The sequence below is a fragment of the Flavobacterium sp. genome (assembly GCF_035299005.1).
Classification (GTDB): Bacteria; Bacteroidota; Bacteroidia; order Flavobacteriales; family Flavobacteriaceae; genus Flavobacterium.
In genome coordinates, this window is record NZ_DATGXL010000001.1 from 115,344 (window position 1) to 173,014 (window position 57,671).

The window sequence follows — 57,671 nt, forward strand, 5'->3', positions numbered from 1 at the left end:
GTTATTGCAACAACAAATCACAGACTTAAGAAACAAATTAAATGGAACCAAGTAAAATAGATAATCAAATAAGAGAAAAGTTGAATGCGAGAGAAATTCAACCCTCTGCTCAAGCCTGGGACAGATTAGATGCAATGCTAACCGTTTCGGAAGAAAAAAAGTCAAAGAAAGGCTATGGTTGGTTTTTTGTAGCCGCGTCTATGATACTTTTTTTTGGATTAGGGTTCTTTCTTTTCAATTCAAGCGAAACACCAGAAATTAATAATTCAACTCCAATTGTAACAACAATTAATAAAAAAAATGATTCAGTTAGAATAAATAAAAGTGATGGAAATTCAGTTAAAAATGAACAAATTTTATTAGTTCAAAATGGAAAAAATAATTCAAAAGAACAATCAAGATTTATAAAATCTATAGATACAAAGGAACCCGTAAAAGAGGAGAACGTAATTCAAGATAACCCTATTATGCAAAAACCTTTGCCTAATACATATAAATATGTTTCTCCAGAGGATTTATTAGCGGAAGTTCAAACAGGAGAAAAAGTAATTACTTCAGATAAAAAAATTACTCCTAAATCTAAAATGAAAGTAGATGCTAATTCTTTATTGACTACTGTTGAAAAAGAATTAGACAATACACACAGAGAAACAACTTTGGATAAATTAAATAGAAAATTTCAAGATGCTAAATCTGCATTAGCCAATAGAAATTACGAATAAAATTAAAAATCATCATTAATTAAAAATCAAACAGTCATGCAAAAAATTATTTTGTACACAATTCTTATTGTGTTTAGTTTAGTAACTAAAGGGGTTGCGCAGGAGCTAGAAACTATAGAGAAATCAACTGAATGGATTGAACGTGGAAGTAAGTCAGAAAGTTATGAAATGGGTTTGTTGAAAAATTCAACAGATAAAGAGCAAAAAGTTTTAACGATTAAATCTATTGATAAAAAAATAAATGGTTTTGGAACTTTAATGCAATCTAGTAAGCCAAATATATATTCAGGAAAAACGGTTAAAATGACAGGTTATGTTAAAAGTAAAAATGTAAAATCTTGGGCTGGACTTTGGATGCGAATTGATTATTATGAAAATAAAGTTCTTTCTTTTGATAATATGGAAAACAGGCCTATAGAAGGGACAAATGATTGGGATAAATACGAAATTGTTTTATATGTTCCCCAAGATGCAACTAATTTATCTTATGGTGTTTTATTGGATGGTACAGGTCAAATATGGTTTAAAGATATACAAATTGAAGTTGTAGATGATACTGTTCCAGAAACAGGAATTGTAAAAGGTAGAACTTTAAAAAATATTTCATTTGAAGCTAAAGCGAAAGCTATTGCAAATAGTATCGAAATGATTACCACGGAAGAAAAAAAAGCATTAAAGAAAGAAGTTGAAGCTATTGATTTGCAAGTGAAAGAAGGAAAAATAACACCAGAAAAAGCTCAAGAATTAAAAGCTAATATAGCTCAAGAACGCGCCAATAACATCGAAACTAAAGTAGCAATTGAAGAAGCAAAACTGGCACAATTGGTACAAGATAAAGTAGATGGAAAAATTGTAGATGCTAATCAAGAATCAGCAAGAGGAGGAACTACAATTATTATAGGGGGTAATAAAAATGATTCTATTGGAAAAAATAAAACCGAAATCAATTTAGGTTCCATGAAAATCTATAATGGTGAAAAAGATAAAGCTGAAAGAAAATCAAAAAGAACAACTTCGCAATTTGTTTTTGCCTTTGGTTTAAATAATGTTATTACTGATGGCGAAAATTTTGAAGATTCAGATTACAGAGTATGGGGGTCACATTTTTATGAATGGGGAATTACATATAACTCCAGAATTTTTAAAAATAACAATTTACTTCATGCTAAATACGGACTTTCTTTAATGTATAATAATCTTCGCCCAACGGATAATCGCTATTTCGTAAAAAACGGAAATCAGACTGATTTAGTCACTTCAAGTGTAAATTTAGACGAATCACGTTTTAGAAATGTGTATTTAACCGCACCATTACATTTAGAATTCGATTTTACTCCAAAGAAACTTTCAAAAGATGGAACAAAATCTTATTTCAGAACACATGAATCGGTTCGTTTTGGAATTGGGGGTTATGGAGGTGTGCGTGTAAAAACAAAACAAATATTAAAATATGAAGTTGACGATGTTAAAGTGAAAGAAAAGCAAAAAGGGGATTTCAATGTTTCGGACTTTAATTACGGGTTAAGTGCTTATTTAGGATATGGACAAACAAGCCTATATGTTAAATATGACTTAAATCCGATGTTCAAAAACAATAATATAGATCAAAACAACGTTTCGTTAGGAATACGCTTTGATTTTAATTAAATTTAGGGTTAGGTTAAGTTCTCTGTTTTGAAAAAGTACTTCAGCAATGAAGTACTTTTTTGTTTTTATAAGTTTTTTTATGGATTAACTTTGCAACTTTGTATCTTTGAAACTTTCCTACATAAAACGTATAGTTTGATATCAAAAGACACCATAGAAAAAGTATTTGAAACCGCCCGAGTTGAGGAGGTAATTGGTGATTTTGTACAACTCAAGCGAGCAGGGAGTAATTTGAAAGGATTGAGTCCATTTGTGAATGAGAAATCACCATCATTTATGGTTTCTCCGGTAAAGCAAATTTGGAAAGATTTTTCTTCTGGAAAAGGAGGAAATGCGGTTACTTTCCTAATGGAGCACGAGCATTTTACTTATCCTGAAGCTATCAAATATTTAGCAGTAAAATACAATATTGAGATTGAAGAAACGGTTCAAACCGATGAAGATGTAGCACAAGCGAATGAAAAGGAAAGTATGTATTTAGTTTCTGAGTTCGCACAGAAATATTTTCATCATACTTTACTAGAAACCGAAGAAGGAAAAGCTATTGGATTATCGTATTTTAAAGAGCGTGGTTTTACTTCAGACACGATTAAAAAATTCGGTTTAGGATATTCGCCTGAAACTTGGGATGCTTTTACCAAGGAAGCGCTTGGTAAGGGTTATAAATTAGAATATTTAGACAAAACTGGACTTTCCATTGTTAAGGAAGACAAGCAATTCGACCGATTCAAAGGTCGTGTGATGTTTCCTATTCAAAGTATGAGCGGACGTGTTTTGGGTTTTGGTGGGCGTATTCTTACCAATGATAAAAAAGCAGCGAAATACCTCAATTCACCCGAAAGTGATATTTACCACAAGAGTAAAGTTTTATATGGAATTTTTCATGCAAAGCAATCAATTGCCAAGCTAAACAATTGTTATTTAGTTGAAGGTTATACCGATGTTATCCAAATGCACCAAGCGGGAATTGAAAACGTGGTTGCTTCTTCCGGAACCGCTTTAACGCCAGATCAGATACGTTTGATCAATCGACTAACACCAAATATTACCGTGCTTTTTGATGGTGATGCTGCTGGACTTCGTGCGTCCATTCGTGGAATTGATTTGATTTTGGAAGCAGGAATGAACGTAAAAGTATGCACGTTTCCTGATGGCGATGACCCAGATAGTTTTGCTCGAAAAACGTCGTATGAAGATTTACAATTATATTTTGAAGAAAACGCTAAAGATTTTATTCAGTTCAAAGCTTCTTTATTGATGCAGGAAGCAAAGAATGATCCTATCAAAAAGGCAGATTTAATTAGAGATATGGTAGTAAGTATTTCTAAAATTCCAGACCGAATTAAAAGAGAAGTTTATATTAAGGAATGTTCTCGAATCATGGATATTTCCGAAGACGTACTTTTTAACACGCTGGCACAATTAGTTAAGAAAGATTTATCAGAAGCAAATAAGCAATATAAGGAGGAGCAAAAGGCATTTGAAGTAGTTAAGAATGATATTTCTCAACCTACAACTAAAGTTGATATACAATATGAATTAGAGCATAAAATAATCCAAATTTTATTGTTGTATGGCGACAAAGAAGTCGCTTTTGAAGATACTATTTTAGCTCAAAATGAAGAGGGTGAAATGGTTGAAGTAAAGGAACAAAACAGCTATAGAGTATACCAACGTATTTACCTTAGTTTACAAGAAGATGAAGTGGAATTAGCTAATCCAGTTTTTAAAGCTATCTATAATCATTTGATAGCTTATTTTAATGAGAATGAAGTTTTTGAATTGGATAAATATTTGATGCATCTTCCAGAAGAATTAGCACAAGAAGTCACCACAATTTTAATGAATGAAGAGCGTGAAGTGTTACATAATTGGGAGGTACAGCAAATTTATGTAAAACAGAAAGAAGCAACGATAAGTCAGTATGTTACAGAAACGATTATAACACTTCGTTGGTATTTGGTAAATAATATTATTGATGAATTAAAAAATAATTTATCTACTGATGAAGAACCAGACAACAGAGAAGCATTGGAAATGGTTGTAGCTTACCTTGGGCTGACACATATTTTTTCAAAAAACTTAGGGAGGGTTTTGTCCAGATATAATTAAAGTATCGAGAAAATTAGCGTTTAGAAAGTTTAAATCACATCTAGATCTTTCGCTTTTTTCAATAGATCAACCAAATTGGTTACATTTAATTTTGCCAAAAGTCTCAATTTATAAGTACTAATGGTTTTTTCATCCAAACCCAAAATTTGAGCAACTTCTTTGTTTTTTTTACCATTATTTAGATAACGAAGTACTTCTATTTCACGTGTTGATAATTTTTTAAACAAGCGTTCCGATTTTTTCCCTTTACTTAAAAGATCTATACTTTTTTTAACAGAATCACTAAAAATAACGGTGCCTTCATCTGCTTTAAGTATGGTGTTTTCTAAATCTTTTAATTCAACATTTTTAGACACATAGCCTGAAACACCAGCTTTTATAGCTGTTGGAGCATACATTTGTTCTGAAACTGAAGTGTATAAAATAATTTTAGTTTCAGGATAATCTTTGAGTAAACTTTTAATATCTCTAATACTAGATAGGCCAACAAGTTCTACATCAAGTAAAAGTATTGCTACTTTTTTTGAGTTTAGTTCTTGTAAAAGAGATTCTAAATTTTTTGCAACTGCTACTACTTCTATTTTAGGATTTCCTTTAAAATACGATTGTAAGCCATAGGTAACAACCGGTAAACTATCTGCAATACATACTTTAATCATAACTAAAAAATTACATTACTGATAATAACTAATCAAAGTTAGTAAAAAAAACGTAATTACTTGTTAATTAGATTGATAATTATTTAAAATTTTTAGTAATTTCACAAACAGGAATAGGATTCATCTTGTGTTGATTGATCGTATTTAGTCTTTTGTAGATAGAAAACACATGTGCTTCTCTCCCAGAAAAGTCTTCCATTGTCTTTCCGCTTTCATATTGTTGCATTGCCCATTCTAGCTCGTCATAGTTAGCGCCAATTTGATCTTCATCGCTTCGGTCGTCTCCAAATAACCCATCTGTTGGTTTAGCTTTCAAAATACTTTCAGGAACATTTAAAAATGTAGCAAGTTGGCGTACTTCACTTTTCATTAAATCTGCTATTGGGCTAATATCTACACCACCATCACCATATTTTGTAAAAAAGCCTACACCAAAGTCTTCTACTTTATTTCCAGTTCCAACAACTAAAAAACCATGTAAACCTGCAAAATAATATAATGTAGTCATTCTCAAACGTGCTCTGGTATTAGCTAACGATAAATTTAAGACTGCTTCATTCTCAGATGATGGAACTTGAGTTTTAAATGTTTCAAAAACAGGAGTTAAATCAGCTCTTTCGTTAAAAACATTAGGAAAACGTTTTTTTAGTTGGTCAATATGTTCGTTAGCTCTATTTACATGACTCTCAGCTTGATGAATTGGCATTTCAATACATAATGTCGGTAAACCTGTTTGTGCACAAAGTGTTGAGGTTAAAGCACTGTCGATTCCTCCAGAAATTCCAACAACAAAACCTTTAACTTTTGCGTTAGTAGCATAATCGAGTAACCATTTTACTATGTGTTGATTTATTTTTTCAGACTGAAATGTAATAGAATTTGTCATTTTTTTATGAAAATTTATGAGTCGATAACTGTATATTTGCAACCAAATTTAGTTTTGATAAAAATATAAAAAATACGCTATATGAAGCAATTATTATTCATACTTATTGCAGTTTCTTTATTTTCTTGTAAGGAAGAAAGTAAAATTGAAGAAGCTGTGGCTCAAATCCCTGTAGAATTTAAAGTTGAACGCTTTGATCAAGTTTTTTATGGTTCAAAACCTGAGGAATTACAGCAAATAAAAGCAAAATATCCCTTCTTTTTTCCAGCGGGAAATCCCGATTCTGTATGGGTAAACAAATTGAAGAATCCATTGTTGAAAGAATTGTATAGAGAAGTACAATCAAAATATCCTACCTTGGGTAAAGTTGAGACGGATATGGAAAAATTGTTTGCTCATGTACAATATTATTTTCCAAAATATAAAACACCGCGTGTAATCACTTTAATTAATGAAGTGGATATGGAAGGTAAAGTTTTTTATGTCGACACTTTAGCACTTGTTTCATTGGATTGTTATTTAGGAAAAGATCATCGTTTTTATGTAGATTTTCCTGAATATAAGAAAATCGAGTTGGAAGAAAATCAAATTTTACCAAACTTAGTTTCTAATTTTTGTTATGGAAAAATTGCAACACCAACTGATAGAACGCTACTTTCTGCGATGATTTATTATGGAAAAGAATTGTATATAAAAGACAAATTAATTCCTGATTATTCTGATGCTAATAAAATTGGATATACCGATTTGCAAATTAAATGGTGTCAAGAAAATGAATATTTTATGTGGAGTAATTTGGTAGAAAATAAATTGTTGTACGATACTAATCCAAAAAATGAACAACGTTTTATTTCTCCAGCGCCTTTTTCAAGATTTTATTTAGAAATTGACAATCAATCTCCAGGGAGAGTTGGGCAATGGTTAGGATGGCAAATTGTTAGAAGTTATATGGAAAATAATGATGATGTTACTTTAGAGCAATTAATGGCAATGGATGCGAAAACTATTTTTGAAAATTCTAAATATAAACCTAAGAAGCAATAAGTTTAAAATGAAAAAATCAGATATAAAAATAACCGTAGGTTTAGATGAAAATAACGTTCCAGACAAATTGTTATGGACGGCGCAAGATGGTGGTGTAGAGCAGGAAGAGGCAAAAGCAATGTTGTTATCTATTTGGGATAGCAAAGCAAAAGAAACATTACGTATTGATTTATGGACAAAAGATATGCCTGTGGATGAAATGAAACAATTCTTTCATCAAACACTTGTAGCAATGGCAGATACTTTTCAACGCGCAACTGCCGATGAAAAAATGGCCGATACCATGCGCGATTTTTGTGATTATTTTGCTGAAAAAATGGAGTTAAAAGCTTAATAAAAAAAAGCCGTTAAAATTAGTTAGCGGCTTTTTTATTTGTTTAAAGGTTGTTAAATAAATCCTTCGTTTTTAAAAATATTTTCATTGATTTCATTGATATATTCTAAAATCCCTTCTCTGCCAATAGATTCCAATGATGAAGTAACAAAATAAGGCGGCATTTCAGCCCAATCACCAGATAACAATTGTTTTTTGTATGCTTCTACATGATTGTTAACTTTGTTTTTTCCAAGTTTATCTGACTTGGTAAAAATAATCGCAAACGGAATTTCGCTTTCGCCTAAGTATTCCATGAATTCCAAATCAATTTTTTGAGCTTCTAATCGGATATCAATCAAAACAAAGGCACAAACTAACTGTTCTCTTTGTTCAAAATAATCCATAATAAATTGCTGGAAAACCGCTTTGGTTTTCTTAGAAACTCTTGCATAACCATAACCCGGTAAATCAACTAAAAACCAATTACTATTGATTTTAAAGTGATTGATTAATTGGGTTTTACCTGGTTTTGATGATGTCTTAGCTAAATTTTTATGATTCGTTAACATGTTAATCAATGATGATTTCCCCACGTTTGAACGACCAATAAAAGCGTATTCAGGTAAACGCTCTTTAGGGCATTTATCTACTTCTGAATTACTAATTACAAATTCGGCGGTATTAATTTTCATATGGTATTAAAATAAAATTCCCCAAAATGGGGAACTATTATAAATTGTTCTTTTGTAACCAATCAAATAAAATTTGATTAAATTCGTCTGGATGCTCCATCATGGCAGCGTGTCCGCATTTGTCAATCCAAAACAACTCAGAGTTTGGTAGTAATCTATCAAATTCTTCGGCTACATTCGGTGGCGTTACTTTATCATTTCTACCCCAAATAATACAGGTTGGTGTAGTCATTTTTGGTAAATCTTTTGCCATGTTGTGACGAATAGCGCTTTTAGCAATAGTTAATGTTTTGATTAGTTTGATTCTATCATTAACTGTTGCAAAAACTTCATCAACAATTTCTTTAGTTGCTATTTCTGGATTATAGAAAACGTCTTCTGCTTTCTTTTTAATGTATTCATAATCACCACGTTTTGGGTAACTTTCGCCCATTCCACTTTCATATAAACCTGAACTTCCAGTAATTACTAATGCTTTTACTAGTTCTGGATACATTTTTGTGTGATACAAACCAATGTGTCCTCCTAGTGAATTTCCAACAAGAATAACTTGATCAAATCCTTTGAAAAGTATAAAGTCTTTTACAAATTTTGAAAAAGCTTTAACGTTTGTTTTTAAAATATTTTGTGTGTATATCGGTAATTCAGGGATAACAACTTTGTAACCTTTTGGCGGAAAAAAATTTGCTACACCATCAAAATTACTCAAACCTCCCATTAATCCGTGTAGAATAATTATAGGGGTTCCTTCTCCGGCTTCAAAATAGGTATATTTCTTTTCTTTTTTTAACATAAATTCCACTTAATGTGTTAGTTCTCATGTTCGACAAATATACTATTTTATTAACGAATGTAAAGAAAAAAATAACGAACAAATTTTAGTTTATTGTTTTCTTCTAATTTGTTAGTTATCAACAATTTTAGCCCTAATTTAAGGAGTGATAGGCTTTTATTTATTTTTCTTTTTTCTTTCTAAAGTTCTCAATTTCCTTGTTTTTGCAAATAAACTTTTGTTAAAAGTGGGTTTTTTAGTTTTTGAATCTAAAAACTTATTAACAAAGTGGTAGTTTGTGGTAAAAAGTGGTAAAAATTTTCTAAATTTGTCCTTATTCTAATTGAAATAAAAAATTGAAAACATTAATCGGAACATACGAGTGTAAAGTAGATGCCAAAGGAAGGCTGATGCTGCCTACGTCGCTAAAGAAACAATTGGGTTCTTTAGAGGAGGGTTTCGTGTTAAAGCGTTCCGTTTTTCAACCTTGTTTGGAGTTGTTTCCAATGAGCGAATGGAATAAAATGATGTTGAAAATCAATAAGCTAAATCGTTTTGTAAAAAAGAATAACGATTTTATTAGAAGATTTACGGCAGGAGTTAAAATGGTAGAGATTGATGCAACAGGGAGACTTTTGATTCCAAAAGATTTAGTGGTTTTTGCTCAAATCGATAAAGATATTGTGTTGAATTCAGCAATTAATATTATTGAAATTTGGGATAAAGATAAATATGAAAATGCGATTGAAAATGCTACGGATGATTTCGCAGATTTAGCAGAAGAAGTAATGGGTAATTTAAATGACGACGAAGATGGAATATCATAATCCGGTATTGTTAAAAGAAACGGTTGATGGATTAAATATTCGTCCTGATGGAGTGTATGTGGATGTTACTTTTGGTGGTGGCGGTCATTCGAGAGAAATTATGAGTCGTTTGGGTGAAAACGGAAAACTATTCGCTTTTGACCAAGATTTAGATGCTTTGAAAAACGCCATTGATGACGAGCGATTTACTTTAATCAATGAAAATTTTAGATTCATAAAACGATTTTTACGTTTCCACGGAGTCAAGCAAGTGGATGGAATTTTGGCAGATTTAGGCGTTTCATCACATCAATTTGATGTGGCTGAAAGAGGTTTTTCAACCCGTTTTGATGCTGAATTGGATATGCGAATGAATCAAAAAGGAGACATCAGTGCCTATCACGTAGTAAATGAATACGACGAACAAGATATTTCAAGGGTTTTGTTTGATTATGGCGAATTAAAAAATGCTAGAGCTATGGCAAACGTAATTGTAACGGCTCGAAAAGATAAAGAAATCAGGAATTCTGACGAATTGAAAAAAGTGCTGGCTAAGTTTTTACCAGGACATAAAAGCAATAAAATTTTAGCCCAAATATACCAAGCTATTCGTATTGAAGTAAATCAAGAGATGGAAGTTTTAAAAGAGTTTTTAGAGCAATCATTAGAGATTTTGAAGCCTGGTGGAAGATTGAGTGTGATTTCTTATCATTCATTAGAAGATAGGTTGGTAAAACGTTTTGTAAAAAATGGGATGTTTGAAGGAGAACCAGAACGTGATTTCTTTGGAAATTTTGAAGTTCCTTTTAAAATCATCGAAAAATTAATCGTTCCAACCGAAGAAGAAATTGCAATCAACAATAGAGCTCGAAGTGCAAAATTAAGAGTAGCAGAAAAAATATAATCACATGAAAAACGGAGTTTACAGTTTATTAAAAGCCAAATTTCTTATTAGTGATGACGCTCTTAAGAACTGGAAGTTTATAGTTTTTTTAGTGATTTTAGGAATGATTATGATTGCTAATAATCACCAATATGATGCTAAAAATTATAGAATTACCGAATTAACTAATCAAGTAAAAGAGTTGCGCTCTGAATTTGTAGACCGCCGTTCTGAATTGATGAAGTTAAAAATGGAATCTACTGTAGCAAAAAAAATGGAAGCAAGACAAATTCTACCATCAGAAGTGCCTCCAGTAAAAATAGTAGTGGAAAGTAAAAAAGAAAAAAATAGTTTTTGGGACAAATTAAAAATATGGCAATAGAAGATAAAAAAATATCGTATCGCATGTATTTTGTAGCCTTCATGTTTTTCATGATGGCAGTTTTTGTTTTGATTAAACTGAATAATATTCAATGGGTAGAAGGGAAATATTATCGCAAATTAGGAAACGAAAGAACGGTTAAAAATTTTCCAATTCCAGCCAATAAAGGAAACGTGTATTCTGCAGACGGAAGTCTGTTAGCAACTTCAATTCCAGAATATGCAATTTATTTTGATGCCGTGGCGCCGTCTGATGAAAATTTCAAAGAAAATGTAGAGGGGCTTTCAGACTCTTTATCGGTGATGTTTGGAAAATCTGCAGGACATTATCAAGCTAAATTGCAAAAAGCAAGAGCTAATAAAAGTCGTTACGTTTTTATAGCAAAAAAATTGAGTTATACCCAACAAATGCGTTTAAAAACATTTCCATTGTTCAATAAAGGAGCTAACAAAGGAGGATTAATTATTGAGCAAAAAATTGTGAGAGAGCATCCAATTGGTTTGGTAGCAAAAAGAACCATAGGTTACGAACGTTCAAATGAAGATGGAAAAGGGTTAGAATATGCTTTTCGTGATTATTTGAATGGAAAAAACGGACATCGTATGATGCAAAAAATCGCAAAAAATCAATGGAAACCTATTAGTGATATTAATGAAAGAGAACCTCAAGATGGCTATGATATTATTTCAACAATTGATGTATACATACAAGATATTGCACATCATGCGTTGTTGAAACAGTTAGAATATTACAGTGCGGATCACGGTTGTGTGGTAGTAATGGAGACCAAAACAGGTCACATCAAAGCTATTTCAAATTTAGGAAGAGCAGATGATGGGTCGTATTATGAAACACAAAATTATGCTATTGCAGAGTCACATGAACCTGGGTCAACATTCAAACTAGTGGATTTGATTGCGGTTTTAGATGATAAAAAAGCTGATACAAGTACGGTTTATAACTCTAATGGAGGTGAAATTCAGTATTACAAACGTAAAGTAAGAGATTCACATAAAGGTGGTTATGGTAAAATTTCATTAGCAAGAGGTTTTGAAGTTTCTTCGAACACAATTCTTGTGCAATCTGTTTACAATAGTTATAAAGACAATCCAAAACAATTTGTAGATAGAATCAATAGCTATGGTTTAAATAAACCATTAGGGTTGCCAATTAAAGGAGAAGGAATTCCTGTAATTCCTCAGCCTGGAACAGATAAGTGGTCGGGAGTTTCTTTGCCGTGGATGGCATTTGGATATGGTGTTTCCATAACTCCATTGCAAACATTGACATTGTATAATGCAGTTGCGAATGATGGGGTAATGGTGAAACCAATTTTTGTAAGTGAAATTAAGGAATGGAATAAAACAATCAAAAAGTACAATACCGAAATAATCAATCCAAAAATCTGTTCACAAGAAACACTAAATAAGGTACGAGCGGTATTACAAAACGTGGTGAAAAAAGGAACTGGGTCAAAATTGTATTCTAAAGATTTTTCAATGGCAGGAAAAACAGGAACTGCTCAAGTAAATTATAAAGATAAGTCAAAATTGTATTATGCTTCTTCTTTTGTTGGTTACTTTCCAGCAGATGAACCAAAATATTCATGCATTGTAGTAGTTCACAAACCAAATGTAGCTGCAGGATATTATGGTGCTGATGTTGCTGGGCCAGTTTTTAAACGAATCGCTCAAAAAATATTTACTGATTCTCCTTCAACCAATCATGTAAAAAATATAGATGCTAAGGTTGTTTCTCAAGAAAAAAGCTATGGAAACTATTATAAGGCTGTTGAAAAAGAAGTTCAAATAGTTCCAAATGTGAAAGGGATGGATGGAATGGACGCGGTGGCATTATTAGAAAATTTAGGATTAAAAGTTAAAGTCATTGGTATTGGAAAAGTTAAAAAACAATCACTTTCATCTGGGCAGGCTTTTAACAAAAATCAAACTATAATAATCGAATTATCTTGAAAAATTTAAAAGACATATTATATAAAGTAGGAATTGAAGCAGTTCAAGGAACTACTGATGTTACTATTTCAAAAATTGAATTCGATTCAAGAAAAATTGAATTGAACGATGTTTTTGTGGCTATCAGGGGTACACTTTCTGATGGTCATGATTATATTGAAAAAGCTGTAAATCTTGGTGCAATTGCAGTAATTTGTGAAGAATTTCCAAACACAATTATTGATGGAATTACTTATGTCAAAGTAAAAGATTCTAACGTAGCCTTGGCTTTTTTAGCGGCTAATTATTATGGAAATCCATCTGAAAGTTTAAAACTAGTTGGTGTTACAGGAACTAATGGTAAAACAACTATTGCTTCTTTATTGTACCAATTATTCAAAAAAGCAGGTTATAAAGTAGGATTGTTGTCAACTGTTAAAATCATGGTTGACGAGCAAGAATTCAAAGCTACCCATACAACGCCAGATTCTTTAACTATCAACAAGTATTTAGATGTAATGGTTTTAGATGGTTGCGAATTTTGCTTTATGGAAGTTTCTTCGCATGGTATCCATCAAAAAAGAACAGAAGCTTTGCATTTTGCAGGAGGTGTTTTTACAAACTTATCACATGATCATTTAGATTATCACAATACGTTTGCAGAATACCGTGATGTTAAAAAATTATTCTTTGATAATTTGCCAAAATCAGCTTTTGCAATTACCAATATTGATGATAAAAACGGAGCGATAATGCTTCAAAACACAAAAGCTAAGAAATTAACTTATGCTTTAAAATCATATGCTGATTACAAGGCGCAAATTTTAGAAAACCAATTATCTGGATTGTTATTAAAAGTTAATGATAATGAAGTTTGGGTAAAATTAATAGGTTCTTTTAATGCTTATAATTTATTAGCAATTTACGGAGTTGCTGTTGAATTAGGAATCGAAAGAGTTGAAGCTTTACGGTTACTTTCAGAATTAGAAAGTGTTTCAGGGCGATTTCAATTTATTGTTTCCAATTCAAAAATCACAGCTATTGTTGATTATGCACACACACCAGATGCCTTGGAAAATGTATTAAAAACCATTGAGGATATTCGAACTAAAAACGAGCAATTGATAACTGTTGTTGGTTGTGGTGGCGATAGAGATAAAACGAAAAGACCAATTATGGCAAACATTGCTTCTTCAATTAGTGACAAAGCTATTTTTACATCAGATAATCCAAGGACAGAGAATCCTGAAACCATAATTGAAGAAATGGAAAAAGGAGTAGAACCTCAAAATTTTAAGAAAACACTTTCGATTTTAGATAGAAAGCAAGCTATAAAAACAGCTTGTCAATTAGCAAATCCGAACGATATTATTTTAATCGCAGGGAAAGGACATGAGACTTATCAAGAAATAAAAGGAGTGCGTTATGATTTTGATGATTTAAAAATTGTAACCGAATTATTACAACAATTAAACAAATAAAAGCCAATCACTAACCCTTAAAACTAAGAAAAAAAGATGTTATATTATATTTTCCAATACTTAGATAAAGCATTTGATGTTCCAGGAGCTGGAGTGTTTCAATACATTACATTTCGTTCGGCGTTAGCTTTTATATTGTCAATATTGATAGCTACTATTTATGGTAAAAAAATTATTAACTATTTGAGAAATCAACAAGTTGGTGAAACAGTTCGTGAACTTGGTTTAGAAGGGCAAACTGCTAAAGCTGGAACGCCAACAATGGGTGGAATCATTATTATTTTAGCAACGTTAATTCCAGTTTTTTTACTTGCTAAATTGAATAATATTTACATTATTTTATTGATTATGACCACTCTTTGGATGGGAACAATTGGTTTTATTGATGATTATATTAAAATTTTCAAAAAAGACAAGCAAGGTTTAAAAGGAATTTTTAAAGTAATAGGGCAAGTAGGTTTAGGATTAATTGTAGGAACGGTTTTGTATCTAAGTCCAGATGTAACGGTTCGTAAAGATACAGTAGCTTCAAGAATTAAAATCGAAAACAATATTAAGCCAGCAGATTTAGAAGAAAAATCTACAGCGACCACGATTCCGTTTATGAAAAATAACGAATTTGATTATGCAGAAGTACTTTCTTTTATGGGAGATGGTTATGAGAATTATGCATGGTTGATTTTTATTCCGATGGTAATTATTGTAATTACGGCTGTATCAAACGGAGCTAATCTTACAGATGGAATCGATGGTTTAGCCGCTGGAACTTCCGCAATTTCAGTACTAACTTTAGGATTGTTCACTTTCGTTTCAGGTAACATTATTTTTTCTGATTATTTGAACATCATGTACATACCAAATTCGGGTGAAATGACAGTATATATTGCAGCATTCGTTGGAGCTTTGGTTGGATTTCTTTGGTACAACGCTTATCCTGCTTCAGTATTCATGGGTGATACAGGAAGTTTGACGATAGGTGGAATTATTGCTGTAATTGCAATTGCAATTCGCAAAGAATTAATGATTCCTGTGGTTTGTGGTATTTTCTTAGCCGAAAACTTATCGGTAATTCTACAAGTGAGTTATTTCAAATACACCAAAAAGAAGTTTGGAGAAGGACGACGAATCTTTTTAATGTCACCATTACATCATCATTATCAGAAAAAAGGGTATCACGAAAGTAGAATTGTAACTCGCTTTTGGATTGTTGGAATTCTATTAGCTATTTTCTCACTCGTTTCTTTAAAATTAAGATAAGATGCGGCTGGTAGTTTTAGGCGGAGGCGAAAGTGGAGTTGGAACCGCCATTTTAGGAAAGAAAAAAGGATACGATGTTTTTGTGTCAGATTTTGGAAAAATAAAAGAAAATTATAAAGAAGTTCTTACCATTAATGGAATCGCTTGGGAAGATGAAAAGCACACAGAAGATTTAATTCTGAATGCCGATGTTGTAATGAAAAGCCCTGGAATTCCTGAAAAAGCACCCATCGTAAAAAAGCTTATCGAAAAAGGAATTTCGGTAATTTCTGAAATCGAATTTGCTATTCAGTTTACTGATGCAACTACAGTTGGAATTACAGGGAGCAATGGGAAAACAACCACAACACTTTTGACGTATCATTTGTTAAAACAAGGTGGTTTAAATGTAGGATTAGCAGGAAATATCGGAAAAAGTTTTGCTTGGCAAGTAGCTGAAAACAAGCACGATATTTATGTGTTAGAATTGAGTAGTTTTCAATTGGACGGAATCATAAATTACAAGCCACACATTGCGATTATTACGAATATTAGCCCAGATCATTTAGATAGATATAATTATGATTACAATTTATACATCGATTCCAAATTTAGAATTACAAAAAATCAAACAGAAGCTGATTATTTGATTTATGATAATGAAGATGAGGCAATTAAAAATTGGTTAAACAATAACAAGATTAAAGCAAACAAAGTTCCTTTTTCGCTCATAAAAAAACCAGAAAATCAAGGAGCATTTTTAGAAGATAACAACATTAACAGCACAATTAATAAAGAACTATTTACTATGCCAATCAACGAACTAGCTTTAGAAGGAAAACACAACATTAAGAATGCAATGGCAGCAACAGCTGTAGCGCAATTGTTGAATATTAGAAAACAAACCATCAGAGAAAGTTTAACAAATTTCCAAGGTGCTGAACACCGATTAGAAAAAGTATTGAAGATTCAAGGTGTACAATACATCAACGATTCTAAGGCTACGAATGTGAATTCGGTTTTTTATGCTTTGGATAGTATGACAACGCCAACTGTTTGGATAGTGGGAGGTGTTGACAAAGGAAATGATTACGATGAGTTAATGCCATTAGTGCGCGAGAAAGTAAAAGCAATTGTATGTTTAGGTGTTGATAATACAAAAATTATTAATGCTTTCAATAATGTTGTAGATGTAATGGTAGAAACTACATCAATGGCCGAAGCAGTTCAATTAGCACAACGTTTGGCTGAAAAAGGAGATAGTGTATTATTATCACCAGCATGCGCAAGTTTTGATTTGTTTGAAAATTACGAGGACAGAGGAAAACAATTCAAACAAGCGATTTATAATTTATAAAATTAAACATAAATGTTCGATATCATTGGTAAAATACGAGGAGATAAAACCATTTGGGCTATAGTTTTTCTATTAGCGCTTATTTCTTTTTTACCAGTATATAGTGCAAGTACTAATTTGGTTTACGTTATCGGAAAAGGGACTACAATTGGTTACTTGTTTAAACATTTTGTACATGTAATGCTAGGGTTTACTATTATTTATTTTGTGCATAAAACACCTTATCATTACTTCAAAGCATTATCTATTTTCGGAATCCCGTTGGTGATTTTACTTTTAGTATATACTTTATTCAAAGGAACAGTTATTGATGGTGCAAATGCTAGTCGTTGGATTCAAATTCCGTTTGTAGGAATCAGCTTTCAAACATCTACGTTAGCATTTATTGTTTTAATGATTTACGTAGCGCGTTATTTAGCAAAAGTCAGCGATAAAGAATATTCGTTCAAAGATTCATTATTAGAGTTATGGGCTCCCGTTTTTGCTGTTTTAGCATTAGTGCTTCCTGCAAATTTTTCAACGACAGCCCTAATTTTTTCAATGGTGTGTATGTTGGTTTTTATAGGTCAATATCCATTGAAATATCTAGGATTTATTATTGGAGCAGGTTTTGCTAGTTTGTTAATGTTTGTTTTGGTAGCAAAAGCATTTCCAGATGCTATGCCTAATCGTGTGGATACATGGATGAGTCGTATCGATAGCTTTTTTGACGACAAACCAAATGAAGATGATTACCAGATTGAAAAAGCAAAAATTGCTATTGCATCCGGAAAAATATATGGATTAGGACCGGGAAAAAGCGTTCAGAAAAACTTTTTACCACAATCTTCTTCCGATTTCATTTTCGCAATCATTGTGGAAGAATATGGATTAATAGGTGCTGTCGGAATTATATTTTTGTATTTGTTGTTGTTTATCCGTTTCATTATTGATGCGCAAAAAGCAACCACATTATTTGGAAAACTCTTAATCATTGGGCTTGGATTTTCAATCATATTTCAAGCATTTATCAATATGGGAGTTGCGGTAGAATTGCTTCCAGTAACTGGTCAGCCTTTGCCTTTAATTAGTAGTGGGGGAACTTCAATTTGGATGACATGTATCGCCATTGGAATTATTTTAAGTGTTACGAAAAAAGAAGAAGAAGTAGCATTGGATTTAGAAGAAAAACGTAAACGTGATGAAGCGTTACAACAAATTATCGATGCGCAAGTAGCATTAAATGAAGAAAAAGAAGCCGATGAAAATCAACAAAAAATAAATAATATTAAAAGTTCAATTAAAGAGTCATTAATTGAAGATGAAAACGGAGATGTGTTAGTAAACGGGCAAAATCCAATGAACGCAGTTTTAAATAAAAAGTAATGAAAAAACCAAGATTCATAATAAGCGGAGGTGGAACAGGCGGACATATTTATCCTGCAGTTGCAATTGCAAACGAATTAAAATCTCGTTTTCCAGAAGCAGAATTTCTTTTTGTAGGCGCCAAAGATAAAATGGAAATGCAAAAAGTGCCTCAAGCAGGATACGCCATCAAAGGATTATGGATTTCTGGAATTCAACGAAAATTAACTTTTGATAATGCGATGTTTCCTTTCAAACTGCTTTCAAGTATGTGGAATTCATTTCGAATTATTAAAAGTTTTAAGCCTGATGTAGTAATTGGAACTGGAGGTTTTGCAAGCGGAGCAGTTTTGAAAGTAGCTTCGATGTTAAATATTCCAACGGTTATTCAAGAACAAAATTCATATCCTGGAATCACGAATAAATTATTAGCTAAAAAAGCAAATAAAATTTGTGTGGCTTACGAAAATTTGGAACGATTTTTCCCAAAAGATAAAATGATTTTGACAGGAAACCCAGTCCGACAAGATTTGATTAATGAAGCTAGTAAAAGTGAAGCTATTGCTTATTTTAAATTAGATGCGAATAAAAAAACATTGTTAGTTTTAGGAGGAAGTTTAGGCGCTAGAAGAATCAATCAATTGATTGAGAAAGAATTGGATTTTATATTGAGTCAAAATATTCAAATCATCTGGCAATGTGGTAAATTATATTTGAACGATTATTCAAAATATAATGAAAAAGAAAACGTTCAGGTAGTAGCATTTATAGATAGAATGGATTTGGTTTACGCAGCTGCAGATGTCGTAATTTCTCGTTCAGGAGCATCATCCGTTTCGGAATTGTGTATTGTGGGAGAACCAACGATTTTTATTCCGTCACCAAATGTTGCTGAAGATCATCAAACTAAAAATGCTAAAGCAATTTCGGATAAAAATGGAGCAATTTTAATCAAAGAATCTGAATTAGATACTCAATTTGAAACGATTTTTTCAGACTTAATTTCTGACGAAAAGAAACAATTAGAATTAAGTAAAAATATAATGAGATTAGCCAAACCAAATGCAACAAAAGATATTGTTGAAGAGATAATAAAACTAATCAACTAAATAAATTAACAGTTAAACAATTTAACTAAAAAAATGAATCTAAATCAAATACATAACGTTTATTTCATCGGAATCGGAGGTATCGGAATGAGTGCTTTGGCGCGTTATTTTCAATACATTGGAAAAAAAGTAGTGGGTTATGACAAAACACCAACTCAGTTAACAGATGAATTGCAAGAAATAGGTTTAGAAATTCATTTTGAAGACAATATAAATCTTATTCCATCTGATTTTTACAGAGAAAATACGCTGGTAGTTGTTACTCCAGCTGTTCCTGTTTCGCATTCCGAGTGGAATTATTTTGTTGAGAGAGAATATAATATTAAAAAGCGTGCCGAAGTTTTAGGAATTATTACTAAAGACACGTACTGTTTCGCTGTTGCAGGAACACATGGTAAAACCACAACATCAAGTATCTTAGGACATGTTCTGTATGAAAGTGGAGTAGATGTAACGGCTTTTTTAGGAGGAATAGTCGAAAACTATAATTCTAATTTAATAGGTTCAGGAAAAACTGTAACGGTTGTAGAAGCTGATGAGTTTGATCGTTCTTTTTTACATTTACATCCTAATGTTTCTTGTGTAACCTCAATGGATGCTGACCATTTAGATATTTATGGTGATGCAGCTCATATTGAAGAATCATTTAGAGAGTTTGCAGCGAAAACACCTGCCGAGAGTTTATATATTATCAAGGGATTACCATTAGAAGGAAATACTATCGGAGTAAATAATGATGCTGATTTTTCTGCTCAAAACATCCGAATTGAAAATGGTTTTTATGTTTTTGATGTAAAAACACCATCCGAAGTAGTTCAAAATGTAAAATTTGGATTACCTGGTCATCATAATTTAACTAATGCATTGTTAGCTTTTGCGATGGCGAAATCTTATGGTGTTTCTAATGAGAAAATCATTGCGGCATTAGCAAGTTTTAAAGGTGTAAGAAGACGTTTTTCATTCCAAATTAGAGAAGAAGAATTAGTTTATATAGATGATTACGCACATCATCCAACTGAAATTAATGCGGTGCATCAAGCGGTTCGTGAATTGTATCCAGGTAAAAAAATCATCGCAGCATTTCAACCTCATTTGTTCAGTAGAACGAAAGATTTTGTTGATGGTTTTGCAGAGAGTTTAAGTAAGTTTGATGAGATTTTATTATTGGAAATTTATCCAGCTCGCGAGTTGCCTATGGAAGGTGTAAATTCGACTTGGTTGTTGAATAAAATTGATAATCCAAATAAAAAATTAGTTAGCAAAGAGGATTTGTTCACAGCTTTTGAAAATTCAGATGCAGATGTGTTTGTGACAATTGGTGCGGGCGATATTGGTGAACTTGTAAAAGATCTAAAAAAAGCGCTTCATGAGAAGAATTAATTGGCATACTATTCGATTAGTGTTAATCATTTTTGTGATGATTTTTTTGTACTCTTTTTCTTCAAAGAGGAATAGTGAGCGCAAAATCAATAAGATAGATATTAAGTTTGAGTCGAATGAAAATATGTTTTTAACACATGAAATGGTTAATAACTTGTTAATACAAAATTTGGGAGGTAGTTCAAGAATACAAAAAGATAAAGTAGATTTGAATACTTTAGAAACTATTCTCGATGATCACGAGATGATTGAAAAAGCACAAGTTTTTTCAACAATAGATGGTTTTCTAAATACGCGTATTACTCAAAAGGCCCCAATCGTAAGAGTTATTACAGATAGTGAGAGTTATTATCTTGATTCAAAAGGTGATAAGATGTCATTGTCGCAAAATTTTTCGGCACGAGTTCCGCTAGTATCTGGCGAAATGAGTAAAGGAACTGAAAAACCCTATTTGTTGTTATTCAATGAAATCAAAAAAGATGATTTCTTGAGTAAAAACATTACAGGTGCCAAAATTATGCCTTCTGGCAATGTGGTTTTAACCAACAGAAGTTATGATTATAAAATAGCATTTGGGAAACCAATTAATGTTGAAAAAAAACTTAAAAATTACAAAGCATTTTTTCATCATGCTGTAAAAGATACATTGATTAAAAGTTATAAAGAGGTAAACTTAATGTTTACACAACAAGTGGTTTGTAAGAAATAGAGCGAGTTATGAACAAAGACAACATTGCAGTAGGATTAGATATTGGTACAACTAAAATTGTAGCAATGATAGGGAAGAAGAATGAATACGGAAAGCTAGAAATTCTTGGAGTAGGAAAATCTAAAAGCTTAGGTGTGCATAGAGGTGTTGTAAACAATATTACACAAACTATTCAATCTATTCAGCAAGCGGTAACTGATGCTGAAAATGATTCGGGTTATAAAATAAATGATGTAGTGGTAGGTATTGCAGGGCAACATATTCGCAGTATTCAACACAGTGATTATATCAGTCGTCCTAATGCCGAAGAAGTAATTGGCGATGCTGATATTGATACATTAATTGGACAAGTTCATAAATTGGCAATGTTGCCAGGGGAAGAAATTATTCATGTTTTGCCACAAGAATTTAAAATCGATGGTCAAGCTGAAATTAAAGAACCAATCGGAATGTATGGCGGGAGATTAGAGTCTAGTTTTCACGTTGTAGTTGGTCAAGCGGCTTCGATTCGTAATTTGGGAAGATGTGTTAAAAGTGCAGGATTAGAATTGTCAGGATTAACATTAGAGCCTTTAGCATCAGCAGATGCTGTTTTAAGTCAGGAAGAAAAAGAAGCAGGAGTTGCTTTGATAGATATAGGTGGTGGAACAACCGATTTAGCCATTTTTAAAGATGGAATCATTCGTCACACAGCTGTAATTCCTTTCGGAGGAAACGTAATTACGGAAGATATTAAAGAAGGTTGTTCAATCATTGAAAAACAAGCAGAGTTGTTAAAAACGCGATTTGGTTCGGCTTGGCCAGGAGAAAATAAAGACAACGAAATTGTTTCTATTCCAGGATTGAGAGGTAGAGAACCGAAAGAAATTTCACTTAAAAATTTGTCAAAAATTATTCATGCTAGAGTTGTGGAAATTATTGAACAAGTATATGCTGAAATTAAATTATATGGACATGAAGATCCTAAGAAAAAACTTATTGCAGGTATTGTATTAACAGGTGGTGGAGCACAATTGCAACACATTAAACAACTGGTAGAATACATTACAGGAATGGATACAAGAATTGGTTATCCAAACGAGCATTTAGCTGGAGATTCAAACGAAGAATTGTCAAGTCCATTATATGCTACAGCAGTTGGTTTAGTAATGAATAGTATTAGAAACAATACAAAAAGTGCTACTCCATTTGTAGAAATGAAAAAAGAAGAGCCAGTAGTGGTGGCTCGTCCTCAAGTTGTAATTGAAGAGACAATTATCGAGGAAGAAAAAGAGGAGCCAAAAGCTACTCAACCTATCAAAACAGAAACAACGGATGATAGAATCAAACGTTCGTTTTTTGATAAGTATATAGATAAGATTAAAGAATTTTTAGATAACGCAGAATAAAAGGAGATACTATGTCAGAATTTGGAAACATTTCATTCGATTTACCTAAAAACCAATCTAACGTAATTAAAGTAATTGGCGTTGGTGGTGGAGGTAGTAATGCCATTAACCACATGTTTAAACAAGGCATTAAAGGTGTTGATTTTGTAGTTTGTAATACTGATTCTCAGGCATTGCAAAATAGTCCTGTGCCTAATAAAATTCAGTTGGGTGTAAGCTTAACAGAAGGATTAGGGGCTGGAGCAAATCCTGAAGTAGGTCAACAATCTGCTATAGAAAGTATTGCCGAAATTGAGAAAATGTTGGATAGCAACACCAAAATGGTTTTCATCACTGCAGGTATGGGTGGTGGAACAGGAACTGGTGCGGCTCCTGTAATTGCGCAATTGGCGAAAGAGCGCGACATTTTAACTGTTGGTATTGTTACGATTCCTTTTCAATTTGAAGGTAAAGTTCGTTCTGAGCAAGCGTTAGCCGGAGTAGAGCGTTTACGCAAGCAAGTAGATTCTTTAGTTGTTATCAATAATAATAAATTACGTGAAGTTTATGGAAATCTAGGATTCAAAGCTGGTTTCTCCAAAGCAGATGAAGTATTAGCTACAGCATCAAGAGGAATTGCAGAAGTAATTACACACCACTATACTCAAAATATCGACCTTAAAGATGCTAAAACCGTGTTGTCAAACAGTGGAACGGCAATCATGGGTTCTGCTACAGCAGCTGGAACAGATAGAGCAAAGCAAGCTATTTCAAGTGCTTTGGATTCTCCATTATTGAACGATAATAAAATTACAGGAGCGAAAAACGTGTTATTGTTAATCGTTTCTGGAACAGATGAAGCTAACGAAATTACAATCGATGAAATCGGAGAAATCAATGATTTCATTCAATCTGAAGCGGGCTACAATGCAAACATCATTATGGGTGTTGGTGAAGAAGAAGCTTTAGGTGAAGCAATTTCGGTAACGGTAATTGCTACAGGTTTTAACATTGAGCAACAAGCTGAAATCGTAAATACAGAGCCTAAGAAAATTATTCATTCTTTAGAAGACGAACAAAAAATTGTTCACGAATTGTTGAATAAAACAATTGCTAGTCTTCCAGTTAATGAGCCAATTTTTGAAACGCCAATAGAAACAGAAATTAAAGCAGATATTATCAATCCAATTTGTGACGAACTTGCTGAACAAAAAGTTGTTTTTACTTTAGAAGAAGAAGTTGAAGAACAGGTTTTTGAAATTCATACACCAGTTGCTGCTATTGATTTAGTGCCTACAACCGATTTTTTAAAAAATATTGATGTAACTTTTGAAGTGATTAGCCCAAATGTAGCGCCGACTTTTGAAATCATTACACCACAAATCAGAGAAATTGAAGTTAAAGAACCAGAGTTTGTAGTAGCAAAAGACGACTTTAATTTTTCGTTAGATTTATTTGAAACTAAGATTGAGACTAAAGCTGAAAATACAATTGTATTTGATTTATCACCTGAAACACGTTCAATGGAAGTAAAAGATCCAATTAATGTGGTTCCGGTTACTGAAGTAAATCAAAATGGAATTATTAAATATTCATTAGAAGATTATTTAGAAAAAGAGGAAGAATTAGTAGCTTCTAAACCAGTAGAAATTGTTGCTGAACCAGTAGATGAGGAGCTAAATTTTACCATGAAAAAAGAAGTGGAAAAATTAGAAGATAATATTCAGTTTGATGCAGTTTCTCCTCTTGAAATGTCAATCGAAGAAACATTAAAGTTTAGAGCAGAAGAGCGTAAAAGAAAAATGAAAGAATTCAACCACAAATTCAACAATAGTAATGCACAAATTGATGAGTTTGAAAGAGAACCAGCTTATAAAAGAATGGGAATTGATGTAACTTCAACACCTGCAAACAATAATCAATCTCGCATGTCATTAGGAATCGATAGTAACGACGACATTCAACTTCGTTCAAACAATTCATTTCTTCATGATAACGTAGATTAAATCTATAATAAACTAACCTACCCTACAAAACCCGAAGAGCAATTTTCGGGTTTTTTTGTTACCTTTGCAAAACTATAAATCACAAATAATAAACATAAATATATGAGTTTAGAAGTAAAAATCATGGATCACATGAAAGAAGCCATGAAAGCAAAAGATACGGTTGCATTAGAAGCTTTAAGAGCTATTAAATCGGCTATTATTTTGGCAAAAACTGAAGCTGGAGCAGCAGATGGTTTATCTGAAGCAGACGAAATCAAAATGTTACAGCGATTGGTAAAAATGCGTAAGGATAGTGCGGAAATTTTTACAGCACAAAATCGTCCTGATTTAGCAGAACCAGAATTAGCACAAATTGCTGTAATTGAAAAATTTCTTCCAGCACAATTATCAGAAGCAGAAGTAGAAGCAATTATTGCAAAAATTATTGCAGAAACTGGTGCTTCAGGTATTGCTTCTATGGGAAAAGTTATGGGATTAGCTTCAGCTCAAATTGGCGGACAATCTGAAGGAAAAGTAATTTCGGCTATTGTAAAAAAACTTTTAGTATAAAGTAATAATTCAGAGCAAATAAAAAGAAGATTAATTTTTTCTGTTTTCTTTGCTATGTATTCTTAAAAGGCTTCGTAGCTCAACTGGATAGAGCACTGGATTTCGGCTCCAGCGGTTGGGGGTTCGACTCCCTTCGAGGTCACTTATAAACGTCAAGATTTCTTGGCGTTTTTTATTTTGTATCACACAAATTTTTACGTTATTTGTAAATATGATTAGCAGCCTAATTGCATTAAATCCTGAGGATAAGTACGAATTGTTTTTAGCCGATTATATCGGAATGTTTTTGCTATTAGCTCCTTTAGTTGGGTTGTTTTTATTTTTTACTTTTTATGTCATAGAAATTCTTTATCTACGAAATTATAAAAAGCCATTAGTGGTTTTTGCAAACGTAAGTTTTTTTAAAATAAATGATTCTCAGAGGCAAATATTGTCAAATAATTTCCATTTTTATACAAGGCTAAAGCCTAAATACAAGCGTTATTTTGAGCACAGGGTTGCTAGTTTTGTAAATACATATGAGTTTGTTGGAAGAGATATATCGGTTACAGAGGAAATGAAAATTACTATAGCTGGAACCGCAATTATGTTGACTTTCGGAATGAGAGATTACCTTAATCCACTATTTAAAAGAATTATTATTTTTCCAGATATTTATTATTCTGAGCAAACAGAAAATTATCACAAAGGTGAATTTAATCCAAAATTAGCAAGTATTGTCTTTTCATGGAAACACTTCAAAGAAGGAATTGAAATTTCAAACGATAATTTGAATTTAGGATTGCACGAGTTTACTCATGCATTTCATATTCATGCTACAAAAAGTGATAAAGTAACATCTGTATTATTTAATGAGTCATTGCAAAATTTGTTTCGAGTAGTTTCTAATCCACAAATGAGAGAACATTTGATTAATTCTGGATTTCTTCGTGATTATGCTTATGAAAATCAGTTTGAGTTTGTAGCTGTTTTGTTGGAATATTTTTTTGAATCACCACATGAGTTCAAGACAAAATTTCCAACTATATATACAAAAGTTAAGCATATGATTAATTTTAACGAAAATTATTTTATTACTACAATTCAGTAAATTACTGATATCTATCATGTTTTTGAGCCGTTTTAATGAGTAACTTTATGTCAGTAAAATGTATAAATCATGAAAAAGTCAGTTCCAGTGTCAACCATAATGACCAAAAATGTTGTTAAATTAAATCTTTCTGATGATTTAACAAAAGCCGAAATGTTGTTTAAAAAACACCATATAAGACACATTCCAGTGGTAGGCGGAAATAAAATTGTGGGTATGTTAAGTTATACAGATTTGCTAAGAATTTCTTTTGCGGATGCTATAGATGACGATGACGATGTTGTAGATACAACAGTTTATAACATGTTTACAGTAGAACAAGTAATGGCAAAAAAACTAATTTCTATTGCACCAGAAACTACTATAAAAGAAGCGGCTGAAATTTTAGCTTCAAAAGAATTTCATGCTTTACCAGTGTGTGAGGGAGATTTATTAGTAGGAATAGTAACTACTACCGATTTAATCAAATACTTAATCAATCAATATTAATAAATCTGACAGGTTTTAAACCTGTCAGATTTTATTTATTACCTTGTAATTTGTTTTAAGTCAGCAATTGTAGCAATTGGATTTTGAGCTCCAAAAACAAAACTTCCTGCAACTAATACATCAGCGCCAGCATCAACTAACTGTTTTGCATTTTTATTGGTCACACCACCATCAATTTCTATTAAAGTTGAAGTTTTTTTTCGGTTAATTAAAGCTTTTAGTTTTTCTACTTTTGAATAAGTGTTTTCTATGAATGATTGACCTCCAAAGCCAGGATTTACACTCATAATACAAACTAAATCAATATCTTGAATAATATCTTCTAGTACATCCACATTAGTATGAGGATTTAAGGCAACTCCCGCTTTCATTCCTTCTGCTTTAATAGCTTGGAGTGTTCTGTGTAAATGGGTGCAAGCTTCGTAATGAACTGTCAAAACATCAGCTCCCAATTTTTTGAATGTTGTAATGTACCTGTTAGGGTCAACAATCATTAAGTGAACATCTATGGTTTTTTTTGCATGTTTCTTGATAGCATCCAAAACAGGCATTCCAAAAGAAATGTTTGGAACAAAAACGCCATCCATAATATCTATATGAAACCAATCGGCTTCACTAGCATTAATCATTTCAATGTCACGTTGTAAATTAGCAAAGTCGGCTGCAAGAACTGACGGTGCAATAAGTGTATTTTTCATAAACAGTAATAGTGTGTGTTGTTGCGTACAAAGATAGTTTTTAGTTTACTAGTTTAAAAATTTAGTAGATTAAAAGATTTTATTCAGTACTATTTCTCCTTTCAGATTAGTCTTAAAAATAAAACTCCGGTAATCAGCCGGAGTTTCAATCATCAATCAAAAAACGAACAGTCTTAGACTGTTGTTATTGTTTATTAGGAACTATCCTAAATATGTTTTCAATATTTTACTTCTTGAAGTGTGCTTTAATCTTCTAATTGCTTTTTCTTTAATTTGACGTACACGCTCGCGAGTTAAATCAAATGTTTCTCCGATTTCTTCTAAAGTCATAGGGTGTTGGTCACCTAAACCAAAATACAAACGAACTACATCTGCTTCTCTTGGTGTTAATGTTTCCAATGCTCTTTCAATTTCTGTTTGTAACGATTCATGAATTAATTCTCTATCTGGATTTGGAGATTCACCTGAACGTAAAACGTCATATAAGTTAGAATCTTCCCCTTCAACTAAAGGCGCATCCATTGATAAATGACGACCAGAGTTTTTCATTGACTCTTTTACATCATTAACAGTCATGTCTAATTCTTTTGCAATTTCTTCTGCAGAAGGAGCACGCTCTTGAGATTGTTCTAATAAAGCGTACATTTTGTTGATTTTATTGATAGAACCAATTTTATTCAACGGTAAACGTACAATACGAGATTGTTCAGCTAAAGCTTGTAAAATTGATTGACGAATCCACCATACAGCATATGAAATGAATTTGAATCCACGAGTTTCGTCAAAACGCTGTGCAGCTTTTATTAATCCTAAATTCCCTTCATTAATTAAATCTGGAAGGGTAAGTCCTTGATTTTGATATTGTTTTGCTACTGAAACTACGAAACGTAAATTAGCTTTTGTTAATTTTTCTAAAGCTCTTTGATCACCAGCTTTAATTCGCTGTGCTAATTCTACTTCTTCGTCAGCAGTTATAAGGTCAACTTTTCCAATTTCTTGTAAATATTTGTCTAAAGAAGCAGTTTCACGATTAGTAACCTGCTTGGTGATTTTAAGTTGTCTCATTTAATTTTCTCCTTACTTTTTAAAAGTTCTGATTATTATACGTTGGAAGTTTTAAAAAAGTTACAAAAAATTAAAAAAAATTATTCTAAAATATAATTGTCAATTTTTTTTTGATAAAAATCTATCTTTTGGTACATTCTATTGAAGAAGATTTTTTGTTCCTTAATTCCTGAATTTGTTAGTGATTTAGAATTTTTTATCTGCTGATTAATGTAAGCCTGTTCTTCTAAGCAAGTTTTTTTATCTATTGATACATAATAACTTAACATATTGTGAGGAATAAAAAAATGTGCTTGTTGAGAATTTGTAAATAAAACGGTATTGTTTAGTAATAGTAATTCGTTATAAAAAAGTTCAAAGTTATGATTGTTAAGGGTGTTCGATTCCACTTTTTGAATGCAATTAGTAATATCAACTAATACTTCGCAAGTATTATTATATGAAATCAATCCTGATTCGTAGAAATACATTAATTGTTGTAATGAACTGTTTATTGTGGTATCGTTCCATATTTCTATTCTTTTAACTTGGTTAAAAATATGGATTAACGTTGATGTTTCTTCTAATAAACTAATATCTATTTTGAAATTCTCAAATGAAGTATTTGTTTCAGAATTTAATATGGTTAGCCAAACAAATAGTTTGAATTTTGATAATAATGTTCCTCCAATTGTATAATGTAATGGAATATCTTTTGCCGAATAATAAGCTGTTGAATTTGTTTCAGTGTAAGAATGTAATAATTCAGTTGTTTTTTTTAAATATGCTTTAAAGTCTGATGTGTTTTTTATTGTGTCTGTTTTTTCTAAAATGTATTTATTGGACTGTAAAAAAAGCTGGTCCATAGAAATTTGAAATGTATTACATAATTGTATGGTTTCATCAATGCTGAATTTTGATTTTCCTGAAGTTCTTCTATGAGCAGCATCATAACTAATTCCGAGAATTATGGATATCTTTTCAATTAATGAGTTGTCGCCAATTTTTTGACGAATGCTTTTTAATAGTATTTCTTGGTTTTTCATGTTTGCGATTTTCACAATTACAAATATATAATAAATTATTTTTCGTAATTTATTTTGTGAAAAACATCAGAATTTTGATGCTCTTTCTTAACTAATTAATAGTATTTGATATGAAAAAAATTAATGGTGAAATTTTAAATTCATTTTGTTTAATGGATTTACAAAGATATTCGACGTTGGTGAACCAATATTTCAAGCGGAAATGGCGTTTCTTTTTTTTGTTTTTTTTGACATCTTGTAGTGTGCAAAATCAAATTAATAAAGAGGAATTTATAAGATTCCCAAAATCATTATCGGTTCGATTTTATGACAAATTGGATACAATTACTACACAATATGACAATAGGATAGTTACACGGAGTTTTATAAAAGATTTTTCAAATAAAAATGATATTGATTTTTCAAAACCAATTCATCTTGAAATTAATCAGAAAGAATTGTATTTGAAATTTAAAGACAAATTGCAGAAGCAATATGTCTTAAAATTTTATGGGAAGCAATATAATAAGAGGTTTGTTTTTTATACTAATTATGAGACAATTACTTTTCCAATACTTTTTATGAGTAAGCAAATGACAAAATACTCGGTTTATTTGTCAAATGATAATGAGGTTATATTTGAAGAACATAATGTAAATGAGGGAATGCTGTTTGTTTTTGGGGGTGGTCATAGTTCGAGATTTGATTATAGATTTAAAATTTTAAAAGATGAATAAGTTATTAGTTTTATTTTTTATGAGTGGTTCTATTTGCGCTCAAGATACCATTGTTTTTCCAAAAATTGATATTTTTAAAAGAAATATAATTGAAGTTAGTTATGGTAAACCAATTGGTGATTTAGCTGATAAATATGAGAGTTCAGTTACAACTGCTTATTATATGCGTACTAAAATAGCAAAACGCCAGTTTATTGATTTTGGTGCTGAATTAAGTGGAATTGTGAAAGGAAACAATGTTGATTATAAAGTTGGGGATGAAAATATTCAATTAGATGGTAGTAAATCTGCTTTTTTCTTAGGGTTTCGTTATACTCGATTTTTAATTCAATCAAAGAATGAAAATTTCCATATCGAAACAAATACAGGAATTGGTTGGAAGTATCTTTATTACTCAAAGCCTGAAAATGAAGTTTATGAAGATTTAGATTTAAAACCTGCTTTGAATACAATAGGATTTAGCCAAGGACTAAAAATAATATTATATGGTTTTGGTTTGCACTGCAATTATCAATATGCTCCTTATGATTTGTTTAACACCAAAGTTGAAAAGAATTTTGGTGGTTCTTCAATTAATTTTGGATTGTCGGGGAGTTGGAATTTTTAGTTGGTATTAAAATTAAAACCCCCAATTCATAATTGAATTGGGGGGCTTTTATATGAACTAATAATTAAAGTATTAACCTTGTGGTTTGTCCTTTTTTTCAATTGGTTTTTCTTCTCTTGGAGGTCTTGGTAAAAGTGCTTTTCTTGATACTTTTTCTTTACGGGTTTTTGGGTCAACACCTAAGTATTTTACCATAAACACATCTCCCATGTTTACAACATCAGTAACATTTTCGGTTCTTTCCCAAGCTAATTCAGATACGTGTAATAATACTTCGTTTCCTGGTGCTTGCGTGTATTCTACAACTGCGCCAAAATCTAACATTTTAATTACTTTTACTTCGTAAGCTTCTCCCATTACTGGTTTAAAGATGATAGAGTCAATTTTAGCTAAAACAGTTGCAATTCCTTCTGGACTTGTTCCTAAAATTTCAACAACACCTTGCTCATCTACTTCGTTGATTACTATTGTAGTTCCAGTTGCTTTTTGTAATTCTTGAATTACTTTTCCACCAGGACCAATTAGGGCTCCAATGAAAGCTCCAGGAATAGTTCTTGTAATGATTTTTGGTGCTTTTGGTTTTACTTCTGCTCTAGGAGTTGCAATAGTTTCAGTAATTTTTCCTAAAATATGCATACGACCTTCACGCGCTTGACCTAATGCCTGTTCCATGATATCATAACGTAAACCATCAATTTTGATGTCCATCTGACATGCTGTAATACCGTCAGCAGTTCCAGTTACTTTAAAGTCCATATCTCCTAAGTGATCTTCATCTCCTAAAATATCAGACAATACCGCAAATTTTTCACCGTCAGTAATTAATCCCATAGCAATACCAGAAACTGGTTTTACCATTTGAACTCCAGCATCCATTAACGCCATTGTACCCGCACAAACTGTAGCCATTGAAGAAGAACCATTCGATTCTAATACTTCAGAAACTACACGAATTGTATAAGGACAATCTGCAGGAATCATATTTTTTAAAGCGCGTTGTGCTAAGTTTCCGTGACCTACTTCTCTTCTTGAAGTTCCTCTTAAAGGTTTTGCTTCACCAGTTGAGAAAGGAGGGAAGTTATAATGTAAATAGAATTTTTCTTCACCTTGTTCAGATGGGGAATCTATTTGGTTAGCTTCTCTTGAAGTTCCTAAAGTAACTGTCGCTAAAGCTTGAGTTTCTCCACGTGTAAATAAAGATGAGCCGTGAACAGAAGGTAAATAATCAGTTTCACACCAAATTGGTCTGATTTCAGTTGTTTTTCTTCCATCTAAACGTAAACCTTTTTCTAAGATTACATTTCGAACAGCTTCTTTGTTAGTTTTGTAGAAATATTTTCCTACTAAATCTCCGTTTTCAGCTAATTCTTCTTCTGTAAATAAAGCTTTTACTTCTTCTTTTACAGCAGCAAATTTTTCGCCTCTTTCACTTTTTCCAGAAGCTTCTTGAGCAATTGCATAACATTTGTCGTATGCAGCTTCTTTTACTTTTTTGTAAATAGCTTCATCTTCTTTTTCACCTTCATATTCTCTGTAAGCAGGAGAGCCAATAGCTGTTCTTAAACGCTCTTGTGCTTGAATTTGAATTTTGATAGCTTCGTGAGCAAATTTGATAGCTTCTACCATTTCTGCTTCTGAAATTTCTTTCATTTCTCCTTCAACCATAGCCACAGAATCCATAGAAGCTCCAATCATCATGTCGATGTCTGATTGCTCTAATTCTTCTCTACTTGGGTTGATAACAAATTTTCCATCAATACGTGCAACACGAACTTCGGAAATTAAGTTATAAAAAGGAATGTCTGAAACCGCTAATGCTGCAGAAGCAGCTAATCCAGCTAATGCATCTGGCATAACGTTTTCGTCGTGACTCATTAATTGAATCATTACTTGTGTTTCAGCATGGTAATCATCTGGGAAAAGTGGACGCAATACACGGTCTACTAATCTCATGGTTAATACTTCGCTGTCACTTGGACGTGCTTCTCTTTTGAAGAAACCACCAGGAAAACGACCTGCTGCTGCAAATTTTTCGCGATAATCAACCGTTAAAGGTAAAAAATCAACACCAGGATTTGATGTTCTTGCAGATACTGCTGTTGCTAATAACATGGCATCGCCCATACGAACAACAACAGATCCATCTGCTTGTTTGGCTAATTTTCCAGTTTCGATAGTGATGCTTCTTCCGTCACCTAAATCGATAACTTCTTGGAATACTTTTGGAATCATAAATTTTTAATTCTAAATTAAACAAAGGGTCAGTTGTGTTGTTGTTGTGTGTGTAGTTGTTTGTAACCCAATGAAAAACCAAACTTTTTCTGTCAATATAAATAAAACAAAAAGGGGCACGAAGCCCCTTTAGTTGATTATTTTCTAATATTCAATTCTTTAATAATTTCACGATATCTGTTGATATCTTTCTTTTTTAAGTAGTCAAGAAGACTTCTTCTTTTACCTACTAAAAGCACTAACGAACGCTCAGTGTTGAAATCATGACGATTTTTTTTCAAGTGCTCAGTTAAGTGAGAAATTCTAAATGTAAATAATGCGATTTGCCCTTCAGCAGATCCAGTGTTCTCAGCTTTTCCTCCGTGTTTAGCGAAGATTTCAGCTTTAGTTTCTTTTGTCAAGTACATGCCAATATTATTTTAAATGATTTTTATGTATGAATTGTATGGTTGCAATTCGGATGCAAAGGTAACAATAATTGTGAATTATGAATTATAAATTATAAATTATTTTTCTAATTTTAATAATTAAGCAACTTTATCAATAGATTTAAATGCTCTTTTTAGTAAGAATGGTGTTGATAGTGTTGTAATAAGGCCCATAATTACAAGCATTGAAAAAATTTCGGTATTGATAATTCCTGCTTTGTAAGCTATGTTTGCAATTACTAATTCCATGATTCCTCTTGCGTTTAATCCAATTCCTAAGGCTAAAGAAACTTTATGATTTAAACGGGCAAATCGACCTCCAATATATCCTCCGATAATTTTTGACAGAAAGGATACTGCAATTATTGCTAATAATAACGGATAATTTTGAATAGACGAAAATTGAAATTCTAATCCTATTCCAGCAAAAAAGATTGGTGCCAAAAACCCCATTGCCATACTGTTAGTAGTATTGTGAAATGTTTCTAAATGTTTTTCTCCAACCAATTCTTTTGAAATCAGCATGGAAGCAAAGAATGCACCAATGATGAAGTGTAGTCCAATGCTTTCTGTAATAGTTGCAAAAATTAGAATAAAAACAAAAAATACCGCAAATAAGGATTCTTTTCCTTTTAAAAAACTTAAGATATTATTTAACTGGTTTTCTATAAAATTCTCTTTTTGAGCTAATTTCTGAATCATTTTATAAGTTAAAATAATTATTAGTAAAAAGAAAGTTAATTTTAAAACTGTAAAAATCGTAGCTTGAGTAATGTTTGCAAAAGTAGGTTCAACATCTTTGATGTCTAATAAAATTCCCAAAATTGTCAAAGCAATCACATCATCAAAGATAGCTACAGAAATAATTTTTTGGCCTACAGGAGAATTTAGTTTTCCTAAATCCATTAGAATTCGAATACTAACAGGTAGTGCTGTGATAGCAACGCAAAGTCCTATGAAAATAGTTGACATAACATCTTGCCCAAAATAACTACCGACTAAATAACCTAAAACTATAGGTATGAAAAAGGCAGATATTGAAATAACTATATTTCTACCTTTCATTGATTTGACAATTTCATCTAAATGAATTTCTAATCCAGCTATAATTACCAATAAAAATACACCTAGTTCGGAGATAACTTTTAATTCTTCGGTTCGGTGGATAAAATTTAAGACAGTTGGTCCAAGTAAAACACCAGCCAGTATTTCACCAATCATTGCTGGTTGTTTAAAACGTTCCATTATTTCGCCAAAAAGTCTTGCTAAAACTAACAGTATAAGTAAGTTGGCAAAAAAAGGAAGTTCTAAACTTGGGACGTTGAATGGCATAAGATGAATTAGTCTATTTATGTTAAAAATCAGACAAATATATTAAATTAAGGTTGAGATGTTGTTGTTTCGCTAAAATAATTTAGAAACTTCAAGATTGACAAATTCTAAAAATCTTTCGTCCAATTCAGTAAATGGATTTAAAACATGTGAATCAATGTCGATTTGTCCGATGTTAATTCCGTTTACAAAAAGAGGTACAACAATTTCCGATTTTACTGTAAAACTACAAGCAATGTAGTTGTCTTGTGCTGCTACATCAGGAACAACAAAGTTATTATTAGAAACAGCTACTTGTCCACAAATTCCTTTTCCAAAAGGAATTACAGCGTGATCTGTTTCTGCTCCAACATATGGGCCTAAATGTAGTGTTTGATTTTCATGATTTGCAAAATAATAACCAACCCAATTGTAGTATTCAATGGAATCGGTTAATAATTGACAAATAGATAAAAGTTTTTCGTCTCTAGTTGTGTTTTCTTCAGAAACAATTGCAGAAACTAATGGTTTTAAATTTTCAAAAGGCATTTTTTATTTTTTTACAAAAGTATTTATTCCTTCGTATTAAAAAATCTATATTTTTGTTAAAAATACAAGATTTGAAAAATAATTTTTCTCAATATAGACCTTTCTTTACTTTTTTATTAAAGTTTCTCCTTTTTTATGTGGTTTTTACATTTGTTTATAAAATGTATTTAAATCAATATGATGTAACCAAAAATGAGGTTGATTCTTTTACCCAAGTTGTTGCAAATCAGACAGAAAAATTAATGGGTGTATTTGTAGAAAATACAAAATCATTTCGTCATGAATTTGAACCATCAATTAAGATTTTTTATAACAACAAATATGTTGCTCGTGTTATTGAGGGATGTAATGCAATTAGTGTAATGATTTTGTTTGCGGCATTTATTTTTGCCTTTTCGACTCAATGGAAAAAAACAGGATTATATATTATTTTTGGAATCATCTTAATACATATTTTAAATATTATTCGAATAGCATTGCTCTCTTTCGCGTTATATTATTACCCTGAATATGAGGAAATTTTGCATGGAACTATTTTTCCATTATTTATATACGGAGTCGTTTTTTTATTATGGATTTTGTGGGTAACCAAATTTTCGGGCTATGCTAAAAGAAATTCGTAAAGATAGAAAACGCGTTTTGCTACTTTTTTTAGCCATTTTAGGATTGGTGTTTGTTCGTGCTTTTGAAAACCAACTTTTTTACGATCCATTTTTGCAATTTTTTAAATATGATTATCAAAATAAGCCATTACCAAGTTTTAATACTGTAAAATTATTTTTAGGCCTTTTCTTTAGATATGTGTTGAATACTATCCTTTCGCTAGGAATTATTTATTTGTTATTTAAACAATTACAACTAGTAAAGTTTTCTGCTTTACTGTTTGTGGTTTTGTTTGTCATATTGATGCTTCTTTTTTTTGGTGTACTGCATTTTTCTAAACAGCCTGATTATCTTGTGTTGTTTTATTTGAGACGTTTTTTAATACAGCCTCTTTTTTTAGTGCTTTTTATTCCTGCTTTTTATTATCAGCAAATGGTTCGCTAATTTTTTGTATCTTTATGTAATAATCTATTGATTATGAAAGTTACAAAGTATTCTGGTGAATTGGTTCATTATGACGAGCAAAAACTAATTAATTCCCTCCGAAAATCTGGTGCAGATAAAGCTGTGGCCGAAGCTATCGTAAAAAAAATTGAAAGTGAATTATATGAAGGAATAGCTTCAAAAAAAATATACAAATTAGCATATCAATTACTAAAAAGTATCTCTAATGCGCACGCAGCTCGTTATAATCTTAGAGCAGCTTTGATGGCACTCGGACCTGCTGGGTTTTTCTTTGAAAAATTTATCGCTAAAATATATCAAGAACAAAAATTTCAGACCAGAACTAATGTTTCTTTGAATGGTAATTGTATCTCACACGAAATAGATGTTTTACTAAAAAAAGAGTATACAATTTCTATGATTGAATGTAAGTTTCATTCTGGTCAAGATGCAAAAACGGATGTAAAAGTTCCAATGTATATTTTGTCAAGATTTAATGATGTAAAGAATAGAAAACATCATTTGTTTTTGACTAATGAAACTATATCGGACTGCATAATTGTTACCAATAATCGTTTTACTACTGACGCTATTCAGTTTGGTGAATGTTCTGGATTAAAAATGTTGAGTTGGGATTATCCTCCAAAAAAAGGAATAAAAGAAATCATCGATTTATACGCTGTTTATCCAATTACATGCTTAACTACATTGACACAAACGGAGAAAGATAAATTATTAATTTTAGATTGTATTACGGTAAAAGATTTGGTTGCTAATTCGTCTATTTTAAATAAAATAGAGCTAAGTCATAACCGGATTAAAAACATTTTAAAAGAAGCAAATCAACTAATCGCAAAATAGAAAATTATGAAAATTCATTTTTTAGGAGGTGCAGGAACTGTAACGGGTTCAAAAACATTAATAGAGTTTAACAATCTTCGAATTTTAATTGATTGCGGAATGTTTCAAGGAATAAAATCATTACGTGAGTTAAATCGTGAACCATTAGCTATTCTGCCTGAAACAATAGATTATGTACTATTAACACACGGACATTTAGATCATTGTGGTTGGTTGCCAAGGCTTGTTGCTGAAGGTTTTGAAGGTAAAATTTTCTGCACTCGACCTACAAAAGAAATTTCAAGATTGATTTTATATGATAGTGCAAAAATTCAAGAGGAGGAAGCTAAAAAAGCTAATGAAGAACAGTACTCTAAACATATGCCAGCAGAGCCTTTATACACAACTGAAGATGTAGATGCTGTAATTCCAAAGTTTAGAGTGGTTGAAAGAGATTTAGAAATTCAATTAAATGATAGTGTTTTTTTTAAATTCTTTTATGCAGGTCATATTTTAGGAGCTTGCTCGATAGAGTTGCATATTGATGGAAAAATATTAATTTTTTCTGGAGATCTTGGTCAAGATGATGATGTATTGATGTTTCCTCCCCAAAGACCTCAAAAAGCAGATTATATTTTTTTAGAAAGCACATATGGTAATAGACTACATCCTCAAACAGATTCATTATTTGAATTAGAAACCATTATTAATAACACTTTTAACAAAGGCGGAACTGTCGTAATTCCAAGTTTTGCTGTGGAAAGAGTGCAAACGATGATGTATTTGATTTGGCAGCTTAAAAAGGAGGATAGGATTCCTAATATTCCATATATAATCGACACTCCAATGGGAATTAGTGTTTTAGATGTTTTTAAAGACAATAGCCTATGGCATAAACTTTCGATTGAAGAATGTGATGAAATGTGTAAAATATTTACTTTAATTTCCGATTTTCAAGACAGTATGAATGCAGTATATGATAAACGGCCAAAAGTAGTTATTGCAGCAAGTGGAATGATTACTGGAGGAAGAGTTTTATCTTATTTAGAACACTTAATAGATAAACCTGAAACTTCGGTAACTCTAGTAGGTTATCAAGCGGAAGGAACTCGTGGTAGAAAATTATTAGAAGGTGCTCCCGAAATTAAGATTTATGGAAAATATTATCCAGTTTTGGCAAATATTCTTTTAATTGAAAGCTTGTCTGCACATGGAGACCAAAATGATTTATTGAATTGGCTATCTGATTTGTCAATAAAACAAAAAAAAGTTTTCTTAGTTCATGGTGAAAATGAAGCCGCTGATGAGTTGCGATTAAAAGTAAAAGAACGCTATGGTTTTGATAGTCAAGCACCATTTTTAGGTCAAATAATAGAAATTTAGATTTTTTTTTATAAAAAATACTTTTTGATTTCCTACTTTTGCCATGATGAATTTTAGAAAACACATAAGTATTGTATTAGCTTCACTTATTTTGCTTGCCAATTTAGGTTTGAGTTTTTCTGTGCATTATTGTAAAGATGAAATTGCATCCATTTCTTTCCAATATCAAAAAGAAGAGCCTTGTGTTGAAAAAACTACTTCTTGTTGTGCAAAAGCTACTTCTCATGATTCTTGTTGTTCTAATAAAGTAATAAAAGTCGAAAAGAAAACCGATGATATATTGGTAAAAACCTTTCAATTAGATTTAGACGCTTCAATCTTGGTATCTAATTGGAAACCACATTTTTTTTCAACCGGAAAAAACATTTCACATGCATCAGCCGTAGATTTTTATTGCGATTCTCACGCACCACCACTCTATGAACTGTATTGTCAACTAATTTTTTACGCATAAGTTTATTGTTTTTTATTCTGTAAATCACTGAATTTTAACAATAAACAATAGTATTATGTTTAAAAAAATAGCGTTATTGCTATTCTTTATCTCTTCAGTAGCTTCCGCTCAAGAAATAATTAAAGGAATAGTTGTAGACGAAAAAAAACAACCATTATTAGGAGCAAATATCATTTGGCAAAACTCAACATCAGGAACTACAACTGATGAAAAAGGTAATTTTTCAATTGAAAAATCTACTGAATTTTCTGTTTTAGAAATTAGTTATGAAGGTTTTGAAACACAAAAAATCGAAGTTTCATCCACAGAAAACCTTACAATTATTCTTAAAGAAGTAAATAATCTTAAAGAAGTTACTATTTCAAAAACTAAACGAAGTACCGAACATTCACTTTATAAAGTAACTAATGTTCAAACAATGGGTCAAAAAGAGTTGTTAAAAGCGGCTTGTTGTAATCTGTCTGAAAGTTTTAGTACAAATCCATCTATAGATGTAAATTTTTCGGATGCAGTTACCGGAAATAAACAAATTAAAATGTTGGGCTTGACCAGTCCATATATTTTAATTGCGGAAGAAAATATTCCTTCTGTTCGTGGAGCTTCTCAGGCATATGGATTGTCTTTTGTACCAGGTACTTGGGTAGAAAGTATCCAAATTACCAAAGGTGCAGGAAGTGTTATTAATGGTTACGAAAGTATTTCTGGACAAATTAATTATGAAGTATTAAAACCAGTTAACGACATTCCTTTTTTCTTAAATGTTTATGGTTCTCAAGATAGTAGATATGAATTAAATACACATTTCAACCATAAATATTCAGATAAATTGAGTGCTACTTTATTCCTTCACGGAAATACAAGACAAAGTAGAAACGATATGAATGATGATGGTTTTTTAGACAACCCAATTGGCAAACAAGTAAATATTTTGAATCGTTGGCAATATAATGATGCCGAGAACGGATGGGTTAGTTTTTTAAACTTGCGTTATATGAATGATGAAAAGCAAGCCGGAGAAGTCGATTTTAATCCAGATACTGATAAATTAACCACAAATGCTTGGGGAAGTGAAGTAAATACTGAAAAAATTGAGATATCAAATAAAACCGGTTATGTTTTTCCCGAAATGCCTTATCAAAGTTTTGGTTTTCAAAATTCATTTCAAGCACACAAACAAGAATCATATTTTGGGTTAAACCAATATAATATTCATCAAAAGAGTTTCTATTCAAATCTTTTATTCAATTCAATTATATCAAATACAAAGAATAAATTTACAACAGGGATCAATTTTGCTTATGATAAATATGATGAAGTAGTAAATGTGAATTTTAATCAAGATTTTTCTCGAATTGATAATTCAATTGGTGCCTTTTTTGAATATACTTTTGACAATTTAAACAATTTTAGTTTGGTAGCAGGAGCTAGGGCTGATCATCATAACAGACTGGGAACTTTTGTAACACCAAGGTTGCACATTAGATATAATCCATGGGAACAAGCTGTGATTAGAGCTTCTATCGGAAGAGGAAAACGCGCCGCTAATATTTTTGCTGAAAATCAACAACTTTTTGCTTCTTCAAGAGATTTTTCAATACTTAATTCTGATGGGAAATTATACGGCTTAAATCCAGAAATTGCTTGGAATTATGGATTAAGTTTTATTCAAAAATTCAAACTTTTAGGAATGAGCTCTGAAGTAATATTAGATTATTACGTTACTGACTTTCAAAATCAAGCAGTGGTTGATATTGATGCAAATGCACAGCAAGTTTTATTTTATAATTTAGATGGTAAAAGTTTTGCTAATTCGTTTCAAGCAGAGTTTAGTATTGAGTTAATTAAGCATTTGAATTTCAAAACGGCCTATAAGTATTATGATGTTCAAACCCAATACTCGACGGGACAATTACAAAAAGCATTACAAGCAAAACATCGATTTTTTGGAAATTTATCATTTGAAACACATATCAAAGATAAAGGACAGCAATGGAAATTTGATTTTACATACAATTGGTTAGGTGAACAACGTTTACCAGATACAACTATGAACCCCACAATATATCAATTAGCTGATTATGCACCAGCATTTGCTGTTATGAATGCTCAAATTACTCGTACTTTTTCAAGTACATTTGAAATGTATATTGGAGGCGAAAATATTGGTAATTATAAACAAAATAACGGTATAGTTCAGAATGAGAGTCCGTTTGGCTCATATTTTGATAGTAGTATGATATATGGACCAACATTTGGGGCTATGTACTACGCAGGATTACGATTTAAAATTAAATAATTAACTCAAAAACACCTTAATATGAAAAATATTATAATAGCAGTTCTAGTAGCTTTTTTCTCAATTTCAGCAGTGGCTCAAGAGAAAAAGAGTAAAAACAAAAAAGCCGAAATTAAAGTAGCGGGAAATTGTGAAATGTGTGAAAAGCGTATTGAAAAAGCAGCTTTTTCTGTAAAAGGAGTAAAAAGTGCAGACTGGCATGCCGATCACCAAGATATTCATTTAATAATTGATGAAACTAAATGTTCTGTCGAAGATGTAGCAAAAGCAATTGCAAAAGTAGGACATGACACCGAAATTATTAAAGCAAAAGATGAAGATTATGATAAACTTCATAGTTGTTGTAACTATGAACGATTATAATTTAAGAAAATCCCGAAAGCTTATTTTCGGGATTTTTTTATAAATTAATCTTAAAAAAATATTTCCACAAGAATTAATCCATTACTTTTGTCTTACTTTTAGGTAAAAAGGCAATACATTTTGAGCAAGTTGAAGAAGTTTATGTTTTTATTCCCATTACTCACATTATCGATGTGGGCTATTGGTGCTGTTCCAAACATTAAAAAAGAAACATTATCTTCTGATAATAAAATAGCTATAAAAGGAAATTCGGCAAAAGAGTTTTCGCATTTTATTACCACAGAAGTTGCAGAAAATGACTTTGTAATTACAGAATTAGAACCAGAATTTGAAGTCGAATTAGAGTGGTATAATTCAGAATTTACAACTTGTTTTGTTGGGTTTTTAAATATTGAGAATCAATCAAAACTTTTTTATAAGCCTTATTTTTCTACAAAAGAAACTATTCCGTTATATGATTTATTCTGTAATTGGAAGTTTCACCTGTCTTAATACAATGTTATTTTAATAATTTCAAGTAATTCTTGAAATAATAAATTAAGTATTAATTCAATTTCATTTAAAAATGAAAACACATAACGGGAGTTTTGATGAACATACAGTTCTTCATCACTTAACTCATTTTTTACCAGCGCAAAATCCGTTGAAAGATTTTGTGCATCATAATACTTTGCATGCTTTTCAGGATAAAAATTTTCATGAAGCTTTACGAGAAGCTACTACAATTTTTGGTTATAAAACCTATCTTTCTTTAGAAGATTTTAGACAACGATATGCTAATTCTGAAATTAATGAAAAGGTTTTAGATAAGATTTTAATTGAATCTAAAGGACAATCTAATTTAGACCAATGGAAAGAAAAATTGATACATCAAAACTACGATGAGTCAATTAATCCAAGAATTGGAAGTTTGCGCTCGCACTGGAAAAAAGAGTATGCAATTAATCTTGAAAAATCAACTCATAGCATACTATTTCGTGTATTGTGTAGTTACTTGGATCAAGGAATTGCAATGTGGAATTTTCCGATTCATGATCAAGGATTTTTAGCATCAATTAAAGCAATTGAAAACAATTCTTTTAAAGGAATTTTTACTTCAAAAAGAGCTAAAGAATTACTAAATAGTAATGCTTCAATAACCCAATTATTAGAAATTATTGTTGGAAAAGAAGAGCTGTTTGAACAATATCTTTTTGATCAGCAATTTTCACATCCTGGATGGAGCGGAATGATTGCAACTATTGAGTCTAATCCAACTTCTTTACTAGATACAAAGACGATTACTTTTGAAGAATTAGTCAGATTTGAACTGCTTTTAGAGATTGATGCTTTAGATAAAAAATTTAATAGCAATTGGTCTCCACTTGGTTTAAAAGTTAGGCCAGAAGAGTTCAATTTGTTTGAAACCGTAAGATATAATGAACTTTTTGACGTACTTTCTTTGTGGCAACAAGCATTTGAATGGAGTTTTTACGACCAAGTTTTATCAAATGTGCAACATGTTAAAGAAAATGATTCAGAAGAAGTTCCAACTTTTCAAGGATTATTTTGTATGGATGACAGAGAATGTTCTTTTAGAAGACATGTAGAACATTTTGATAATAATGCTGCAACGTTTGGAACACCTGCGTTTTTCAATTTCGAGTTTTATTTTCAACCAGTTAACGGGAAATTTCATACGAAGTTATGTCCAGCTCCGGTAACTCCAAAATATTTAATCAAAGAAGAGTACAGAAAGAAAAAGCAAGCAACAGATTTGCATTATCACAAACAATCACATTCACTTTTTTTTGGTTGGATAATTAGTCAAACATTAGGTTTTTCTGCTGCTTTTAAGCTGTTTTTGAATATTTTCAAGCCTTCGATGTCACCAGCTACTACGGCTTCTTTTAAACATTTGCATAAAAAATCAAAATTGATTATCGAAAATTTTGATATAAATAAAAAAGAAGAAAATCTTCAAGTTGGATTTTCTGTAGAAGAAATGGCGGATCGAGTAGAAGGGTTGTTAAAAAGTATAGGCTTAGTTGAAAATTTTTCACCAATAGTTTACGTGGTTGGCCATGGAGCTACAAGCATAAACAATACACACTATGCAGGTTATGATTGTGGTGCTTGTTGTGGAAGACCGAGTTCGGTAAATGCTAAAGTAGCCTCTTTTGCAGCAAATCATATGAAAGTAAGAGAATTGTTGAAATTAAGAGGTATTGATATTCCAGTTTCTACACAGTTTCTACCTGCTTTACACGATACAACTCGTGATGAAATTGCTTTTTATGATGAAGATACATTAAGCGAAGCCAATAAAGCATTACACCATCAAAATGTAATAACATTCGCAAAAGCTTTAGAGAATAATGCAAAAGAGCGCTCAAGACGTTTTGACACAATAGATACAAATGAGCCACTTGAAATAGTACATGAAAAAGTAAAAAAACGGTCACTTTCATTATTTGAACCAAGACCTGAATTGAATCATGCAACAAACGCAATGTGTATTGTAGGAAGAAGAAATTTGTCAAAACAATTATTTTTAGATAGACGTTCATTTTTAAACTCTTTCGATTATAAAGTTGATCAATCGGGAGATTATTTAGCCGTTATTCTAGGAGCAATTGCACCAGTTGGCGGAGGAATAAACTTAGAATATTATTTTTCTAGAGTTGATAATCAAAAGTTGGGTGCAGGTTCTAAATTACCACATAATGTTATGGGACTTATCGGCGTTGCAAATGGAATCGACGGTGATTTACGACCAGGATTACCAAGTCAAATGATTGAAGTTCATGATCCAGTTAGGTTGTTAGTTATAGCAGAACATTTTCCAGATAAAGTGAAATATGCGATAAGCAAAAACCCAGCAACTTATGAATGGTTTAAGAATGATTGGGTAAAATTAATAGCTATTCATCCAGAATCGAAAGAGATGTTTGTTTTTAATAGTGAAGAGTTTGTAGTATATAAAACGGTTTCAAAAGAGGCACATTATATCAAAAATGAACTTAAGTTGTTTGAAAAAACAAAAGAAAATCTTCCGATAGGAATTCTAACTAATGCTTAATACGATGAACGATATACTTCAATATTTTTTATTATTACCTCTGTTGGGGTTTATAATGAGTTTACTGATACCTGAGGCGAAAGAAAAGTTAATTTCTTGGACCGCATTCGGTACTGTTTTTATACAATTAATAGCTTTAGTAATTTTTATTTTTATATGGATTTTTCAGGGAGCTATTGATTTGAATTTAAAGGAGATTACTTTTTTAAAAACTGCAAATTATGAATTCTTTATTGATTTTTATTTTGATAAAATTTCTGCGGTTTATTTATTTGTGGGTGCTTTACTAACCTCAATGATTACAACCTATAGTCGTTATTATTTGCATAGAGAAAAAGGATACAAACGATTTTTTAATACGGTTTTGTTTTTCTTTTTTGGGTATAATTTAGCCATATTATCTGGGAATTTTGAAACTCTTTTTATTGGTTGGGAAATCATCGGAATTTCTTCATTTCTATTAATAGCTTTTTACAGAGAACGTTATTTACCCGTTAAAAACGCTTTTAAAGTTTTTTCAATTTACAGGATAGGTGATGTAGGATTGATTCTAACTATGTGGGCAAGCCATCATTTATTTCATGAAAATATTACATTCATGAAGTTAAATAACTATGGATTGGTTAATGAACACTTGCAAAGTCATTCGTTAATTGGTGTTTTCATTGCCTTGAGTTTGGCCTGTGCTGCTGCTGCAAAATCAGCACAAATTCCATTCTCATCTTGGTTGCCAAGAGCTATGGAAGGACCAACACCTTCAAGTGCAATTTTTTATGGTTCACTTTCGGTGCATTTAGGAGTTTTCTTAATGTTGAGAACATATCCATTTTGGGAGCACCAAACTTCAATGCGAATTGCAATAGGTTTAATGGGATTGATTACTAGTATAGCGGCTTCATTGATGGCTAGAGTTCAATCTTCTGTTAAAAGTCAGGTTGCTTACAGTTCTATTTCTCAAATTGGAATTATATTTATTGAAATAGCACTTGGTTTAGAAACGCTAGCTTTGATTCATTTTGCAGGAAATGCCTTTTTAAGAACCTATCAATTGTTGGTTTCACCTTCCGTTGTGAGCTATTTAATTAGAGATCAGTTTTATAACTTTCAACCAAAAGAAAACAAAACAACTTTTTTATTTCCAAAGAAAATTGAAAACACATTGTACATTTTAGCTTTAAAAGAATTTAACTTAGAGAGTTTTCAAAATTTAATTTTATGGAAACCATTAAAAACAATAGGAAAAACATTAGATTTTTTAAATATTAATCGAGTGTATTATTTCTTTGTACCACTATATGTTTTAGGTTTTTTAGCTTATAAATTCAAATTGAATTTACCAGTACAATTAATTTCTATTTTACCAGAACTATTTGCATTCATAGGATTAGTTTTTGTTTTTAAATCATTTTCAGAACGAAAAAGTCCTTTTTTAGCATGGATTTTAATTGTGTTAAATCATTTTTGGATTGCGCTAGCTATTGTTTTTAATGAAAAGGTTAGTGTTGGTGAAATCTTAGTTTACTTAACAGGAATTGTAATTGCTGGAATTATAGGATATGTGGCTTTACTAAAACTGAAAAAGATGGAAATGCGAATTTTAATCAATCAGTATTTAGGACACATTTATGAGCATCCTAAATTTGCGTTTTTCTTTTTATTGGCAACATTAGGAATTACTGGTTTTCCAATTACTACAACATTTATTGGTGAAGATTTGATTTTTAGTCATATCGGTAGTAACCAAGTTTTTTTAGCATTTTTTGTTTCTTCAAGTTTCATCGTTTCTGGAATCGCAGGAATACGAATTTATGCACGTTTATTTTTAGGGCCACATGTTAAAACATATCATGAGTTGCCTTATAAATCATCTTAAAATTTTATAAAAATATGAATTCAAAAATAAAAAAATATATACCTGCTGATGGATTAGCAGGCTTAAAAGAAAATTTTAAAACAGATGCTATTTCTGGTTTTATCGTGTTTTTATTGGCATTGCCACTAAGTTTAGGAATAGCAAAAGCATCTGAGTTTCCTCCAATAATGGGATTAATCACTGCTATTATTGGCGGTATTGTAGTTTCTTTTTTTATGGGCTCAAGGTTAACGATAAAAGGGCCAGCGGCGGGTTTAATTGTTATTGTTGCCGGTGCAGTTGCTGAATTTGGTCAAGGAGATAATAATCTTGGTTGGAAATTGGCACTCGGAGCTATGGTTGTTGCAGGAATTATCCAGATTTTATTCGGAATCTTTAAATTAGGAAAATTAGCAGATTTTTTTCCACTTTCGACTATTCATGGAATGTTGGCTGCTATTGGAATCATTATCATTGCTAAGCAAATCCCTGTTTTATTAAATGATAATCCTGCATTAGCAAAAGGAATGGGGCCAATTGAATTATTAGTTCATATCCCAAAGTTTATTATAAATTTAGATGCTAAAGCAAGCATAATTGGCCTAGTGAGTTTGACTATAATGCTGGGTTGGCCATATATTAAGAATAAAAATATAAAAATGATTCCTGCACCATTAGTCGTGTTGCTTTTTGCAATTCCAGCTGAATTATTTATGGATTTTGCACATTCTGAACCACCTTATGCCTTAGTTAAAATAGGGAGTTTAATTGATAATATTAATCTTAATGCCGATTTTTCAGGAATTAATCAAACAGGATTGTTTATTAAGTATGTGATTATGTTTGCTTTGGTTGGAACTTTAGAGTCGTTATTAACTGTTAAAGCAATTGATTTATTAGATCCATACAAAAGAAAATCAAACGCAAATAAAGATCTGATTGCTGTAGGAATTGGTAATACTTTTGCTGGTTTATTGGGTGGATTGCCAATGATTTCTGAAGTAGCCCGTAGTTCTTCAAATGTAAACAATGGTGCAAAAACACGTTGGGCTAACTTTTTTCATGGATTTTTTGTTTTACTTTTCGTGTTGTTAGCTGCACCTTTGTTAGAAATGATTCCTAATGCAGCATTAGCAGCTATGTTAATTAGTGTAGGAATTAAATTAGCTCATCCAAATGAGTTTATACATATGCTTCATATCGGTAAAGAACAATTGTTGATTTTTACAGTGACCGTTTTGGTAACATTATTTGAAGATTTATTAGTTGGTATTGCAGTAGGAATGCTGTTAAAAATGATTATTCATATGTATAATGGCACACCAATTTCTTCTTTCTTTAAAGCACCAACAGTGGTTTCCTTTGAAGGGGATGAATATAAAGTTGAGATTAATAAAGCTGCCATATTTTCAAATTTTTTAGGAATTAAAAGAAAATTAGAAGAAATTCCACCAGGACATCATGTTAGTATTTGTTTGAAAAGAACAAAATTAGTAGATCATTCTGTTTTGGAAAATTTAGAACATTTTAAGCATGATTATGAAGCTCATCCTGATGGTGGTTCAGTTACAATAATTGGTTTGGATAATCATAAACCATTATCAAGTCATCCAAAATCTTCTAGAAAAAATATACTAGCTTAATTCGAATGTATACTATATATAAAAAAAGCGACTTAGCGTTATTATTAATGCTAAGTCTGATTTGTTCGTCTTTTATGTTTGGGCAAGAAAAAGCTACTAATAATGACATTTGGTTTCATTACTTTGGAAAAAATAAGATAACTGAAAAATTTTCCTTTTCCTTTGAAGCAACGATGCGCTATGCTAATGGGATTTCAGAAAAACAGCAATATTTTGTTAGACCTTCGGTAGATTATCAATTTACAAAAAGTTTTATGGGTAGTTTAGGTTATAGTCATTATAATACTTATTCATACGGGAGCCCATCATTAAATAAAATAGCAATTCCGGAAGATCATTTTTGGATTCAGGGAACGTTTGTTCATACTCGTGGAGATTTGAAAGTTTCGCATAGATTGAGAGATGAGTTTCGTTATGTAGGCGTTTCTGCAATTCAATCTAATGGTAATCTTGCAATTGATCATTATGAATATCGAAATAGAATGCGATATATGTTACTGTTTAATTATCCTTTGATAAAAAAAGCAGAAACCACACAATTATTTGCTTTATTTGGAGATGAGGTTTTTATGAATTTAGGCTCTAATGCTGGAAAAACATTCTTAAATCAGAATAGAATAATTGGGGGAATTGGGTATAATTTCAACAAAAATCATCAGATTCAGTTGAGTTATATTCATCAGGATATTTGGAATTTTTCAAACACTTTACAAGAAAGTAATCCAACTGTTAGGTTGTCTTATATTACAAATTTTGATTTTAGAAAGTAGTTTTTGAGTTTAGTTTTTAATAAAAAATCCGATTAGAATTTCTAATCGGATTTTTTTATCATAAATATTTTGAATTACATCATTCCTGGCATTCCTCCGCCCATAGGCATACTTGATGATTCTTCTTTGATCTCTATTAGAGCACATTCAGTAGTTAAAATCATACCTGCTACTGAAGCAGCGTTTTCCAGAGCTACACGAGTTACTTTTTTAGGATCGATGATTCCAGCAGCTAGCATTTGAACATATTCTCCAGTTTTTGCATTAAAACCAAAATCTCCAGTTCCTTCTGTTATTTTTGCAATTACGACAGAACCTTCACCACCAGCATTTTCAACAATAGTTCTCAATGGTGATTCTACCGCTTTATTAATAATTTGAATTCCAGTTGCTTCATCTGCATTTTCTGCTTTAATGTTTGCTAAAGCAGCTTTAGCTCTAACTAAAGCAACTCCACCGCCAGCAACAATTCCTTCTTCAACAGCTGCGCGAGTAGCATGTAATGCGTCATCTACACGGTCTTTTTTCTCTTTCATTTCTACTTCAGAAGCTGCTCCTACATATAAAACTGCAACTCCACCGGCTAATTTAGCCAAACGTTCTTGCAATTTTTCTCTATCATAATCAGAAGTTGTAGTTTCTATTTGCGATTTGATTTGATTTACTCTTGCTTTGATGTTTTCAGCATCTCCAGAACCATTTACAATTGTAGTATTGTCTTTGTCAATCGTAATGTTTTCTGCAGTTCCTAACATGTCTAGAGTAGTGTTTTCTAACGAATAACCACTTTCTTCAGCAATTACAGTTCCTCCAGTTAAAATTGCAATATCTTCTAGCATTGCTTTTCTTCTGTCTCCAAAACCTGGAGCTTTTACAGCAGCAATTTTTAAGCCACCACGTAATTTATTAACTACTAAAGTTGCTAAGGCTTGCCCATCAACATCTTCTGCAATAATTAATAATGGTCTTCCAGATTGTGCTACTGGTTCTAAGACTGGTAATAATTCTTGTAAGTTAGATATTTTTTTATCGTATAATAAAACGTATGGATTGCTTAATTCAGCAACCATTTTGTCAGCATCAGTTACGAAATAAGGTGATAAATATCCTCTGTCAAACTGCATTCCTTCTACAACATCTACATAAGTATCAGTACCTTTTGCTTCTTCAACAGTAATAACACCTTCTTTTCCTACTTTTCCAAAAGCTACGGCGATTAAATCGCCAATAGTTTCATCATTATTAGCTGATATAGAAGCTACTTGTTTAATTTTTTCAGAAGAATCACCCACAGCTACCGATTGTTTTCCTAATTCAGCAACAATTGTTTCTACTGCTTTATCGATTCCTCTTTTTAAATCCATTGGGTTTGCTCCAGCAGCTACGTTTTTCAAGCCTTCTTTAACGATAGCTTGTGCTAAAACTGTTGCAGTTGTTGTTCCATCACCCGCTAAATCATTGGTTTTAGAAGCAACTTCTTTTACCATTTGAGCACCCATATTTTCTAATGGATCTTGTAATTCTATTTCTTTTGCTACAGAAACACCATCTTTAGTTACTGTTGGCCCTCCAAACGATTTCGAAATTATTACATTTCTTCCTTTTGGTCCTAAAGTTACTTTTACTGCATTTGCTAATGCATCAACTCCACGTTTTAAACCATCTCGAGCTTCAATATCGAATTTTATATCTTTTGCCATTTTAATTTTTTGTTTAAATGTTTAACAGTTGTTGTTTAATCTATGATTAAAGAATTGCATAAATCTCATCTTCTCTCATAATCAGGTAGTCTTTACCTTCATATTTGAATTCAGTTCCTGAATATTTACCATATAAAACTGTATCTCCAATTTTTACAGTCATGGTGTAGTCTTTTTTGCCATTTCCTACGGCTACAACAGTTCCTTTTTGTGGTTTTTCTTTCGCAGTATCTGGAATAATAATTCCAGAAGCAGTAGTTGTTTCTGCTGCTAAAGGCGCAATAACAACGCGGTCTGAAATAGGTTTAATGTTTAATGACATATTTTTATTTTTTAATGATTAATTTTTTCGTTTTCAAAATATTCAGAAATTATGCCAATTGAATTTTCTGACATTTTTGCTGAAATAAAAAATGCCAGCACTGACAGGCTGGCATTTTTTTATATTGTTCATGAATTCTTATTTTGCAGAATCTTGAGCAACTGGAGCAGTAGTTGCTGCAGGAGCTTGTTTGTTTGCTTCTGGTGTGGTTGGAATAGTTGTTGCAGGAGCGGCATTGTCTTGACCTAAAATTTTAGAATCTGTTGCTGCATTTCCACCATTAAAGCTCAAACTAGATAATAGAATTAGAGCAATTAAAATTCCTCCTAACGTCCAAGTACTTTTATCTAAAAAGTCGGTTGTTTTTTGCACACCGCCTAATTGTTGAGAACCTCCAAATGAAGAAGATAAACCTCCACCTTTAGGGTTTTGAACCATAATAGCTAAGATTAATAAAAAACAAACAATTGTTATCGCAATTAAAAAACCTGTAAATCCCATAATTAATTATTATTTTGTTGTAAATTTTTGATTTCATTTATTCGGTCTGCAAAGAAACTACTTTTTTCTGGATATTTCAAAATTAATATTTCATAAGCTTGCATTGCTTTGTTATATTTTTTTTGTTCCAAATACACTTTTGCTAATGTTTCTGTCATTAAGTGTGTTGGTTCTTCCATGCTTTTATTAATATTTGCAGGTGCTTTGGTTATATCTTTTACTGGAGCAATTTTTGGATTGGCTTCAATAAATTTATCGATTATATCTATTTTTTTTTGTTTATCGGAATCAATTTCTGGTTTATTTTTTTCAAAATCACGTTCTATTGGAGTGAATTTTGTCAATTGTAGCCATTCTTGAAACGAATGGCGTTCTGTTGGAGTAAATGGTAGCGGTTTGCCAATTTCTAATTTTTCTTCTGTAGATTCGGGGATTATTTTTTCTTCTTTTTCAGAAATAGTTTCTGTTTTTGATGAGACTATAATCTCTTCTATTTGGTGAACTTCTATATTTAATAAAGCTTTTTGTATTTCATCAATTTTATCTTGTTGAATAGCAACAAAGTTTTCAGAAGTTATAAATTCAAACAGCACAGTTCTATCGGTTGTATAAGCTGCTGTTTTTTTTAATTCATAATTATATCTAAAACTTTCCTGATTGTACAATCCTTTTAAATGTAAAGCACGTGCAGCCTGAAAGTATGGAAACTGCAAGACAATATTTTCTAAAGCTATCGTTTGTTTCTCGTTAGTAGCTTCAGGCTTATTTAAAAGATATGTTAAATCGTTTATATTCAAAGTTTAAATTTGTTTACCATTTAGCTAAAGATTCATTAAAGACGTCTTGAGTAATTCGTTCAAATATAACATCTAATGCTGATGAAAGTTGAGAACCAACTAATTGTTGATTGGCGTCAAAATCGTAATAAAAAGAAAAACGCTTTTCAAAATTATCATCTTCTTTGTTTTTATTTACAAAGCGAACCATCACAGCTATTGTCAACCTGTTTTGTGCTGCTCTTTGGTCGGCAGTAGCTGTCATAGGTGTAATTCGATACTCAACAATTTCACCTTCATATAATAACTCACCGCCTTGTGAAACTAAATTCAAGTTGGTTTGATTTTGAATGATGTCTTGCAATTCTAAAGTGAATGTTCTTTCAATACCAGGTTCAATTAATTCAGCATTATTTTGAAAATAATTTACCTGAAAAGTTTTAGCATCCACTGGTTTTGCACCTGTAAAATTATAAATTCCGCAACTATTTACAAGTAGTGAAATGGTAATAGTAAAAGCGATTATTAAATATCTCATTATAAATCGTATTGTTTGATTTTTCTATATAAAGTGCGTTCTGAAATTCCTAATTCGTCAGCAGCTGCTTTTCTTTTTCCTTTGTTTCGTTCAAGCGATTTTTTAATTAACTCAATTTCTTTTGCTTCTAAACTCAAAGTTTCTTCTTCATCAACGGTTTCAGCAAATAGATAATTTTCATCGTCATCATCGTCAAACTCTTCTTGTATCAGATTATTTTGATTCGGAAGCATTTCCACTCTTGGTTCTTCTTCAAAAATAGTATTTTCTTCGGGTTTACCGTAAATTTTTTGAATTAATCCTTTATTGGCTTCTTGCACTTTTGAACTTCCGTTTTGCATTAATTCCATCGTAAGCTTTTTCAAATCGTTCAAATCGCTTTTCATATCAAAAAGAACTTTGTACAAAATTTCTCTTTCGTTACTAAAATCACTTTCCGATTTTTTTGTTCCAATTACCGAAGGTAAATTTGCATTTTCCTGTGGTAAATAGGAGTGAAGCGTTTGCAAAGAAATCTCACGTTTGGTTTCTAAAACCGAAATTTGCTCGGCTACATTACGTAACTGACGAATATTTCCGCTCCATCTATATTTTATCAACAATTGAATGGCGTCATCATCCAATTTAATAGGCGGCATTTTGTATTTGTGTGCAAAATCGGCAGCAAATTTTCTAAACAATAAATGAATGTCTTCTTTGCGTTCGCGAAGTGGTGGCAACATAATGTCAACCGTACTCAATCTATAAAATAAATCTTCACGAAATTTGCCTTTTTCAATCGCATCAAACATGTTTACGTTGGTAGCAGCTACAATACGAACATTTGTTTTTTGTACTTGGGAAGAACCTACTTTGATAAATTCCCCATTTTCTAAAACACGTAATAAGCGTACTTGAGTGGTTAATGGTAATTCACCAACTTCATCTAAAAATATAGTTCCGCCATCAGCTACCTCAAAATACCCTTCACGCGTGTTAGTTGCACCAGTAAACGAGCCTTTTTCGTGACCAAAAAGTTCACTATCAATTGTTCCTTCAGGAATTGCACCACAGTTTACTGCAATATATTTTCCATGTTTTCTGTGCGAAAGTGAGTGAATAATTTTTGGAATACTTTCTTTTCCAACACCACTTTCACCTGTTACCAATACCGAAATATCCGTTGGAGCAACCTGAATGGCTTTCTCCACGGCACGATTGAGTTTTGGGTCGTTCCCAATAATTTCAAATCGTTGTTTTATAGCTTGTACTGATTCCATTTTTTTATTTTTTTGCCACGGATTAAAGGATTTTCACGGATTAATTAAAATACTAATCTTTTATGTTGTAAAGATTTGTTTTGAAAATTCACTAATAATCCAATTTCTGAATCTGAAAGTTTCATATAATTCAATACTTGTGCAGTATGTTCGCCTGAAAATTCTTTTATAGCTTTTACCTCTAAAACAATATCTTCATTTACTATGAAATCAGCATAAAATTTATGCGGTAATATTACTCTTTTATATTCGATTGAAAATTCTTTTTCTCTTTCAAAAGGAATATTATTTGCTTTAAATTCTATCTCTAACGCATCTTTATAAACCACTTCAAGCAATCCAGGGCCAAGATTTCTATGAACTTCCATACAAATCCCAATAATTTTAAAAGTTTCTTCTTCTCTGTATAGTCCCATTTTAAATCCGTGCTAATCTTTTAATCCGTGGCTTATTTTTTAGTTCATTACACTTGAATATCCAACCGCTTCTCCAATTAAAGTTGCAGCGGTACAATCTGTTATTTTTACCATTACAAATTCGCCTACTTTGTAATTTTCTTTTGGGAAAACCACTACTGTATTTTGAGAGTTTCTTCCGCTCCAGTGTACATCAGAACGTTTTGATTCTTTTTCAATCAATACTTCCACTTCTTGTCCAATGAAACGTTGTGTTCTTTCTAATCCGTGTTTTTGTTGTAAATCTACAATTTCGGTTAATCTACGTTTTTTAACTTCTTCTGGAACGTCGTCTTCCATTTTTCTGGCAGCTAATGTTCCTGGGCGTTCTGAATACGCAAACATAAATCCGAAATCATATTTTACATATTCCATCAAACTCAAGGTGTCTTGATGATCTTCCTCTGTTTCTGTTGGGAAACCAGCAATCATATCTTGCGACAATGAAATGTCTGGAATAATTGAATATATCTTATCAATCAACGCCATGTATTCTTCACGGGTGTGTTGACGATTCATTTCTTTTAAAATTCTTGTGCTTCCACTTTGAACAGGTAAGTGAATATAGTTGCAAATGTTATGGTGTTTTGCAATAACATGCAATACTTCTTCGTGCATATCTTGCGGATTCGAAGTAGAGAATCTAAAACGCATTTTTGGGAACAATGTCGCACATTTGTCTAACAATTGCGCAAAATCCATAGCAGTAGCTTTTTGCATTTCAGTTGCTTTGTCGTAGTCTTTTTTCAAACCACCACCATACCAAAGGTAACTATCTACATTTTGTCCTAACAAGGTTACTTCTTTAAATCCTCTATCGTATAAATCTTGAATTTCATCAATAATACTTTGTGGTTCACGGCTACGCTCACGACCACGTGTAAAAGGAACAACGCAAAACGTACACATATTGTCACATCCTCTTGTAATTGAAACAAAAGCATTAACACCGTTACTGTTTAAACGAACAGGTGAAATATCGCCATACGTTTCTTCTTTCGAAAGAATTACGTTGATGGCATCTCTGCCTTCTTCTACTTCCGCTAATAAATTTGGTAAATCTTTGTATGCATCGGGTCCAACCACCATGTCTACAATTTTCTCCTCCTCTAAAAACTGACTTTTCAAACGTTCCGCCATACAACCTAAAACTCCAACTTTCATAGTTGGATTGATTTTCTTAACTGCGTTGTATTTTTCTAAACGTTTACGAATCGTTTGTTCCGCCTTATCACGAATAGAACAAGTGTTTACCAAAACTAAATCGGCATCTTCTAAATTTTGAGTCGTATTATATCCGTTTTCATAAAGAATAGACGCCACAATTTCGCTGTCCGAAAAGTTCATTTGGCAACCATAACTCTCTATAAAAAGTTTTTTTGTATTTCCTTCTTTTTGGTCAAGCACTAAACTTTGACCTTGTTTTTTCTCGTCAATTTCCTTTTCCATAATAAAGATTTCCTTTAATCAGTCTGCAAAGATAATACTAAATTATAAAATCTGACAAGATGGCAGAAAAGGTTTAACAGGATTTTTTAAATTATTTTTTGTTGAAATTCTAAGTAGTTGTTTTTTGTGGTTTTTACACCTATATATATAGGATTAATTTGACTTATATTTTGGTTAATTATAGGTAAAAAAATGCTTGGGATGTTAAAATTTAAAAAAAACCTATACTTTTGCGATTCAAAAAAACGTGAAATGGCAAAGAATTTAGTAATCGTTGAGTCACCAGCTAAGGCAAAAACCATCGAAAAATTTCTAGGAAGTGAATATCAAGTAGAGTCAAGTTATGGACATATTGCCGACTTGCCTTCGAGAGAAATAGGAGTAGATGTAGAAAATGGTTTTAAGCCGAAATATGAAGTTTCGGCTGATAAAAAAGCATTAGTGACCAAATTAAAAGGATTAGCTAAAAATGCCGAAATGGTTTGGTTAGCTTCCGATGAGGACCGTGAGGGAGAAGCAATTTCTTGGCACTTATCTGAAGAATTAAAATTAAAACCAGAAAAAACAAAACGTATCGTTTTTCACGAGATTACAAAATCAGCTATCCAAAAAGCAATTGAAAATCCGAGAGGAATTGATTATAACTTAGTAAATGCACAACAAGCTCGTAGAGTTTTAGATCGGTTAGTAGGTTACGAATTGTCGCCAGTTCTTTGGAAAAAAGTAAAAGGAGGATTATCAGCAGGTCGTGTACAATCGGTTTCTGTTCGTTTAATTGTAGAGCGTGAAAGAGAAATTCAAGATTTTAAACCTGAAGCATCTTACAGTATTACAGCAGAATTTACAAACGAAGCTGGAAAAACATTCAAAGCAAAATTACCTAAGAACTTTGCCACTAAAAAAGAAGCAGAAGATTTCTTAAATAAAAATATGGGTTCGTCTTACAAAGTAGGAGATTTAGAAACCAAACCAACAAAAAAATCACCAGCAGCACCTTTTACAACTTCAACATTGCAACAAGAAGCAGCTAGAAAATTGTATTTGCCTGTTGGAATTACCATGCAAATTGCACAACGTTTGTACGAAGCCGGACTTATAACATATATGAGAACGGATAGTGTAAACCTTTCACAAGAAGCAATGGCAGCTGCTCAAGCCGAAATTACAAGTTACTACGGAAAGGAATTTTCGAAACCGAGAAATTTCAATACCAAATCAAAAGGAGCTCAAGAAGCGCATGAGGCAATTCGTCCAACGGACATGTCGCGTCACACAGTAGATATTGATAGAGATCAAGCGCGTTTGTATGATTTAATTTGGAAAAGAACATTAGCGTCT

At 31.7% G+C, this 57,671-nt stretch carries 56 protein-coding genes, 1 tRNA gene and 1 pseudogene (2 of these 58 cut by a window edge); 39 read left to right on the top strand and 19 right to left on the bottom strand.

Annotated features, from left to right (window positions below):
• From VK164_RS00540 to dnaG, 4 genes are all read left to right on the top strand, one after another.
• A protein-coding gene (locus tag VK164_RS00540; protein ID WP_324207494.1) for an RNA polymerase sigma factor crosses the window boundary here: on the top strand, positions 1-55 show its 3' portion. The gene continues 515 nt to the left of window position 1, outside the view; 55 of the gene's 570 nt are visible here — the last part of the coding sequence; its start codon lies beyond the left edge, outside the window; the stop codon is at positions 53-55.
• On the top strand, positions 42-722 hold the full coding sequence (locus VK164_RS00545) for a hypothetical protein (RefSeq protein ID WP_324207495.1): 681 nt from the start codon (positions 42-44) through the stop codon (positions 720-722). The genes VK164_RS00540 and VK164_RS00545 overlap by 14 nt, the downstream gene beginning before the upstream one ends.
• 36 nt (positions 723-758) lie before the next feature.
• A complete protein-coding gene (locus VK164_RS00550) occupies positions 759-2,369 on the top strand; it encodes a hypothetical protein (RefSeq protein WP_324207496.1) in 1,611 nt (536 codons plus the stop codon).
• Between the two features lie 135 nt (positions 2,370-2,504).
• On the top strand, positions 2,505-4,481 hold the full coding sequence (gene dnaG / locus VK164_RS00555) for a DNA primase (RefSeq protein ID WP_324207497.1): 1,977 nt from the start codon (positions 2,505-2,507) through the stop codon (positions 4,479-4,481).
• Between the two features lie 29 nt (positions 4,482-4,510).
• On the opposite strand, the gene VK164_RS00560 is transcribed toward dnaG, so the two are convergent.
• Entirely contained in the window at positions 4,511-5,140 is a 630-nt protein-coding gene (locus VK164_RS00560) for a response regulator transcription factor (RefSeq protein ID WP_324207498.1), read from the bottom strand.
• A 79-nt stretch (positions 5,141-5,219) separates the two neighbouring features.
• Positions 5,220-6,026: an NAD(+) synthase gene (gene nadE, locus VK164_RS00565; protein WP_324207499.1), complete on the bottom strand. Its 807-nt coding sequence runs from the start codon at positions 6,024-6,026 to the stop codon at positions 5,220-5,222.
• A gap of 81 nt (positions 6,027-6,107) precedes the next feature.
• Here nadE and gldB point away from each other — a divergent pair, with 81 nt between their 5' ends.
• Together gldB and gldC are read left to right on the top strand one after the other, a co-directional pair.
• Positions 6,108-7,070 carry a gliding motility lipoprotein GldB gene (gene gldB, locus VK164_RS00570; RefSeq protein WP_324207500.1) on the top strand — a complete coding sequence of 321 codons (963 nt, stop codon included), beginning with the start codon at positions 6,108-6,110 and terminating at the stop codon, positions 7,068-7,070.
• A gap of 7 nt (positions 7,071-7,077) precedes the next feature.
• Positions 7,078-7,404: a gliding motility protein GldC gene (gene gldC / locus VK164_RS00575; RefSeq protein WP_324207501.1), complete on the top strand. Its 327-nt coding sequence runs from the start codon at positions 7,078-7,080 to the stop codon at positions 7,402-7,404.
• Between the two features lie 53 nt (positions 7,405-7,457).
• Here gldC and yihA read toward each other — a convergent pair whose 3' ends face one another.
• Complete coding sequence (yihA, locus tag VK164_RS00580; RefSeq protein ID WP_324207502.1) at positions 7,458-8,078, bottom strand: ribosome biogenesis GTP-binding protein YihA/YsxC; 621 nt, start codon at positions 8,076-8,078, stop codon at positions 7,458-7,460.
• Between the two features lie 37 nt (positions 8,079-8,115).
• Complete coding sequence (locus tag VK164_RS00585) at positions 8,116-8,871, bottom strand: alpha/beta fold hydrolase (protein WP_414655533.1); 756 nt, start codon at positions 8,869-8,871, stop codon at positions 8,116-8,118.
• 335 nt (positions 8,872-9,206) lie between these two features.
• On the opposite strand from VK164_RS00585, the gene mraZ reads away from it, so the two are divergent.
• From mraZ to VK164_RS00670, 17 genes are all read left to right on the top strand, one after another.
• The gene (gene mraZ / locus VK164_RS00590; RefSeq protein ID WP_291135713.1) at positions 9,207-9,677 is read left to right on the top strand and encodes a division/cell wall cluster transcriptional repressor MraZ; all 471 of its coding nucleotides are present in this window, start codon (positions 9,207-9,209) and stop codon (positions 9,675-9,677) included.
• A complete protein-coding gene (gene rsmH / locus VK164_RS00595) occupies positions 9,652-10,560 on the top strand; it encodes a 16S rRNA (cytosine(1402)-N(4))-methyltransferase RsmH (RefSeq protein ID WP_324207504.1) in 909 nt (302 codons plus the stop codon). Before mraZ ends, rsmH begins: the two co-directional genes overlap by 26 nt.
• A 4-nt stretch (positions 10,561-10,564) precedes the next feature.
• A complete protein-coding gene (locus tag VK164_RS00600; protein ID WP_324207505.1) occupies positions 10,565-10,921 on the top strand; it encodes an FtsL-like putative cell division protein in 357 nt (118 codons plus the stop codon).
• Positions 10,912-12,894, top strand: coding sequence for a penicillin-binding protein (locus VK164_RS00605; protein WP_324207506.1), 1,983 nt, complete (start codon positions 10,912-10,914; stop codon positions 12,892-12,894). The genes VK164_RS00600 and VK164_RS00605 overlap by 10 nt, the downstream gene beginning before the upstream one ends.
• Positions 12,891-14,354 carry a UDP-N-acetylmuramoyl-L-alanyl-D-glutamate--2,6-diaminopimelate ligase gene (locus VK164_RS00610; RefSeq protein ID WP_324207507.1) on the top strand — a complete coding sequence of 488 codons (1,464 nt, stop codon included), beginning with the start codon at positions 12,891-12,893 and terminating at the stop codon, positions 14,352-14,354. The genes VK164_RS00605 and VK164_RS00610 overlap by 4 nt, the downstream gene beginning before the upstream one ends.
• A 36-nt stretch (positions 14,355-14,390) precedes the next feature.
• The gene (gene mraY, locus VK164_RS00615) at positions 14,391-15,611 is read left to right on the top strand and encodes a phospho-N-acetylmuramoyl-pentapeptide-transferase (RefSeq protein ID WP_324207508.1); all 1,221 of its coding nucleotides are present in this window, start codon (positions 14,391-14,393) and stop codon (positions 15,609-15,611) included.
• A gap of 1 nt (position 15,612) precedes the next feature.
• On the top strand, positions 15,613-16,947 hold the full coding sequence (murD, locus tag VK164_RS00620) for a UDP-N-acetylmuramoyl-L-alanine--D-glutamate ligase (protein ID WP_324207509.1): 1,335 nt from the start codon (positions 15,613-15,615) through the stop codon (positions 16,945-16,947).
• A gap of 12 nt (positions 16,948-16,959) precedes the next feature.
• The gene (locus tag VK164_RS00625; RefSeq protein ID WP_324207510.1) at positions 16,960-18,312 is read left to right on the top strand and encodes an FtsW/RodA/SpoVE family cell cycle protein; all 1,353 of its coding nucleotides are present in this window, start codon (positions 16,960-16,962) and stop codon (positions 18,310-18,312) included.
• Positions 18,312-19,400 (top strand): undecaprenyldiphospho-muramoylpentapeptide beta-N-acetylglucosaminyltransferase, encoded by a 1,089-nt coding sequence (gene murG / locus VK164_RS00630; protein WP_324207511.1) that lies wholly within the window; start codon positions 18,312-18,314, stop codon positions 19,398-19,400. The genes VK164_RS00625 and murG overlap by 1 nt, the downstream gene beginning before the upstream one ends.
• Positions 19,401-19,433: 33 nt before the next feature.
• Positions 19,434-20,780 carry a UDP-N-acetylmuramate--L-alanine ligase gene (gene murC, locus VK164_RS00635; protein ID WP_324207512.1) on the top strand — a complete coding sequence of 449 codons (1,347 nt, stop codon included), beginning with the start codon at positions 19,434-19,436 and terminating at the stop codon, positions 20,778-20,780.
• The gene (locus tag VK164_RS00640; RefSeq protein ID WP_324207513.1) at positions 20,767-21,489 is read left to right on the top strand and encodes a cell division protein FtsQ; all 723 of its coding nucleotides are present in this window, start codon (positions 20,767-20,769) and stop codon (positions 21,487-21,489) included. Before murC ends, VK164_RS00640 begins: the two co-directional genes overlap by 14 nt.
• Before the next feature lie 8 nt (positions 21,490-21,497).
• On the top strand, positions 21,498-22,877 hold the full coding sequence (gene ftsA / locus VK164_RS00645; protein ID WP_324207514.1) for a cell division protein FtsA: 1,380 nt from the start codon (positions 21,498-21,500) through the stop codon (positions 22,875-22,877).
• 11 nt (positions 22,878-22,888) lie between these two features.
• On the top strand, positions 22,889-24,862 hold the full coding sequence (gene ftsZ / locus VK164_RS00650; RefSeq protein WP_324207515.1) for a cell division protein FtsZ: 1,974 nt from the start codon (positions 22,889-22,891) through the stop codon (positions 24,860-24,862).
• 102 nt (positions 24,863-24,964) lie between these two features.
• Positions 24,965-25,414, top strand: a complete 450-nt coding sequence (locus VK164_RS00655; RefSeq protein ID WP_324207516.1) for a GatB/YqeY domain-containing protein — start codon at positions 24,965-24,967, stop codon at positions 25,412-25,414.
• Between the two features lie 68 nt (positions 25,415-25,482).
• A tRNA-Arg gene (locus VK164_RS00660) sits at positions 25,483-25,556 on the top strand.
• A 69-nt stretch (positions 25,557-25,625) separates the two neighbouring features.
• Positions 25,626-26,504, top strand: coding sequence for a zinc-dependent peptidase (locus tag VK164_RS00665; protein ID WP_324207517.1), 879 nt, complete (start codon positions 25,626-25,628; stop codon positions 26,502-26,504).
• 69 nt (positions 26,505-26,573) lie between these two features.
• Positions 26,574-26,993, top strand: coding sequence for a CBS domain-containing protein (locus VK164_RS00670; RefSeq protein ID WP_324207518.1), 420 nt, complete (start codon positions 26,574-26,576; stop codon positions 26,991-26,993).
• Positions 26,994-27,031: 38 nt separating this feature from the next.
• On the opposite strand, the gene rpe is transcribed toward VK164_RS00670, so the two are convergent.
• The 3 genes from rpe to VK164_RS00685 form a co-directional block, all read right to left on the bottom strand.
• On the bottom strand, positions 27,032-27,691 hold the full coding sequence (gene rpe / locus VK164_RS00675) for a ribulose-phosphate 3-epimerase (protein WP_324207519.1): 660 nt from the start codon (positions 27,689-27,691) through the stop codon (positions 27,032-27,034).
• A gap of 201 nt (positions 27,692-27,892) precedes the next feature.
• Positions 27,893-28,756 carry a sigma-70 family RNA polymerase sigma factor gene (locus tag VK164_RS00680; protein WP_166236498.1) on the bottom strand — a complete coding sequence of 288 codons (864 nt, stop codon included), beginning with the start codon at positions 28,754-28,756 and terminating at the stop codon, positions 27,893-27,895.
• A gap of 80 nt (positions 28,757-28,836) precedes the next feature.
• Positions 28,837-29,781: a helix-turn-helix domain-containing protein gene (locus VK164_RS00685; RefSeq protein ID WP_324207520.1), complete on the bottom strand. Its 945-nt coding sequence runs from the start codon at positions 29,779-29,781 to the stop codon at positions 28,837-28,839.
• A 110-nt stretch (positions 29,782-29,891) separates the two neighbouring features.
• Between VK164_RS00685 and VK164_RS00690 the strand changes: the two genes are divergently transcribed.
• Both VK164_RS00690 and VK164_RS00695 read left to right on the top strand, forming a co-directional pair.
• Complete coding sequence (locus VK164_RS00690; RefSeq protein WP_324207521.1) at positions 29,892-30,497, top strand: hypothetical protein; 606 nt, start codon at positions 29,892-29,894, stop codon at positions 30,495-30,497.
• Positions 30,490-31,104 carry a hypothetical protein gene (locus tag VK164_RS00695; RefSeq protein WP_324207522.1) on the top strand — a complete coding sequence of 205 codons (615 nt, stop codon included), beginning with the start codon at positions 30,490-30,492 and terminating at the stop codon, positions 31,102-31,104. Before VK164_RS00690 ends, VK164_RS00695 begins: the two co-directional genes overlap by 8 nt.
• Before the next feature lie 72 nt (positions 31,105-31,176).
• Here VK164_RS00695 and VK164_RS00700 read toward each other — a convergent pair whose 3' ends face one another.
• From VK164_RS00700 to VK164_RS00715, 4 genes are all read right to left on the bottom strand, one after another.
• Positions 31,177-33,336, bottom strand: coding sequence for a polyribonucleotide nucleotidyltransferase (locus VK164_RS00700; RefSeq protein ID WP_324207523.1), 2,160 nt, complete (start codon positions 33,334-33,336; stop codon positions 31,177-31,179).
• Positions 33,337-33,473: 137 nt separating this feature from the next.
• Positions 33,474-33,743 (bottom strand): 30S ribosomal protein S15, encoded by a 270-nt coding sequence (gene rpsO / locus VK164_RS00705; RefSeq protein ID WP_166236503.1) that lies wholly within the window; start codon positions 33,741-33,743, stop codon positions 33,474-33,476.
• A gap of 120 nt (positions 33,744-33,863) precedes the next feature.
• Positions 33,864-35,096, bottom strand: a complete 1,233-nt coding sequence (locus tag VK164_RS00710; protein WP_324207524.1) for a cation:proton antiporter — start codon at positions 35,094-35,096, stop codon at positions 33,864-33,866.
• A 72-nt stretch (positions 35,097-35,168) separates the two neighbouring features.
• Complete coding sequence (locus tag VK164_RS00715) at positions 35,169-35,624, bottom strand: GAF domain-containing protein (protein WP_324207525.1); 456 nt, start codon at positions 35,622-35,624, stop codon at positions 35,169-35,171.
• Between the two features lie 71 nt (positions 35,625-35,695).
• Between VK164_RS00715 and xrtF the strand changes: the two genes are divergently transcribed.
• From xrtF to VK164_RS00775, 13 genes and pseudogenes are all read left to right on the top strand, one after another.
• Positions 35,696-36,247 (top strand): exosortase family protein XrtF, encoded by a 552-nt coding sequence (xrtF, locus tag VK164_RS00720; protein WP_324207526.1) that lies wholly within the window; start codon positions 35,696-35,698, stop codon positions 36,245-36,247.
• Complete coding sequence (locus tag VK164_RS00725) at positions 36,228-36,671, top strand: exosortase F system-associated membrane protein (RefSeq protein WP_324207527.1); 444 nt, start codon at positions 36,228-36,230, stop codon at positions 36,669-36,671. The genes xrtF and VK164_RS00725 overlap by 20 nt, the downstream gene beginning before the upstream one ends.
• Before the next feature lie 33 nt (positions 36,672-36,704).
• Positions 36,705-37,532 carry a restriction endonuclease gene (locus VK164_RS00730; RefSeq protein ID WP_324207528.1) on the top strand — a complete coding sequence of 276 codons (828 nt, stop codon included), beginning with the start codon at positions 36,705-36,707 and terminating at the stop codon, positions 37,530-37,532.
• 6 nt (positions 37,533-37,538) lie between these two features.
• Positions 37,539-38,108: pseudogene (locus VK164_RS12890) on the top strand (MBL fold metallo-hydrolase); the annotation flags it as partial.
• 180 nt (positions 38,109-38,288) lie between these two features.
• On the top strand, positions 38,289-38,894 hold the full coding sequence (locus VK164_RS12895; protein WP_414655534.1) for an MBL fold metallo-hydrolase RNA specificity domain-containing protein: 606 nt from the start codon (positions 38,289-38,291) through the stop codon (positions 38,892-38,894).
• Positions 38,895-38,937: 43 nt separating this feature from the next.
• The gene (locus tag VK164_RS00740) at positions 38,938-39,348 is read left to right on the top strand and encodes an HYC_CC_PP family protein (protein WP_324207530.1); all 411 of its coding nucleotides are present in this window, start codon (positions 38,938-38,940) and stop codon (positions 39,346-39,348) included.
• Positions 39,349-39,403: 55 nt separating this feature from the next.
• Positions 39,404-41,644 carry a TonB-dependent receptor gene (locus VK164_RS00745; RefSeq protein ID WP_324207531.1) on the top strand — a complete coding sequence of 747 codons (2,241 nt, stop codon included), beginning with the start codon at positions 39,404-39,406 and terminating at the stop codon, positions 41,642-41,644.
• A gap of 21 nt (positions 41,645-41,665) precedes the next feature.
• The gene (locus tag VK164_RS00750) at positions 41,666-42,007 is read left to right on the top strand and encodes a heavy-metal-associated domain-containing protein (RefSeq protein ID WP_324207532.1); all 342 of its coding nucleotides are present in this window, start codon (positions 41,666-41,668) and stop codon (positions 42,005-42,007) included.
• A gap of 120 nt (positions 42,008-42,127) precedes the next feature.
• Positions 42,128-42,499 carry a hypothetical protein gene (locus tag VK164_RS00755; RefSeq protein WP_324207533.1) on the top strand — a complete coding sequence of 124 codons (372 nt, stop codon included), beginning with the start codon at positions 42,128-42,130 and terminating at the stop codon, positions 42,497-42,499.
• Positions 42,500-42,572: 73 nt separating this feature from the next.
• Positions 42,573-45,068 carry a DUF2309 domain-containing protein gene (locus VK164_RS00760; protein ID WP_324207534.1) on the top strand — a complete coding sequence of 832 codons (2,496 nt, stop codon included), beginning with the start codon at positions 42,573-42,575 and terminating at the stop codon, positions 45,066-45,068.
• A 55-nt stretch (positions 45,069-45,123) separates the two neighbouring features.
• Entirely contained in the window at positions 45,124-46,941 is a 1,818-nt protein-coding gene (locus VK164_RS00765) for a proton-conducting transporter membrane subunit (RefSeq protein WP_324207535.1), read from the top strand.
• Between the two features lie 14 nt (positions 46,942-46,955).
• On the top strand, positions 46,956-48,563 hold the full coding sequence (locus tag VK164_RS00770) for a SulP family inorganic anion transporter (protein WP_324207536.1): 1,608 nt from the start codon (positions 46,956-46,958) through the stop codon (positions 48,561-48,563).
• Positions 48,564-48,568: 5 nt separating this feature from the next.
• Positions 48,569-49,333 carry a DUF2490 domain-containing protein gene (locus tag VK164_RS00775; protein ID WP_324207537.1) on the top strand — a complete coding sequence of 255 codons (765 nt, stop codon included), beginning with the start codon at positions 48,569-48,571 and terminating at the stop codon, positions 49,331-49,333.
• Between the two features lie 74 nt (positions 49,334-49,407).
• Here VK164_RS00775 and groL read toward each other — a convergent pair whose 3' ends face one another.
• The 8 genes from groL to miaB all read right to left on the bottom strand — a co-directional run bounded on the left by groL (position 49,408) and on the right by miaB (position 56,333).
• Positions 49,408-51,033 (bottom strand): chaperonin GroEL, encoded by a 1,626-nt coding sequence (groL, locus tag VK164_RS00780; protein WP_324207538.1) that lies wholly within the window; start codon positions 51,031-51,033, stop codon positions 49,408-49,410.
• A gap of 46 nt (positions 51,034-51,079) precedes the next feature.
• Entirely contained in the window at positions 51,080-51,355 is a 276-nt protein-coding gene (locus VK164_RS00785; protein ID WP_166236625.1) for a co-chaperone GroES, read from the bottom strand.
• Positions 51,356-51,493: 138 nt separating this feature from the next.
• On the bottom strand, positions 51,494-51,859 hold the full coding sequence (secG, locus tag VK164_RS00790) for a preprotein translocase subunit SecG (protein ID WP_324207573.1): 366 nt from the start codon (positions 51,857-51,859) through the stop codon (positions 51,494-51,496).
• Positions 51,859-52,653, bottom strand: coding sequence for a tetratricopeptide repeat protein (locus tag VK164_RS00795; protein ID WP_324207539.1), 795 nt, complete (start codon positions 52,651-52,653; stop codon positions 51,859-51,861). Before VK164_RS00795 ends, secG begins: the two co-directional genes overlap by 1 nt.
• A gap of 13 nt (positions 52,654-52,666) precedes the next feature.
• Positions 52,667-53,170 carry an LptE family protein gene (locus VK164_RS00800; RefSeq protein WP_324207540.1) on the bottom strand — a complete coding sequence of 168 codons (504 nt, stop codon included), beginning with the start codon at positions 53,168-53,170 and terminating at the stop codon, positions 52,667-52,669.
• Complete coding sequence (locus VK164_RS00805) at positions 53,170-54,429, bottom strand: sigma-54 dependent transcriptional regulator (RefSeq protein ID WP_324207541.1); 1,260 nt, start codon at positions 54,427-54,429, stop codon at positions 53,170-53,172. The genes VK164_RS00800 and VK164_RS00805 overlap by 1 nt, the downstream gene beginning before the upstream one ends.
• Before the next feature lie 44 nt (positions 54,430-54,473).
• Positions 54,474-54,845: a GxxExxY protein gene (locus VK164_RS00810; protein WP_324207542.1), complete on the bottom strand. Its 372-nt coding sequence runs from the start codon at positions 54,843-54,845 to the stop codon at positions 54,474-54,476.
• Between the two features lie 39 nt (positions 54,846-54,884).
• Positions 54,885-56,333 carry a tRNA (N6-isopentenyl adenosine(37)-C2)-methylthiotransferase MiaB gene (gene miaB / locus VK164_RS00815; protein ID WP_324207543.1) on the bottom strand — a complete coding sequence of 483 codons (1,449 nt, stop codon included), beginning with the start codon at positions 56,331-56,333 and terminating at the stop codon, positions 54,885-54,887.
• 252 nt (positions 56,334-56,585) lie between these two features.
• Between miaB and topA the strand changes: the two genes are divergently transcribed.
• Positions 56,586-57,671 carry the beginning of a type I DNA topoisomerase gene (topA, locus tag VK164_RS00820; RefSeq protein WP_324207544.1) on the top strand. 1,416 nt of this gene lie beyond the right edge of the window, so only the first 1,086 of its 2,502 coding nucleotides appear in the window; the start codon lies at positions 56,586-56,588; its stop codon lies off the right edge, out of view.

Bases quoted from the DNA above. Each gene is read 5' to 3' on its own strand.
- VK164_RS00545 (WP_324207495.1), top strand. From the start codon at position 42: ATGGAACCAAGTAAAATAGATAATCAAATAAGAGAAAAGTTGAATGCG.
- VK164_RS00550 (WP_324207496.1), top strand. From the start codon at position 759: ATGCAAAAAATTATTTTGTACACAATTCTTATTGTGTTTAGTTTAGTA.
- VK164_RS00560 (WP_324207498.1), bottom strand. From the start codon at position 5,140: ATGATTAAAGTATGTATTGCAGATAGTTTACCGGTTGTTACCTATGGC.
- nadE (WP_324207499.1), bottom strand. From the start codon at position 6,026: ATGACAAATTCTATTACATTTCAGTCTGAAAAAATAAATCAACACATA.
- gldB (WP_324207500.1), top strand. From the start codon at position 6,108: ATGAAGCAATTATTATTCATACTTATTGCAGTTTCTTTATTTTCTTGT.
- gldC (WP_324207501.1), top strand. From the start codon at position 7,078: ATGAAAAAATCAGATATAAAAATAACCGTAGGTTTAGATGAAAATAAC.
- yihA (WP_324207502.1), bottom strand. From the start codon at position 8,078: ATGAAAATTAATACCGCCGAATTTGTAATTAGTAATTCAGAAGTAGAT.
- VK164_RS00585 (WP_414655533.1), bottom strand. From the start codon at position 8,871: ATGTTAAAAAAAGAAAAGAAATATACCTATTTTGAAGCCGGAGAAGGA.
- rsmH (WP_324207504.1), top strand. From the start codon at position 9,652: ATGACGACGAAGATGGAATATCATAATCCGGTATTGTTAAAAGAAACG.
- VK164_RS00600 (WP_324207505.1), top strand. From the start codon at position 10,565: ATGAAAAACGGAGTTTACAGTTTATTAAAAGCCAAATTTCTTATTAGT.
- VK164_RS00605 (WP_324207506.1), top strand. From the start codon at position 10,912: ATGGCAATAGAAGATAAAAAAATATCGTATCGCATGTATTTTGTAGCC.
- mraY (WP_324207508.1), top strand. From the start codon at position 14,391: ATGTTATATTATATTTTCCAATACTTAGATAAAGCATTTGATGTTCCA.
- murD (WP_324207509.1), top strand. From the start codon at position 15,613: ATGCGGCTGGTAGTTTTAGGCGGAGGCGAAAGTGGAGTTGGAACCGCC.
- VK164_RS00625 (WP_324207510.1), top strand. From the start codon at position 16,960: ATGTTCGATATCATTGGTAAAATACGAGGAGATAAAACCATTTGGGCT.
- murG (WP_324207511.1), top strand. From the start codon at position 18,312: ATGAAAAAACCAAGATTCATAATAAGCGGAGGTGGAACAGGCGGACAT.
- murC (WP_324207512.1), top strand. From the start codon at position 19,434: ATGAATCTAAATCAAATACATAACGTTTATTTCATCGGAATCGGAGGT.
- VK164_RS00640 (WP_324207513.1), top strand. From the start codon at position 20,767: ATGAGAAGAATTAATTGGCATACTATTCGATTAGTGTTAATCATTTTT.
- ftsA (WP_324207514.1), top strand. From the start codon at position 21,498: ATGAACAAAGACAACATTGCAGTAGGATTAGATATTGGTACAACTAAA.
- ftsZ (WP_324207515.1), top strand. From the start codon at position 22,889: ATGTCAGAATTTGGAAACATTTCATTCGATTTACCTAAAAACCAATCT.
- VK164_RS00655 (WP_324207516.1), top strand. From the start codon at position 24,965: ATGAGTTTAGAAGTAAAAATCATGGATCACATGAAAGAAGCCATGAAA.
- VK164_RS00665 (WP_324207517.1), top strand. From the start codon at position 25,626: ATGATTAGCAGCCTAATTGCATTAAATCCTGAGGATAAGTACGAATTG.
- VK164_RS00670 (WP_324207518.1), top strand. From the start codon at position 26,574: ATGAAAAAGTCAGTTCCAGTGTCAACCATAATGACCAAAAATGTTGTT.
- rpe (WP_324207519.1), bottom strand. From the start codon at position 27,691: ATGAAAAATACACTTATTGCACCGTCAGTTCTTGCAGCCGACTTTGCT.
- VK164_RS00680 (WP_166236498.1), bottom strand. From the start codon at position 28,756: ATGAGACAACTTAAAATCACCAAGCAGGTTACTAATCGTGAAACTGCT.
- VK164_RS00685 (WP_324207520.1), bottom strand. From the start codon at position 29,781: ATGAAAAACCAAGAAATACTATTAAAAAGCATTCGTCAAAAAATTGGC.
- VK164_RS00690 (WP_324207521.1), top strand. From the start codon at position 29,892: ATGAAAAAAATTAATGGTGAAATTTTAAATTCATTTTGTTTAATGGAT.
- VK164_RS00695 (WP_324207522.1), top strand. From the start codon at position 30,490: ATGAATAAGTTATTAGTTTTATTTTTTATGAGTGGTTCTATTTGCGCT.
- VK164_RS00700 (WP_324207523.1), bottom strand. From the start codon at position 33,336: ATGATTCCAAAAGTATTCCAAGAAGTTATCGATTTAGGTGACGGAAGA.
- rpsO (WP_166236503.1), bottom strand. From the start codon at position 33,743: ATGTACTTGACAAAAGAAACTAAAGCTGAAATCTTCGCTAAACACGGA.
- VK164_RS00710 (WP_324207524.1), bottom strand. From the start codon at position 35,096: ATGCCATTCAACGTCCCAAGTTTAGAACTTCCTTTTTTTGCCAACTTA.
- VK164_RS00715 (WP_324207525.1), bottom strand. From the start codon at position 35,624: ATGCCTTTTGAAAATTTAAAACCATTAGTTTCTGCAATTGTTTCTGAA.
- VK164_RS00725 (WP_324207527.1), top strand. From the start codon at position 36,228: ATGCTAAAAGAAATTCGTAAAGATAGAAAACGCGTTTTGCTACTTTTT.
- VK164_RS00730 (WP_324207528.1), top strand. From the start codon at position 36,705: ATGAAAGTTACAAAGTATTCTGGTGAATTGGTTCATTATGACGAGCAA.
- VK164_RS12895 (WP_414655534.1), top strand. From the start codon at position 38,289: ATGTATTTGATTTGGCAGCTTAAAAAGGAGGATAGGATTCCTAATATT.
- VK164_RS00740 (WP_324207530.1), top strand. From the start codon at position 38,938: ATGATGAATTTTAGAAAACACATAAGTATTGTATTAGCTTCACTTATT.
- VK164_RS00745 (WP_324207531.1), top strand. From the start codon at position 39,404: ATGTTTAAAAAAATAGCGTTATTGCTATTCTTTATCTCTTCAGTAGCT.
- VK164_RS00750 (WP_324207532.1), top strand. From the start codon at position 41,666: ATGAAAAATATTATAATAGCAGTTCTAGTAGCTTTTTTCTCAATTTCA.
- VK164_RS00760 (WP_324207534.1), top strand. From the start codon at position 42,573: ATGAAAACACATAACGGGAGTTTTGATGAACATACAGTTCTTCATCAC.
- VK164_RS00765 (WP_324207535.1), top strand. From the start codon at position 45,124: ATGAGTTTACTGATACCTGAGGCGAAAGAAAAGTTAATTTCTTGGACC.
- VK164_RS00770 (WP_324207536.1), top strand. From the start codon at position 46,956: ATGAATTCAAAAATAAAAAAATATATACCTGCTGATGGATTAGCAGGC.
- VK164_RS00775 (WP_324207537.1), top strand. From the start codon at position 48,569: ATGTATACTATATATAAAAAAAGCGACTTAGCGTTATTATTAATGCTA.
- groL (WP_324207538.1), bottom strand. From the start codon at position 51,033: ATGGCAAAAGATATAAAATTCGATATTGAAGCTCGAGATGGTTTAAAA.
- VK164_RS00785 (WP_166236625.1), bottom strand. From the start codon at position 51,355: ATGTCATTAAACATTAAACCTATTTCAGACCGCGTTGTTATTGCGCCT.
- VK164_RS00800 (WP_324207540.1), bottom strand. From the start codon at position 53,170: ATGAGATATTTAATAATCGCTTTTACTATTACCATTTCACTACTTGTA.
- VK164_RS00805 (WP_324207541.1), bottom strand. From the start codon at position 54,429: ATGGAATCAGTACAAGCTATAAAACAACGATTTGAAATTATTGGGAAC.
- VK164_RS00810 (WP_324207542.1), bottom strand. From the start codon at position 54,845: ATGGGACTATACAGAGAAGAAGAAACTTTTAAAATTATTGGGATTTGT.
- miaB (WP_324207543.1), bottom strand. From the start codon at position 56,333: ATGGAAAAGGAAATTGACGAGAAAAAACAAGGTCAAAGTTTAGTGCTT.